General features: G+C 56.3%; 54 protein-coding genes, 2 tRNA genes and 2 other RNA genes (1 of these 58 only partly in view). 28 read left to right on the top strand and 30 right to left on the bottom strand.

What is annotated here, in order from left to right:
• From WFN61_RS12850 to pth, 4 genes are all read right to left on the bottom strand, one after another.
• On the bottom strand, positions 1–602 hold a 602-nt coding region (locus tag WFN61_RS12850), incomplete at its 3' end, for a PAAR domain-containing protein (protein WP_337038757.1).
• Between the two features lie 17 nt (positions 603–619).
• Entirely contained in the window at positions 620–1,057 is a 438-nt protein-coding gene (locus WFN61_RS12855) for a DcrB-related protein (protein WP_312282407.1), read from the bottom strand.
• Positions 1,058–1,307: 250 nt separating this feature from the next.
• The gene (ychF, locus tag WFN61_RS12860; protein WP_144814688.1) at positions 1,308–2,402 is read right to left on the bottom strand and encodes a redox-regulated ATPase YchF; all 1,095 of its coding nucleotides are present in this window, start codon (positions 2,400–2,402) and stop codon (positions 1,308–1,310) included.
• A 126-nt stretch (positions 2,403–2,528) separates the two neighbouring features.
• Complete coding sequence (gene pth, locus WFN61_RS12865) at positions 2,529–3,113, bottom strand: aminoacyl-tRNA hydrolase (RefSeq protein ID WP_144814691.1); 585 nt, start codon at positions 3,111–3,113, stop codon at positions 2,529–2,531.
• A 273-nt stretch (positions 3,114–3,386) separates the two neighbouring features.
• On the opposite strand from pth, the gene ychH reads away from it, so the two are divergent.
• Entirely contained in the window at positions 3,387–3,662 is a 276-nt protein-coding gene (gene ychH, locus WFN61_RS12870; protein ID WP_337038758.1) for a stress-induced protein YchH, read from the top strand.
• A 162-nt stretch (positions 3,663–3,824) separates the two neighbouring features.
• The gene (locus WFN61_RS12875; RefSeq protein ID WP_312275236.1) at positions 3,825–4,865 is read left to right on the top strand and encodes a MerR family transcriptional regulator; all 1,041 of its coding nucleotides are present in this window, start codon (positions 3,825–3,827) and stop codon (positions 4,863–4,865) included.
• 3 nt (positions 4,866–4,868) lie between these two features.
• On the opposite strand, the gene dauA is transcribed toward WFN61_RS12875, so the two are convergent.
• The 4 genes from dauA to lolB form a co-directional block, all read right to left on the bottom strand.
• Positions 4,869–6,548: a C4-dicarboxylic acid transporter DauA gene (gene dauA / locus WFN61_RS12880; protein ID WP_312178252.1), complete on the bottom strand. Its 1,680-nt coding sequence runs from the start codon at positions 6,546–6,548 to the stop codon at positions 4,869–4,871.
• A gap of 125 nt (positions 6,549–6,673) precedes the next feature.
• A complete protein-coding gene (gene prs, locus WFN61_RS12885; protein WP_144814705.1) occupies positions 6,674–7,621 on the bottom strand; it encodes a ribose-phosphate diphosphokinase in 948 nt (315 codons plus the stop codon).
• 125 nt (positions 7,622–7,746) lie between these two features.
• Complete coding sequence (gene ispE, locus WFN61_RS12890) at positions 7,747–8,622, bottom strand: 4-(cytidine 5'-diphospho)-2-C-methyl-D-erythritol kinase (RefSeq protein WP_337038759.1); 876 nt, start codon at positions 8,620–8,622, stop codon at positions 7,747–7,749.
• Positions 8,619–9,242 (bottom strand): lipoprotein insertase outer membrane protein LolB, encoded by a 624-nt coding sequence (gene lolB, locus WFN61_RS12895; protein WP_144814713.1) that lies wholly within the window; start codon positions 9,240–9,242, stop codon positions 8,619–8,621. Before lolB ends, ispE begins: the two co-directional genes overlap by 4 nt.
• Before the next feature lie 201 nt (positions 9,243–9,443).
• Between lolB and hemA the strand changes: the two genes are divergently transcribed.
• The 5 genes from hemA (at position 9,444) to kdsA (ending at position 14,429) form a co-directional block, all read left to right on the top strand.
• On the top strand, positions 9,444–10,700 hold the full coding sequence (gene hemA / locus WFN61_RS12900) for a glutamyl-tRNA reductase (protein WP_144814716.1): 1,257 nt from the start codon (positions 9,444–9,446) through the stop codon (positions 10,698–10,700).
• 36 nt (positions 10,701–10,736) lie between these two features.
• Entirely contained in the window at positions 10,737–11,819 is a 1,083-nt protein-coding gene (gene prfA / locus WFN61_RS12905) for a peptide chain release factor 1 (protein ID WP_144814719.1), read from the top strand.
• Positions 11,819–12,661 carry a peptide chain release factor N(5)-glutamine methyltransferase gene (gene prmC / locus WFN61_RS12910; RefSeq protein ID WP_337038760.1) on the top strand — a complete coding sequence of 281 codons (843 nt, stop codon included), beginning with the start codon at positions 11,819–11,821 and terminating at the stop codon, positions 12,659–12,661. Before prfA ends, prmC begins: the two co-directional genes overlap by 1 nt.
• 65 nt (positions 12,662–12,726) lie before the next feature.
• A complete protein-coding gene (gene sirB1, locus WFN61_RS12915) occupies positions 12,727–13,536 on the top strand; it encodes an invasion regulator SirB1 (RefSeq protein ID WP_144814726.1) in 810 nt (269 codons plus the stop codon).
• Between the two features lie 38 nt (positions 13,537–13,574).
• On the top strand, positions 13,575–14,429 hold the full coding sequence (gene kdsA / locus WFN61_RS12920; RefSeq protein WP_222888031.1) for a 3-deoxy-8-phosphooctulonate synthase: 855 nt from the start codon (positions 13,575–13,577) through the stop codon (positions 14,427–14,429).
• A gap of 41 nt (positions 14,430–14,470) precedes the next feature.
• On the opposite strand, the gene chaA is transcribed toward kdsA, so the two are convergent.
• Positions 14,471–15,571 carry a sodium-potassium/proton antiporter ChaA gene (gene chaA / locus WFN61_RS12925; protein WP_337038761.1) on the bottom strand — a complete coding sequence of 367 codons (1,101 nt, stop codon included), beginning with the start codon at positions 15,569–15,571 and terminating at the stop codon, positions 14,471–14,473.
• Positions 15,572–15,846: 275 nt separating this feature from the next.
• Here chaA and chaB point away from each other — a divergent pair, with 275 nt between their 5' ends.
• Together chaB and WFN61_RS12935 are read left to right on the top strand one after the other, a co-directional pair.
• Positions 15,847–16,077, top strand: a complete 231-nt coding sequence (gene chaB / locus WFN61_RS12930) for a putative cation transport regulator ChaB (protein ID WP_042396109.1) — start codon at positions 15,847–15,849, stop codon at positions 16,075–16,077.
• Between the two features lie 196 nt (positions 16,078–16,273).
• Positions 16,274–16,969, top strand: a complete 696-nt coding sequence (locus WFN61_RS12935; RefSeq protein WP_313449660.1) for a gamma-glutamylcyclotransferase — start codon at positions 16,274–16,276, stop codon at positions 16,967–16,969.
• A gap of 7 nt (positions 16,970–16,976) precedes the next feature.
• Here the strand turns inward: WFN61_RS12935 and WFN61_RS12940 are convergent, their stop codons facing one another.
• The 4 genes from WFN61_RS12940 to WFN61_RS12955 all read right to left on the bottom strand — a co-directional run bounded on the left by WFN61_RS12940 (position 16,977) and on the right by WFN61_RS12955 (position 20,210).
• Entirely contained in the window at positions 16,977–17,222 is a 246-nt protein-coding gene (locus WFN61_RS12940; protein ID WP_144815989.1) for a DUF1883 domain-containing protein, read from the bottom strand.
• Positions 17,223–17,434: 212 nt separating this feature from the next.
• Entirely contained in the window at positions 17,435–19,219 is a 1,785-nt protein-coding gene (locus WFN61_RS12945; protein WP_312778356.1) for a methyl-accepting chemotaxis protein, read from the bottom strand.
• 106 nt (positions 19,220–19,325) lie between these two features.
• The gene (locus WFN61_RS12950) at positions 19,326–19,679 is read right to left on the bottom strand and encodes a DsrE/DsrF/TusD sulfur relay family protein (protein ID WP_042396102.1); all 354 of its coding nucleotides are present in this window, start codon (positions 19,677–19,679) and stop codon (positions 19,326–19,328) included.
• Positions 19,680–19,697: 18 nt separating this feature from the next.
• Positions 19,698–20,210, bottom strand: coding sequence for a YbhB/YbcL family Raf kinase inhibitor-like protein (locus WFN61_RS12955; RefSeq protein ID WP_238084947.1), 513 nt, complete (start codon positions 20,208–20,210; stop codon positions 19,698–19,700).
• A 238-nt stretch (positions 20,211–20,448) separates the two neighbouring features.
• On the opposite strand from WFN61_RS12955, the gene WFN61_RS12960 reads away from it, so the two are divergent.
• The gene (locus tag WFN61_RS12960) at positions 20,449–21,834 is read left to right on the top strand and encodes a YchO/YchP family invasin (protein ID WP_337038762.1); all 1,386 of its coding nucleotides are present in this window, start codon (positions 20,449–20,451) and stop codon (positions 21,832–21,834) included.
• On the opposite strand, the gene narL is transcribed toward WFN61_RS12960, so the two are convergent.
• Together narL and narX are read right to left on the bottom strand one after the other, a co-directional pair.
• Positions 21,831–22,481 (bottom strand): two-component system response regulator NarL, encoded by a 651-nt coding sequence (narL, locus tag WFN61_RS12965; protein WP_144814750.1) that lies wholly within the window; start codon positions 22,479–22,481, stop codon positions 21,831–21,833. The genes WFN61_RS12960 and narL overlap by 4 nt on opposite strands.
• Positions 22,474–24,270 carry a nitrate/nitrite two-component system sensor histidine kinase NarX gene (narX, locus tag WFN61_RS12970; RefSeq protein WP_144814753.1) on the bottom strand — a complete coding sequence of 599 codons (1,797 nt, stop codon included), beginning with the start codon at positions 24,268–24,270 and terminating at the stop codon, positions 22,474–22,476. Before narX ends, narL begins: the two co-directional genes overlap by 8 nt.
• A gap of 310 nt (positions 24,271–24,580) precedes the next feature.
• On the opposite strand from narX, the gene WFN61_RS12975 reads away from it, so the two are divergent.
• From WFN61_RS12975 to narI, 5 genes are all read left to right on the top strand, one after another.
• Positions 24,581–25,975, top strand: a complete 1,395-nt coding sequence (locus WFN61_RS12975) for a NarK family nitrate/nitrite MFS transporter (protein ID WP_144814757.1) — start codon at positions 24,581–24,583, stop codon at positions 25,973–25,975.
• A gap of 385 nt (positions 25,976–26,360) precedes the next feature.
• The gene (locus WFN61_RS12980) at positions 26,361–30,104 is read left to right on the top strand and encodes a nitrate reductase subunit alpha (protein ID WP_312235312.1); all 3,744 of its coding nucleotides are present in this window, start codon (positions 26,361–26,363) and stop codon (positions 30,102–30,104) included.
• Entirely contained in the window at positions 30,101–31,636 is a 1,536-nt protein-coding gene (narH, locus tag WFN61_RS12985) for a nitrate reductase subunit beta (protein WP_337038763.1), read from the top strand. Before WFN61_RS12980 ends, narH begins: the two co-directional genes overlap by 4 nt.
• Positions 31,633–32,343, top strand: a complete 711-nt coding sequence (gene narJ, locus WFN61_RS12990; RefSeq protein WP_337038764.1) for a nitrate reductase molybdenum cofactor assembly chaperone — start codon at positions 31,633–31,635, stop codon at positions 32,341–32,343. Before narH ends, narJ begins: the two co-directional genes overlap by 4 nt.
• Entirely contained in the window at positions 32,343–33,020 is a 678-nt protein-coding gene (gene narI / locus WFN61_RS12995; RefSeq protein WP_144814770.1) for a respiratory nitrate reductase subunit gamma, read from the top strand. The genes narJ and narI overlap by 1 nt, the downstream gene beginning before the upstream one ends.
• On the opposite strand, the gene WFN61_RS13000 is transcribed toward narI, so the two are convergent.
• The gene (locus WFN61_RS13000) at positions 33,017–33,916 is read right to left on the bottom strand and encodes a DMT family transporter (RefSeq protein WP_312778349.1); all 900 of its coding nucleotides are present in this window, start codon (positions 33,914–33,916) and stop codon (positions 33,017–33,019) included. The two genes, narI and WFN61_RS13000, sit on opposite strands and share 4 nt — an antisense overlap.
• Positions 33,917–34,023: 107 nt before the next feature.
• Here WFN61_RS13000 and WFN61_RS13005 point away from each other — a divergent pair, with 107 nt between their 5' ends.
• On the top strand, positions 34,024–34,467 hold the full coding sequence (locus tag WFN61_RS13005; RefSeq protein WP_144814778.1) for an Lrp/AsnC family transcriptional regulator: 444 nt from the start codon (positions 34,024–34,026) through the stop codon (positions 34,465–34,467).
• Between the two features lie 180 nt (positions 34,468–34,647).
• On the opposite strand, the gene WFN61_RS13010 is transcribed toward WFN61_RS13005, so the two are convergent.
• The 6 genes from WFN61_RS13010 to WFN61_RS13035 form a co-directional block, all read right to left on the bottom strand.
• Positions 34,648–34,779: non-coding RNA, RtT sRNA (locus WFN61_RS13010), on the bottom strand.
• Positions 34,780–34,823: 44 nt separating this feature from the next.
• A tRNA-Tyr gene (locus WFN61_RS13015) sits at positions 34,824–34,908 on the bottom strand.
• 25 nt (positions 34,909–34,933) lie between these two features.
• Positions 34,934–35,066, bottom strand: a non-coding RNA gene (locus WFN61_RS13020) — RtT sRNA.
• A gap of 44 nt (positions 35,067–35,110) precedes the next feature.
• Positions 35,111–35,195, bottom strand: a tRNA-Tyr gene (locus WFN61_RS13025).
• Positions 35,196–35,352: 157 nt separating this feature from the next.
• Positions 35,353–36,195 carry a formyltetrahydrofolate deformylase gene (gene purU, locus WFN61_RS13030; protein ID WP_042394430.1) on the bottom strand — a complete coding sequence of 281 codons (843 nt, stop codon included), beginning with the start codon at positions 36,193–36,195 and terminating at the stop codon, positions 35,353–35,355.
• A 45-nt stretch (positions 36,196–36,240) separates the two neighbouring features.
• On the bottom strand, positions 36,241–36,699 hold the full coding sequence (locus WFN61_RS13035) for a YchJ family protein (protein WP_144814781.1): 459 nt from the start codon (positions 36,697–36,699) through the stop codon (positions 36,241–36,243).
• Positions 36,700–37,197: 498 nt separating this feature from the next.
• Between WFN61_RS13035 and rssB the strand changes: the two genes are divergently transcribed.
• Complete coding sequence (gene rssB / locus WFN61_RS13040) at positions 37,198–38,211, top strand: two-component system response regulator RssB (protein ID WP_144814783.1); 1,014 nt, start codon at positions 37,198–37,200, stop codon at positions 38,209–38,211.
• A 198-nt stretch (positions 38,212–38,409) separates the two neighbouring features.
• Positions 38,410–39,318: a UTP--glucose-1-phosphate uridylyltransferase GalU gene (gene galU, locus WFN61_RS13045; RefSeq protein WP_144814786.1), complete on the top strand. Its 909-nt coding sequence runs from the start codon at positions 38,410–38,412 to the stop codon at positions 39,316–39,318.
• 173 nt (positions 39,319–39,491) lie between these two features.
• Here galU and hns read toward each other — a convergent pair whose 3' ends face one another.
• A complete protein-coding gene (hns, locus tag WFN61_RS13050; RefSeq protein ID WP_103820001.1) occupies positions 39,492–39,905 on the bottom strand; it encodes a histone-like nucleoid-structuring protein H-NS in 414 nt (137 codons plus the stop codon).
• Between the two features lie 578 nt (positions 39,906–40,483).
• Between hns and tdk the strand changes: the two genes are divergently transcribed.
• Positions 40,484–41,098 (top strand): thymidine kinase, encoded by a 615-nt coding sequence (gene tdk / locus WFN61_RS13055; RefSeq protein ID WP_144814789.1) that lies wholly within the window; start codon positions 40,484–40,486, stop codon positions 41,096–41,098.
• Positions 41,099–41,184: 86 nt separating this feature from the next.
• Here tdk and adhE read toward each other — a convergent pair whose 3' ends face one another.
• Entirely contained in the window at positions 41,185–43,866 is a 2,682-nt protein-coding gene (gene adhE, locus WFN61_RS13060) for a bifunctional acetaldehyde-CoA/alcohol dehydrogenase (protein WP_257757833.1), read from the bottom strand.
• Between the two features lie 487 nt (positions 43,867–44,353).
• Between adhE and WFN61_RS13065 the strand changes: the two genes are divergently transcribed.
• The 7 genes from WFN61_RS13065 (at position 44,354) to WFN61_RS13095 (ending at position 52,258) form a co-directional block, all read left to right on the top strand.
• A complete protein-coding gene (locus tag WFN61_RS13065; RefSeq protein WP_337038766.1) occupies positions 44,354–45,001 on the top strand; it encodes a YchE family NAAT transporter in 648 nt (215 codons plus the stop codon).
• Between the two features lie 699 nt (positions 45,002–45,700).
• A complete protein-coding gene (oppA, locus tag WFN61_RS13070; RefSeq protein WP_337038767.1) occupies positions 45,701–47,335 on the top strand; it encodes an oligopeptide ABC transporter substrate-binding protein OppA in 1,635 nt (544 codons plus the stop codon).
• A gap of 135 nt (positions 47,336–47,470) precedes the next feature.
• Positions 47,471–48,391: an oligopeptide ABC transporter permease OppB gene (gene oppB / locus WFN61_RS13075; RefSeq protein WP_144814801.1), complete on the top strand. Its 921-nt coding sequence runs from the start codon at positions 47,471–47,473 to the stop codon at positions 48,389–48,391.
• Between the two features lie 14 nt (positions 48,392–48,405).
• The gene (gene oppC / locus WFN61_RS13080) at positions 48,406–49,314 is read left to right on the top strand and encodes an oligopeptide ABC transporter permease OppC (RefSeq protein ID WP_042394398.1); all 909 of its coding nucleotides are present in this window, start codon (positions 48,406–48,408) and stop codon (positions 49,312–49,314) included.
• Positions 49,315–49,326: 12 nt separating this feature from the next.
• Positions 49,327–50,340 carry an ABC transporter ATP-binding protein gene (locus tag WFN61_RS13085; protein WP_144814804.1) on the top strand — a complete coding sequence of 338 codons (1,014 nt, stop codon included), beginning with the start codon at positions 49,327–49,329 and terminating at the stop codon, positions 50,338–50,340.
• The gene (gene oppF, locus WFN61_RS13090) at positions 50,337–51,341 is read left to right on the top strand and encodes a murein tripeptide/oligopeptide ABC transporter ATP binding protein OppF (protein WP_257757830.1); all 1,005 of its coding nucleotides are present in this window, start codon (positions 50,337–50,339) and stop codon (positions 51,339–51,341) included. Before WFN61_RS13085 ends, oppF begins: the two co-directional genes overlap by 4 nt.
• A 50-nt stretch (positions 51,342–51,391) precedes the next feature.
• Positions 51,392–52,258 (top strand): ion transporter, encoded by an 867-nt coding sequence (locus tag WFN61_RS13095; RefSeq protein ID WP_312282399.1) that lies wholly within the window; start codon positions 51,392–51,394, stop codon positions 52,256–52,258.
• 34 nt (positions 52,259–52,292) lie between these two features.
• Here the strand turns inward: WFN61_RS13095 and WFN61_RS13100 are convergent, their stop codons facing one another.
• Positions 52,293–52,622 carry an HI1450 family dsDNA-mimic protein gene (locus WFN61_RS13100; protein ID WP_042394392.1) on the bottom strand — a complete coding sequence of 110 codons (330 nt, stop codon included), beginning with the start codon at positions 52,620–52,622 and terminating at the stop codon, positions 52,293–52,295.
• Between the two features lie 35 nt (positions 52,623–52,657).
• Complete coding sequence (gene cls, locus WFN61_RS13105; protein WP_144814814.1) at positions 52,658–54,118, bottom strand: cardiolipin synthase; 1,461 nt, start codon at positions 54,116–54,118, stop codon at positions 52,658–52,660.
• Positions 54,119–54,261: 143 nt separating this feature from the next.
• Between cls and WFN61_RS13110 the strand changes: the two genes are divergently transcribed.
• Positions 54,262–54,435 carry a YciY family protein gene (locus WFN61_RS13110; RefSeq protein WP_144814817.1) on the top strand — a complete coding sequence of 58 codons (174 nt, stop codon included), beginning with the start codon at positions 54,262–54,264 and terminating at the stop codon, positions 54,433–54,435.
• 41 nt (positions 54,436–54,476) lie between these two features.
• Here WFN61_RS13110 and WFN61_RS13115 read toward each other — a convergent pair whose 3' ends face one another.
• A complete protein-coding gene (locus tag WFN61_RS13115; RefSeq protein ID WP_144814820.1) occupies positions 54,477–54,773 on the bottom strand; it encodes a YciI family protein in 297 nt (98 codons plus the stop codon).
• 223 nt (positions 54,774–54,996) lie between these two features.
• On the opposite strand from WFN61_RS13115, the gene tonB reads away from it, so the two are divergent.
• Positions 54,997–55,734 (top strand): TonB system transport protein TonB, encoded by a 738-nt coding sequence (gene tonB, locus WFN61_RS13120; protein ID WP_337038886.1) that lies wholly within the window; start codon positions 54,997–54,999, stop codon positions 55,732–55,734.
• 47 nt (positions 55,735–55,781) lie between these two features.
• On the opposite strand, the gene yciA is transcribed toward tonB, so the two are convergent.
• The 3 genes in view from yciA to WFN61_RS13135 are tightly spaced (at most 51 nt apart) and all read right to left on the bottom strand, a layout consistent with a single transcriptional unit that may run on beyond the window.
• Positions 55,782–56,183, bottom strand: coding sequence for an acyl-CoA thioester hydrolase YciA (yciA, locus tag WFN61_RS13125; RefSeq protein WP_144814826.1), 402 nt, complete (start codon positions 56,181–56,183; stop codon positions 55,782–55,784).
• On the bottom strand, positions 56,183–56,722 hold the full coding sequence (locus WFN61_RS13130) for a septation protein A (protein WP_042394355.1): 540 nt from the start codon (positions 56,720–56,722) through the stop codon (positions 56,183–56,185). The genes yciA and WFN61_RS13130 overlap by 1 nt, the downstream gene beginning before the upstream one ends.
• A gap of 51 nt (positions 56,723–56,773) precedes the next feature.
• Positions 56,774–56,979, bottom strand: partial view of a YciC family protein gene (locus tag WFN61_RS13135; protein WP_337038768.1) — the 3' end only. Its footprint extends 538 nt past the window's final position; only the last 206 of its 744 coding nucleotides appear in the window; its start codon lies off the right edge, out of view; it ends in the stop codon at positions 56,774–56,776.

A 56,979-nucleotide genomic window follows, 5' to 3' on the forward strand; every position in this document is an offset into this window, starting at 1 on the left:
CCGCCAGCGCCACCGGCTCCCCCGAGCAGTCCGGCGAACAGCAGCGTCAGATCCGAGGCTTTGTATAATCCGTCCGGGACCTCAGCCTGCACGGGCAGGGTCTGCTCTGAGGCACCGCCAATCAGCACATTGGGCGAGCCGGAGATGATGGTCGCCCCGCAGGTAGTCCGGTCCCCCAGGCGTGCAGCAGGCAGGCCGTTGATGTAGACCCGTGACGATCCTTCGGCCAGGTGCTGAGCGCCATCCTCCTGACAGGAGACCAGACTGGCGGTGGCCACTGCGGCAGGCCTGCCGTTGATGAAGACATCAGGTGAGCCGGTAGTGATGACGCCCTGCTGCGTCATGCTCCCGGCTCCGCCCTCTGCCAGCGAGTCCCTTGCCGCCGTTGCCAGCTCACCGGTAAGCCAGCCCACAGCAACGCTGAGTCCGACAAGCAGCACGCCCACGCCCAGGCAGGACGCGCCCATTCCGGCAATAAACAGCGCCCCTGCGGCAAGGCCTCCCGCTGCGGCAATAAATCCACCCACAACGGTACCGGCCATCATCCCGGCCAGGGCGGCGGAGTGACCGATGTCATCCCCAACGCGTGCGGCTGCAAACATAACAACTCTCCCTGTTGTCAGGCGTGAAGACGAAAGCTTTTAAGCAAGGAGTGGAACAGGACACTGTCCGCCTCTGTCAGCACCACCGTTGCGGTCATGGTGAACACAAGGATGTGTGCTCCTTGCGGATTAAACACCGCCTGCTGCTGCCAGACCTGCCTCCCGCTGCGCTGGTAGCTGCCATGAACAATCTCACCGTGCGACAGGTTCTCGCCCAGGGTGGCAGGGCAGCGCGCGTTCTGCTGCCACTGTTTAAGGTGCTGCTGCATCTGAGCGAGCTGGCGGTCAATGTAGGCAGCAAGGGCTTCGTTTGGCCCCAGACTATCGCGGGAAACAGTGAATGAGGGGGCGTCCTTAGCAAAGGACGTGAAGATATTGACGGTGCGATCCTGATAGCCTTCAGGAAGCGTTACCTGACCTTCATTGAGCAGACCGAATGAATTGAGTTCCGACATGTAGCGCGTCCCTGACGTATGTTGCAGATAAATAGAAGGTCTCTAATGCTCTGGCATTAAATACTTCCAACAGGAAATTTCAATCGACAAGATGGAGTTACGTGCTGTTAATTTGATTTAGGGCAGGGTTGTTGCTGAAATTTGAAAATTCAGACAGCTTGAGACTATCTGGCTGATTATTAGAGGAGTTATTAATACGGATGAAAAAAATCCACGCCGAAGCGTGGATTTTTATTTGCAGCAGGAGAGGTTAGACGTTGAACAGGAAGTTCATTACATCGCCATCTTTCACGATGTAGTCTTTGCCTTCGGCACGCATCTTACCGGCCTCTTTTGCACCCTGTTCGCCTTTATAGGTAATAAAGTCTTCAAAAGCGATGGTCTGGGCACGGATGAAGCCCTTCTCGAAATCGGTGTGGATCTTGCCTGCGGCCTGCGGGGCGGTTGCGCCCACCGGGATAGTCCAGGCGCGAACCTCTTTCACACCAGCGGTGAAGTAGGTTTGCAGGTTCAGCAGTTCATAGCCAGCGCGAATAACGCGGTTCAGGCCCGGCTCTTCCAGACCCAGCTCGGCCATAAATTCATCACGGTCGGCATCGTCCAGCTCGGCAATGTCAGACTCCACGGCGGCGCAGACGGCAACTACAACTGAACCTTCTGCGGCAGCGATTTCACGCACTTTGTCGAGGTACGGATTGTTTTCAAAACCGTCTTCGTTGACGTTAGCGATGTACATGGTCGGTTTCAGCGTCAGGAAGCTCAGGTACTTAATGGCAGCCTTGTCTTCTTCCGTCAGGTTTTTCAGCGCGCGCAGCATGCCAGCGTTTTCCAGCTGCGGCAGGCATTTTTCCAGCGCGGCCTGTTCCGCTTTTGCGTCTTTATCGCCGCCTTTGGCTCGCTTCTGCACGCGATGCAGGGCGCGCTCGCAGGTGTCGAGGTCGGAAAGCGCCAGCTCGGTGTTGATCACCTCGATATCGTCAGCGGGATCCACTTTGTTATTTACGTGGATGATGTTGTCGTTCTCAAAGCAGCGCACCACGTGACCGATAGCTTCGGTTTCACGGATGTTGGTCAGGAACTGGTTACCCAGGCCTTCACCTTTGGACGCGCCTTTTACCAGGCCTGCGATGTCAACGAACTCCATCGTGGTCGGCAGAATGCGCTGGGGCTTAACGATCTCCGCCAGCTGATCGAGGCGCGGATCCGGCATCGGCACCACGCCGGTATTCGGTTCAATAGTACAGAACGGGAAGTTGGCAGCTTCGATGCCCGCCTTGGTCAGCGCATTGAACAGGGTAGATTTACCGACGTTCGGCAAGCCGACGATACCGCATTTGAATCCCATGGTTTACATCACCTTAATATCTTGATAATCAACCTGTTAGATGAAACAGATTGCTGAAAAGTTAATAACTTAGCCTATTATACACGTTACAGACGCGCTGCGCGGCAAAAATGGCGTCGCCCAGGGCTACTGCGCCTTAAACGCGTGCAGTCGATTGGTCGCTTTGACCAGATCCTCTTTCAGCCACAGCTCGGTGCAACGCACCGCTTCGTCAACGGCATCATCGATTAGCTTCTGCTCAGAGGCGGGCGGTTTGCCCAGTACAAAGCCCACAACTTTGTTTTTATCCCCCGGATGCCCAATTCCCACGCGTAAGCGGTGAAAGTTGGGGTTATTGCCAAACTTGCTGATGATATCTTTCAAGCCGTTATGACCGCCGTGGCCGCCACCCAGCTTAAACTTTGCCACGCCGGGAGGAAGATCCAGCTCGTCGTGGGCCACCAGCACCTCGTCCGGGTTGATACGGTAGAAGGTTGCCATCGCCGCCACGGCTTTACCGCTGAGGTTCATAAAGGTTGTCGGCACCAGCAGGCGAACATCTTCGCCCGCCAGGTTAATACGTGAAGTAAAGCCAAAGAATTTAGGCTCTTCCCGCAGCGGGGCGCGGTAGCGTTCGGCCAGCAGGTCGACATACCAGGCCCCGGCGTTATGACGGGTAGCCGCATACTCTGCGCCCGGGTTGGCAAGGCCGACAATCAGTTTAATCGTCACGTCTCTTTTCCTGAAAAGTTCACTCTTTGGCGCGTAGTTTACGTGGTAGCGCCGGCATTGACAAAATTCTGCCGCTAAAAGATAAAAACAGGAATAATTGCATTTAACAACTATTAGAAGTTGATTGAGTTCAGCGGTTTATATGTAAAGTTCTGTGAATAAGATATTTATAAATGTGATCCCGCCCGCACCCTGTCAAAGAGGCCCTGCCTATACTTTATCCATAAGGATTGGGGATGTTTCCCGTTCAGCCCACAACGCCGGAGGTGACATATGAAACGCAAAAACGCATCGAGACTCGGTAATGCGCTTATGGGTTTAGGGTTAATGGTGATGGTCGTTGGCGTCGGTTACTCCATCTTAAATCAGCTTCCGCAGCTTAACCTGCCGCAGTACTTCGCCCACGGGGCCATTCTTAGCATCTTCCTGGGGGCTATTCTCTGGCTGGCAGGGGCACGCATCGGCGGCCACGAGCAGGTGTGCGACAAGTACTGGTGGGTGCGCCACTACGACAAGCGCTGCCGTCGGGATCAACATAAGCATAGCTGATGATAACCAGCAATTTTGTCGGATGGCGCTGCGCTTACCCGACCTACCCAACACTAAACGACTCTCGGGAGTCGTTTTTTTTACGTTTTTTTTGCGAGTCCATTGACCCTCACGTAACGTAAGGCCCCAGAGTAGCGCTACTGGTTAGGACAAGGAGCAGCAATGTTAATTCAGGTAGGCGAGCTGGCAAAACGCGCTGGCATCACCGTTCGCACGTTACATCACTACGAACAAACCGGGCTGCTGCTGCCTTCCGCCAGAAGCGAGGCAGGCTACCGGCTCTATAACCTTGCGGATGTACAGCGCCTGCATATGATCCAGGCGCTGGCAAAAGCAGGGCTGGAGCTTGCCGAAATCAAGGACTTTCTGGAGCAGGATACGCTCTCACTTCCCGAACTGCTCGATGCACAAATCGCGCTGCTGGACAGGCAGCTGCGCAGCATCCATACGCTACGCGACCAGCTTTGCATGCTGCGTACCGGGCTGGAAAATGAGAGCGAACCGGATCTGGAGTCCTGGCTACAGACTCTGGAGTTAATGACTATGTACGATCGCTGGTTTACCAAAGAAGAGCTACAGCAGCTGCCGTTCGCTGCCGAAGGCGAACGACTGGCCTCCCTCTGGGCGGCGCTGGTCAAGGAAGCGCAGACCCTGATGGCGCAAAAGATTACCGAGACCGATGCCAACGCCATGGATCTGGCGATCCGCTGGATGGATCGACTGGAGCAGGATACGGCGGGCAAGCCGGAGTTTCTGACCCGGCTTAATGAGATGCACAGCGTGGAACCGCAGATGCGCGAGCGGACGGGCATTACGCCGCAGATTATCGACTACATCACCCGCGCCTTTGCAGAGAGCAAGCTGGCTATCTGGCAGCGTTATCTTACCCCGCAGGAGATGGCTTTTACCCGTGCGCACTATTTTGACCGGCTAATGGAATGGCCACCGCTGGTGGCGAAGCTGCACCAGGCCACGCGGGAGGAGTGCGATCCTGCGTCTGAGCAGGGCCAGCAGCTGGCGCAGAACTGGCTGGTGCTTTTCCAGTCCTACGCCGGGGATCATCCCGCTACCCAGCAGAAATTCCGCGTGGCTATGCAGCAGGAGCCGCTGCTGATGAAGGGGACCTGGATGACTCCTGAGGTGCTGGCCTGGCTGCAGCAGGCGATTGGGGTAATGATGCAGCGTCGATACGCTGCATTCTAATTATTACAGGTCCGCCAGCGCCGCTTGCCGGTCAGGGTAGAACGCCAGCCGCCCGGCAATCGGCTTCACGCCTGCGCGCGCCATCGTGCGCAGGGGCTGAAACTCCAGGTTGCTGACCCGCAGCTCACAGCCTTCCGGCAGCCGTTTAACAAAGCGCTGGAATGCATCCAGTCCGCCTGCGTCCAGCACCGGTACCGCGTCGCACTTCAGCACCACGATTCGCTTGCCAGCAATCCGTGACTCCAGATCGGTAAACAGCCCGTCGGCCGCGGCGAAGAAGAGCGGCCCAATAACCCGCAGCACGGTGACGTCATCGGGTACCTCGACGTTAACCGGCGCGAGGCGGGTCATACGGGCGATGCGGCGCATAAACAGCAGCGATGCCAGCACGATGCCGACGCTGATAGCGATTACCATATCAAACAGCACCGTCAGCGACATGCACATCAGCATCACCATGATGTCATCCGTCGGTGCGCGTCGCAGCAGGTTAACGACCTTATGCGCTTCGCTCATGTTCCAGGCCACCATCAGCAGCAGGGCAGCCATTGCCGACAGCGGCAGCCATGAGAGCAGGGGGGCGAGCGCCAGCAGGGCGAGGATCACCAGCAGGGCGTGGATAATCGCCGCCACTGGCGAAGTTGCGCCCGCGCGCACGTTGGCCGCCGAGCGGGCAATTGCCGCGGTCGCGGTAATGCCGCCGAAGAAGGGGGCGATCAGGTTGCCCAGCCCCTGACCGATCAGCTCGTTATTGGCTTTGTGCCGCGTGCCGGTCATGCCGTCGAGCACCACCGCGCAAAGCAGAGACTCAATTGCCCCAAGCATCGCCATGGAAAATGCGGCGGGCAGCAGCGCCTGCACCGAGGCCCAGCTCAGGGTAAACGAGGAGCCGGGCATCTGCCACGGCAGCACCAGCTGGGGCAGAAGCTGCGGAATACCGCTGCCCTGGGTGCCATCGGCCAGCAGATAGTGAAAGCGCGATCCGATGGTCGCCACGTCAACGCCAGCCAGCTTAACCAGCGCCATCACTGCGCAGCCAGCCAGCAGGGCGGGAAGATGGCCTGGAAGGCGGATCCCGAGGCGCGGCCAGAGAATGAGCACCCCAAGGGTAACCACGCCGATGGCGGCATCCCCCAGGTTAAGGGTAGGCATCGCCATCACCAGCGCGCCAACCTTCTGCAAATAGTGCTCTGGCACCTGAGCCATCTGCAGCCCAAGAAAATCTTTTATCTGCATGGTGCCGATGGTGATGCCAATCCCGGCGGTAAAGCCCAGCGTGACGGGGAGCGGAATGTACTCGATCAGGCGACCAAAGCGGGCGAGGCCGAAGAGGATCAGAAACAGTCCGGAGAGAAGCGTGGCCACCAGCAGCCCCGCGAGACCAAACTGCTGGGAGACCGGATAGAGGATCACCACAAATGCCGCCGTAGGGCCGGAGACGCTAAAGCGCGAGCCGCCGCAGAGGGCAATGACAATCCCGGCCACCGCCGAGGTGTAGAGGCCATACTGCGGCGCGACGCCGCTACCGATAGCCAACGCCATCGCCAGTGGAATGGCAATGATGCCGACGGTGATCCCCGCCACCAGGTCGCGGGTGAAACGTGGGAAGGTATATCTCTCTTTCCAGCATGCATCAATTAGCGCGCGGAAGGGTAAAATCTCTGAAAGGTTCATCATCTTCATAAAGGCTAGTCATTCATACACGTATTATCCGTCATATGAATGTTAGATAATGCGTGAATACATCATACAAATGGTTTTCAGATACAAAAAAACCCGCCGAAGCGGGTTTTTAGTATACAGCGCGATTAATGCTCAAACATCGCGGAGATGGATTCTTCGTTGCTGATACGACGAATCGCTTCGGCCAGCATGCCGGAGAGCGTCAGGGTACGCACGTTCGGCAGGGCTTTGATCTCAGCGGAGAGCGGGATAGTGTCGCAGACAACCACTTCATCGATCACCGAGTGACGCAGGTTGTTTACCGCGTTGCCGGAGAAGATCGGGTGGGTAGCGTAGGCGAAGACACGCTTCGCGCCGCGCTCTTTCAGCGCTTCTGCTGCTTTACACAGCGTACCGCCGGTATCGATCATGTCGTCAACCAGCACGCAGTCGCGACCAGCAACGTCACCGATGATATGCATAACCTGAGAAACGTTTGCACGCGGGCGGCGCTTGTCGATGATCGCCATATCGGTATCGTTCAGCAGCTTAGCAATAGCACGCGCACGCACCACGCCGCCGATGTCCGGAGAGACAACGATAGGGTTATCGAGATTCAGCTGCAGCATATCTTCCAGCAGGATTGGGCTGCCGAACACGTTATCAACTGGAACGTCGAAGAAGCCCTGGATCTGCTCGGCGTGCAGGTCAACGGTCAGGACACGGTCAACGCCCACGCTGGAGAGGAAATCGGCAACTACTTTTGCGGTGATAGGCACACGCGCGGAGCGCACGCGGCGGTCCTGACGGGCATAGCCGAAGTAGGGGATAACAGCAGTGATACGGCCTGCGGAAGCACGACGCAGCGCATCAACCATGACAACCAACTCCATCAGGTTGTCATTCGTTGGAGCACAAGTGGACTGGATGATGAAAATATCACCACCGCGTACATTTTCGTTGATTTGTACGCTGACTTCGCCGTCGCTAAAGCGACCTACGGCGGCGTCGCCGAGAGAAGTGTACAGGCGGTTGGCAATACGTTGTGCTAGTTCCGGGGTGGCGTTACCAGCAAAAAGCTTCATATCAGGCACGAGAAGAACCTCAGGCATGCGTCCAGTGGTGGATAGCGTCGCCGAAAACTGTGCGGGCCAGGCTACGCTATCCAGGCGATGTATTTAAAGAGCGCGATGCAACGTCTGGATCAGAGGTGACGTTGTCACCGAGTCTCAATTAGCTCCGAATTGACCAGTTTTTTATGCAGCGGTGACACGTTTACGCCGCGCGCGACAAAACCCTGCAGCCATTCCGGGGCTTGCTCAAGCACCTGACGAGCGGAGGACTCTGAGTCAAATTCAGCAAAGACGCAGGCTCCTGTGCCAGTCAGGCGCGACGGCGCGTATTCTAACAGCCAGGAAAGCGCCGCATCAACCTCGCGAAAACGTTTTCTTGCGATAACCTCGCAATCGTTGCCGAATTCACAGTTTAGTAACGTATTAATTGGCCGCTTTGGCGTATTGCGAGGCAAATCAGGATCGTTGAAGATGGCCGGGGTCGAAATGTGTACGCCAGGGTGTGCCACCAGATACCACTTCTCCGGCGGATCCACAGGCGTCAGCTCCTCGCCAACGCCCTCAGCAAAGGCCGCATGGCCGTGGACGAAAACCGGGACGTCCGCGCCAAGGGTTAACCCCAGCGCCGCCAGCGCCTCCACCGACAGTCCGCAGCCCCAGAGATGGTTCAGTGCGACCAGCACCGTCGCCGCGTTAGAGGAGCCTCCCCCCAGCCCGCCGCCCATCGGCAGACGTTTATCGATGCGGATGTCCGCGCCGCTGCCCGCAGGCAGGGAGTCGCGCTCTGTGGCCGCCTGCTGAAGTAGCCTGGCGGCGCGCACGATCAGGTTATCGCTCTCCGCCACGCCCTCTACCGGCGTCAGCAGACGGATCTTCTCGTCGCTGCGCGGTTCAATGCTCAGGGTATCGCCGTAGTCGAGAAACTGAAACAGCGTCTGCAGGTCGTGATAACCATCGCGCCGCTGGCCGGTGATATATAAAAAAAGATTAAGTTTTGCCGGCGAAGGCCACTGGGTCATCATTTTACAATCCAGTTATCCATCTTCAGTTTGATCCGCTGACCGTCCTGGTTGAGCTCCATGTTGGACGGCATTGCAGGAGTAGATTTCGCATCGTAGCCGCCATAGGTGACCTTCCAGGTCTTGCCGTTCTGGGTATAGTTGAGCTCGCTCAGACGGTACTGGCTATCCAGCTTATAGTCGGTGGCGTCGCCAGGCAGGCCGAGGATCCACTGGCGCAGGCTGTTCAGTGGGATCGGCATGCCGGTCAGCTTGCCAATCATCTCTTCGGCGTCGGTGGCGGTGTAGTGCTGGCCTTTGTTATCCACCAGCTCTACGCTGCCCGGCCTGGCGTTCAGCTCCAGCTCGGTGCTGCCAAGGGGATTGGTCAGCAGCAGGCGGTAGTTATCCTGGCCGGTCTGCTGCCAGAAGAAACGGGCGTACACCTTTTGGCTATCGGAGAGGTAAGCAAAGGCCCCGCGCGTCTGGTACTGGCTCAGGTTACGCACCTCCTGCTGATGCTGACGCCACTGCGGCGAGTCCGGACTTTTACCCGGGCCTTTCGGAGCATGAATAGAGCAGGCGGTAAGTACCAGGCTTGCAAGTGGTAACAGGCGAAGCAGTCGACGGTCCGGTAAAGTCATAATGAGGACAAATCCTTGTGGTGCGTTTCGGTTATAATCTTTAATGCTAGCGCTGAGCAGGAATACCGTCTACGTTCAAGTTGTCTTAAATCATGAAATTACCAATTACTCCAAAAGGGGGCTGTCTCTTTTATTGACCCGACGCATCCTGTATGATGCGCACAGACTAACCTTATCAACGCTGGTACTACTCCCGCTGACATGACTCTTTTAGCGCTCGGCATCAACCACAAAACGGCACCTGTCTCACTGCGGGAACGCGTTACGTTCACGCCGGACACGCTCGACCAAGCCTTAGAGAGCCTGCTGGCGCAGCCCATGGTGCAGGGTGGGGTAGTCCTGTCAACGTGTAACCGCACCGAGCTATACCTGAGTGTAGAAGAGCAGGACAACCTGCAGGAAGCGCTTATTCGTTGGCTGTGTGACTATCATCACCTGGATGAAGCCGAGCTGCGTAAAAGCCTCTACTGGCACCAGGACAACGATGCCGTTAGCCACCTGATGCGCGTTGCCAGCGGCCTCGATTCGCTGGTGCTGGGCGAGCCGCAGATCCTGGGCCAAGTGAAAAAAGCCTTCGCCGATTCCAGCCGCGGACACCTGAACGCCAGCGCGCTGGAGCGTATGTTCCAGAAATCCTTCTCCGTGGCCAAACGGGTACGTACCGAAACGGATATCGGGGCCAGTGCCGTATCGGTGGCCTTTGCCGCCTGTACGCTGGCGCGGCAGATCTTTGAGTCGCTCTCCAGCGTGACGGTGCTGCTGGTGGGCGCGGGTGAAACCATTGAGCTGGTGGCCCGTCATCTGCGCGAGCATAAGGTGCAGAAGATGATCATCGCCAACCGCACCCGCGAACGCGCCGAGCTGCTGGCCGGTGAGGTGGGCGCAGAGGTGATCTCCCTCAGCGATATTGACACCCGCCTGCAGGATGCGGATATCATCATTAGCTCTACCGCCAGCCCGCTGCCGATAATCGGTAAAGGCATGGTTGAGCGCGCGCTGAAATCCCGGCGTAACCAGCCCATGCTGCTGGTGGATATCGCCGTTCCCCGCGACGTCGAGCCGGAAGTCGGCAAGCTGGCAAACGCCTATCTCTACAGCGTTGATGACCTACAAAGCATTATTTCGCACAACCTGGCGCAGCGGAAAGCCGCCGCCGTGGAAGCAGAGACCATCGTTGCTCAGGAGAGCAGCGAGTTCATGGCCTGGCTGCGCGCCCAGAGCGCCAGCGAGACGATCCGTGAATATCGCGGCCAGGCAGAGCAGGTGCGCGACGAGCTCACCGCGAAAGCCCTTGCCGCCCTTGAACAGGGTGGCGATGCCCAGGCCATTGTGCAGGATCTGGCCCGTAAGCTGACTAACCGCCTGATCCACTCTCCAACCAAATCACTTCAGCAGGCTGCCCGTAACGGGGACGATGAACGCCTGCATATTCTGCGCAACAGCCTCGGGCTGGAGTAGCACAACAACCTCTTATTACAGGGTGCATTTACGCCTATGAAGCCTTCTATTGTTGCCAAACTGGAAGTCCTGCACGAACGCCATGAAGAAGTTCAGGCGCTACTCGGCGACGCGGGAACCATCGCAGATCAAGACCGCTTTCGTGCGCTGTCGCGTGAATATGCGCAATTAAGCGATGTCTCGCGCTGCTTTACTGACTGGCGACAGATTCAGGAAGATATCGAAACCGCACAGATGATGCTCGACGATCCCGAGATGCGCGAGATGGCGCAGGAAGAGCTGCGCGAGCTGAAAGAGAAGGGTGAGGAGCTTGAAGCCCACCTGCAGGTTCTGCTCCTGCCGAAGGATCCCGACGACGAACGCAACGCCTTCCTTGAGGTCCGCGCCGGAACCGGCGGTGATGAAGCCGCGCTCTTTGCCGGGGATCTGTTCCGCATGTACAGCCGCTACGCCGAATCCCGCCGCTGGCGCGTGGAGATCATGAGCGCCAACGAAGGCGAGCATGGTGGCTTTAAAGAGGTGATTGCCAAGGTGAGCGGCGAGGGCGTTTACGGACGCCTGAAGTTTGAATCCGGCGGCCACCGCGTACAGCGCGTCCCGGCTACTGAGTCGCAGGGGCGTATTCACACCTCCGCCTGTACCGTGGCGCTGATGCCGGAGCTGCCGGAGGCGGAACTGCCGGACATCAACCCGGCGGATCTGCGTATCGATACCTTCCGCTCCTCCGGTGCGGGCGGCCAGCACGTTAACACCACCGACTCGGCGATCCGTATTACCCACCTGCCCACCGGCATCGTGGTGGAGTGCCAGGACGAACGTTCCCAGCACAAGAACAAAGCCAAAGCGCTGGCGGTGCTCGGCTCGCGTATTCGTGCCGCCGAGATCGCCAAACGCCAGCAGGCAGAGGCCTCAACCCGCCGCAACCTGCTCGGCAGCGGCGATCGCAGCGACCGTAACCGGACCTATAACTTCCCGCAGGGGCGCGTTACCGATCACCGTATCAACCTGACGCTCTATCGTCTGGACGAGGTGATGGAAGGCAAGCTCGATATGCTGATTGAGCCTATCGTGCAGGAGTACCAGGCCGATCAGCTGGCGGCGCTGGCCGAGCAGGAATAATGGATTATCAGCACTGGTTACGCCAGGCGGTAAGCCAGCTTGCGGCGAGCGAAAGTCCCCGCCGCGATGCGGAGATCCTGCTGGGTTTCGTTACCGGCAGGGCGCGCACCTTTATCCTGGCCTTCGGCGAAACCGCGCTGCTGCCCGCCGAGCAGGTGCAGCTTGAAGCGCTGCTGGCCCGTCGCCAGCGCGGCGAGCCGGTGGCCCACCTGGTGGGCACGCGCGAGTTCTGGTCGCTGCCGCTGTTTGTCTCTCCGGCCACGCTGATCCCCCGCCCGGATACTGAGTGCCTGGTTGAACAGGCCCTCGCCCGTCTGCCGGCTACGCCGTGCGATATCCTCGATTTAGGTACCGGCACCGGCGCGATTGCGCTGGCACTGGCCAGCGAGCGTCCCGACTGCCATATCACCGCCGTGGATCTTATGCCCGACGCCGTGGCCCTTGCCCAGCGTAACGCGGAGCACTTAGGCATCGCTAACGTGACCCTGCGGCAGAGCCACTGGTTCAGCGCGCTTACCGGCCAGCGCTTTGCCACTATTGTCAGCAACCCGCCCTATATTGACGAGCAGGATCCGCATCTTGCCGAGGGCGACGTGCGCTTTGAGCCGCGCAGCGCGCTGGTGGCGGCAGAGTGCGGGCTGGCAGACCTGGCGTGGATTATCGAGCAGGCGCGCGCGTTTCTTCTGCCTGACGGCTGGCTGCTGCTGGAGCATGGCTGGCAGCAGGGCGACGCCGTGCGGGCACTTTTTGCTAAATATCACTACCAGGACGTTGAAACCACGCGGGATTACGGCGGCAACGAGCGGCTGACTGCGGGTAGGTTAGGACCATCGCATCCATAAGCAAGGCTGACTGAAGCGCCGTTTGGCGTTATCATCAACGTCGAATACCGTGACTGGGGTAAGTAATGAGGTCGTTAGCCGATTTCGAATTTAATAAAGCACCGTTATGCGACGGGATGATCCTCGTTTCACAACTTATCCGCGACGACTTTCCGTCGCAGTATGTCTGTGAGGAGCTGGAGAAGCTGGTTGCGCTGGCCCGCGAAGAGATTAGCGAGGTGCAGCCGCAGGAAGGGCAGCTAGAGAAGCTGCTTGCCCTCTTTTATGGCGACTGGGGTTTTCAGGATTCGCAGGGCGTCTATCGCCTGTCGGATGCGCTGTGGCTTGATAGCGTGCTGAAAAACCGCCAGGGCAGCGCCGTCTCCCTGGGTGCGATCCTGCTGTGGGTAGCCGAGCAGCTGGATATTCCGCTGTCGCCGGTGATCTTCCCAACGCAGCTGATCCTGCGCGCCGAGTGGATGGACGGTGAAATGTGGCTGATCAATCCGTTTAACGGCGACACGCTGGATGAGCACACGCTGGAAGTATGGCTGAAGGGCAATATCAGCCCGATGGCCGAGCTGTTTAACGAGGATCTCGACGAGGCGGATAACGCCGAAGTGATCCGCAAGCTGCTCGACACGCTGAAATCGGCGCTGATGGAAGAGCAGCAGATGGAGCTGGCGCTGCGGGCCAGCGAAGCGCTGCTACAGTTTAACCCGGAAGATCCCTATGAGATCCGCGATCGCGGGCTGATTTACGCCCAGCTCGATTGCGATCACGTCGCGCTGCATGATTTAAGCTATTTTGTGGAGCAGTGTCCGGAAGATCCGATCAGCGAAATGATCCGCGCACAGATAAATACTATTTCGCATCGGCAGATTACGCTGCATTAATCCGATGAGTTCCGATTCAAACCTGATAAGGCGATTCTATGAAACAAAAAGTGGTTAGCATTGGCGATATTAACGTGGCAAACGATCTTCCGTTCGTGCTTTTTGGCGGCATGAACGTGCTGGAGTCACGCGACCTTGCGATGCGTATTTGCGAGCACTACGTTACCGTGACCCAGAAGCTGGGCATCCCGTACGTGTTCAAGGCCTCTTTTGATAAAGCCAACCGCTCCTCTATTCACTCCTATCGTGGCCCAGGCCTCGAAGAGGGGATGAAAATTTTCCAGGAGCTGAAGCAGACCTTCGGCGTAAAAGTGATCACCGACGTGCACGAAGCTCACCAGGCGCAGCCGGTATCTGAGGTTGTTGATGTGATCCAGCTTCCCGCGTTCCTTGCTCGCCAGACCGATCTGGTAGAAGCGATGGCGAAAACTGGCGCGGTGATTAATGTGAAGAAGCCGCAGTTCGTGAGTCCTGGACAGATGGGCAACATCGTCGACAAGTTCCGCGAAGGCGGCAACGAGAAGGTGATCCTGTGCGACCGTGGCGCAAACTTTGGTTACGACAACCTGGTTGTGGACATGCTGGGCTTCAGCGTGATGAAAAAGGTCTCTGGTAACTCGCCGGTGATCTTCGACGTCACCCACGCCCTGCAGTGCCGCGACCCGTTTGGCGAAGCCTCCAGTGGCCGTCGTGGTCAGGTGACCGAGCTGGCGCGTGCCGGTATGGCGACCGGACTGGCGGGCCTCTTCATTGAGGCGCATCCGGATCCAGCCCATGCTAAATGCGACGGCCCGTCCGCGCTGCCGCTGGACAAGCTGGAGCCGTTCCTCAAGCAGATCAAAGCCATTGACGATCTGGTGAAGAGCTTCGACGAGCTCGACACCGAGAAGTAATAAAAAAACCCGCCTCGGCGGGTTTTTTTATAGCCATCACATCAGGCAAATATCGTCATCAGATAGGCAGCAAATAGCGCCAGGTGCGCCGCGCCGTTTAACACATTGGTGCGCCCGGTAGAGAACGAGATCTGGCACAGCAGCAGCGAGGCCAGCATCACAATCATCTCTGGCCCACCAAGGGCAAACACCAGGTCGTTGCCGGTGACCCAGGCAATCAGCGTTACCACCGGCACCGTCAGAGAGATGGTCGCCAGCACCGAGCCAAAGAAGAGGTTCATTGCGCGCTGAACCTGGTTATTCAGCACTGCCCGCAGCGCCCCCAAACCTTCTGGAGAGAGGATCAGCAGCGCGACCAGGAAGCCGGTAAAGGCCACCGGGGCGTTCATCTCCGTTAGCAGCGTCTCCAGCGGATTGGCGTTCATCTTCGTAACTGCAATCACCGCCACCAGATGGATAATCAGCCACACCGCGTGCCAGAGGCTGCTGTGCGCCGACGGCTTACCGTGGTGCGGATCGCTGTCGTCACCTTCATCCTCATGCTCATAGACAAACAGGCTCTGGTGGGTTTTGGTCTGGATCAGCAGGAAGACGCCGTACATGGCCGCTGAGATCAGCGCAACCAGCAGCGCCTGGCCGGTGGTGAAGTTAGCCCCCGGCAGCGCCATGGGGAAGACCAGCACAATCACCGCCAGCGGGAAGAGGGCGATTAAATACTGTTTGATACCGAACAGATTCATGTACTGGGTGGCAAACTTCTGCCCGCCCAGCAGCAGCGAGAAGCCTACCAGACCCCCGGTAACAATCATGATGATGGAGTAGAGCGTGTCGCGCATCAGCGTCGGCGCAGCGTCGCCGGTGGCCATCAGGGCTGAAATCAGGCTAACTTCAAGAATAACCACGGAAAGGCTTAAAATCAGCGAGCCGAAGGGCTCCCCGAGTCGGTGTGCTAATACGTCCGCATGGCGGACAACGCTAAAGGCGCTGCTAAGAATGCCCACTAACGCGAGCAGGTTGATACCGATGACGGCTGGCAGTGACTGGGTCGTCCCCCAGAAAAAAAGCACTGCCAGCGCCAGTACCGGGAAAATGAGCGTGGTCTCCTTATGGCGGGTTTTAACCGCCTCATGCGTCGCTATCATCGTGGCTCTCCGTAGTGTGCTGTTGCTGATGAGTATAGTTAAGATTTTTTCAGGACATTAAAATAGCAGAACAGGGGCGAATTTAAGTCAATTTTTACCTTTTTTTACGGCATTGGCATTTTTTTGGCACATGACGGACAGATTACGATGCTTTGTTGAAAATTGGTTTAATAAATAGAAACTTAAAACCAGGAATTAGCAGATTTAGTCCGTGGGTGGCAAGGCGCGGCGTTGTCAGCCACACTTAAGGTTTGATAACCAAAAGGAGAGGTCACATGCCCTACAAAGCAAAAGGCGATCTGCCAGACAACGTCAAAAACGTCCTGCCTGCTCACGCTCAGGATATCTATAAAGAGGCATTCAACAGCGCCTGGGATCAGTACAAAGATAAAGACGACCGGCGCGGAGATGACAGCCGGGAAGAGACCGCGCATAAGGTGGCCTGGGCGGCGGTGAAGCATGAGTATGAGAAGGGCGACGACGATAAATGGCACAAAAAGAAATAAGCCGCTGAAATAGCTGTCGTTAACGCTAAACCCCCTTTTATTGCGTTGCCGCTTTCGTGCGGCATGGCGCGCTGCACGCTTGCAAGCGGTCCGCGAATTGCATATCGTCTCCACAGGCTGCGCTTTTATTCAGCAGCTAAATGCACGGAAGACAAGATAACGGTCGCATGGAAGCACGCAGTGGTGGAGGTAGAAAGTGTTAACACGCGACTTTTTAATACAGGCGGATTGCAAAACCGCCTTTGGTGATATTGAGGCGGCGCTGCTCTGGTCCGCTGAACAGCGCGCGGCGTCGCTGGCGGCTACGCTTGCCTGCCGGCCCGACGATGGCCCGGTATGGATTTTTGGCTACGGATCGCTGATGTGGAACCCGGCGCTGGAGTTTAACGAATCCTGCACCGGCACGCTGGTGGGCTGGCATCGCGCCTTCTGTCTGCGTCTCACCGCCGGTCGCGGCACGACCTGCCAGCCTGGGCGAATGCTTGCCCTAAAAGAGGGCGGACGCACCACCGGCGTCGCCTACCGCCTGCCTGACGAAACTCTTGAACAAGAGCTGACCCTGCTGTGGAAACGGGAGATGATCACCGGCTGCTATCTGCCGACCTGGTGTAAGCTCGCTTTGGACGATGGCCGCACGGTAAACGCTCTGGTATTTATTATGGATCCGCGCCACGCGCTCTACGAGTCAGATACTCGCGCCCAGGTGATCGCCCCGCTGATCGCGGCGGCCAGCGGCCCGCTGGGCACTAACGCGCAGTATCTCTTCTCGCTGGAGCAGGAGCTGATCAAGCTCGGCATGCATGACGACTGCCTGAACGATCTGGTTGGGAAGGTGAGAGGACTGCTGGGCGGCGAAGAACCGGGCCCGTCATTGCAGCCCGGTTTTGCCTGAGAAGAGATTAGGCAGCCACGTAGCTGATAGAGTGCTCCAGCGACTGGCTCTGGCTGTCGATTAACACGTTCCAGGTCCCGCTGTAGGGCACGGTCAGGTACGCACTGTTACGATCCTGTACGCTCAGAATATCGGTCTGGGCGTTTGCCGTATGGCTCTTCGCACTCATCAAATGGATATGGCAGCTCTCCGAACAGCGGACCACTACCGTATCGCCACCAAACAACGTCAAACTTGCTTTCACCAGCGCCATTCTCTTTACCCCGTTAATCACTTTAAAGCACTCCCTGCTGGATAATCCCCGTGTGATTTTGTTCACACTTGCTCCCTGCATCACACCAAACGGACGGAGCCACGATGCTGATTTTGATCAAAAAAGAGCGCAACGATTAAACAAAAGTGACATTGTGCGTTGAAGGCGCTTCCCGGCGCGCTAAACCGTTCCAAAAGCGCGCCGGGAGGGGATTAAATGCGGAAATGGCCTGCGGTCTCCGCCAGCTCTCCCGCCTGCGACTGAAGCGCCCCGGCGGCAGCGGCAGACTGCACCACCAGTTCGGCGTTCTGCTGCACCATGCGATCGAGGTCGATTACCGCGTGGTTGATCTCCTGGATACCTTTCATCTGCTCGCTGGTGGCGACGGTGATCTCGCGCATAATAACCGACACGCTGTCGATGCTGGAGACAATATCGGTCATGCTCTCACCCGCCAGGCGGACATAGCGCGAGCCGGTGGCGACGCTCTCCGTCGTCGATTCGATCAGGGTTTTGATCTCTTTCGCCGCCTGAGCGCTGCGGCTGGCCAGGGTGCGAACCTCGCCCGCGACTACCGCAAAGCCACGACCCTGCTCACCGGCACGGGCGGCCTCTACGGCGGCGTTGAGCGCCAGAATGTTGGTCTGGAACGCAATCCCGTCAATCACGCTGGTGATATCGCCAATTTTAGCCGAGGCCTCTTCAATGGCCTGCATGGTCGAGATCGCCTGCGATACCACGCTGCCGCCGCGCGATGCCGCTTCAGAGGCGGTATGCGCCTGGCTGTTCGCCTGGGCAGCGGAGTCAGTTGACTGGGCCACCGAGGCGGTGATCTGCTCTACGGCGCTGGCGGTTTCCCGCAGGCTGGAGGCCGCCTGCTCGGTACGACCGGAGAGATCCTGGTTACCGGCGGCAATCTCCTGGGCCGCATGCTGTACCGAGGTGCTGGAGTCGCGCAGTTTCACCATCACCACCGCCAGCTTATCGCTGAAGATGTTAAAGGCGTGGGCAATCTGCGCCACCTCATCATTACCGCTCTCCGGCAGGCGCTGGGAGAGATCGTCCGTGCCGTCGCCGATGGCCAGCATCGCATCGCGGATCGCCACCAGGCGTTTCAGCATCGTTGTTACCAGCAGCAGCATCACCGCTACACCAATCAGCACCAGCACGATCAGCGACAGGGCCGACGCCTTCAGCAGGGCACGCATGCCGCTGGTGGCATCGTTAGTGTCAAGGGCAACGACCAGCAGCCAGCTGGTACCCTTAACCGGTTTCGCCATCAGCGCCTTCTCCGCCCCGTCAAACTCGCCGTCTACCGGGCTGCCCGCCTGCAGTTCATTGAAGTCAGCCTTGTGGATAGCCTCGCCGAACGGCTTCAGGGTCAAATCGGCATTGCTGGCGGCAATCACCGTTCCGTCGCTGTTGATCAGCAGGCCGCTGCTCTGCGGCGTCGGCTGAATGGTGCGCACGTTAGCGACCACGCTGTCCATGGCCACGTCGCCTGCCACCACCGCCGTTAGCGTGCCGTTCTCTTTCACCGGAACGGCGAAGGTCACCACCAGCTTGCCGGAGGCGGCATCAACATAGGGGGCGGTGACGATCGGCGCATCGGCTTTCGCCGCCTGCTGATACCAGGGTCGAATAGTGGGATCGTAGTCGGCCGGGATGCCGTTGGAATCTGAGAACTTCGCCGTTTTGCTGGCATAGCCAGCATAGACGTTGATAAATCCGCCCGCCTGGGCGATCTGGGCGAAGCTGGGAACCGGATCCGCCGTCAGCGCAGCGCTTTGCAGCGAGGCGATCATCGTCATCTTGCTGTTTACCCAGTCGGCAATCGCGCCGCTGTGGCTGATGCTGGTGCTGGAAAGGATATCCCGCTGGGACTGCTGGTTATCCTGGCGTGTTACCTGGTAGTTGATCACGGTGTTGATCAGTAAAGCGACAGCCAGACAGCCTGCGGTGGCTGCGGTAATGCGTGCGCGAATCGTCTTGAACATAGTTGTTATACCTGCTGTGTTGTTTAAAAGCCTATCGGCAACACAGCAGGTAAACTTGATGTCCAGCGAGGAACTATAAGAAAAATATATTTTAGGCGAGTTATTATTAAAAAGTTAATACTTTATCCGCCGCCAGCGTCCACTGAGCCAGCTCGACGAGCGTACCAATTTCAACGCCGTCAATAAGCGGCAGCTCGGTGATGCCGCGCCCGTCGGTGCAGGTTTTACACAGCTTCACCGCCACGTTCTGCACCGTCAGGATCTCCAGCATCTGCTGAATATTGTAGCCCTCGGCAGGCTTCTGACCGCGCAGCCCGGCGGTGACCGCATCGGACATCAGAAACAGGCGCAGATCCAGCTCCTCGGCCTGCTCGCGCAGGGCAATGGCCAGACGCAGGCTGTTAAACAGGGACTCACTGCCGTAGGCCGCGCCGTTGGCGACAATCACGATCTTTTGCATTTTTCTTCCTTATAAAAACTACTGCCCGAAGCGGCCAATCAGGCCGGTGGCGGCCAGGGCTTTACCTTTCAGCTTCTCGAACAGCGCTTCGCGGGTCAGACCGGCGGGAAGATCCGGTGCCTGGCTGGTGGCGATAAGCGTAAAGGTATAGTGATGCGCGCCGCTGCCGGGCGGCGGGCAGGGGCCAAACCAGCGATCGGTGCCGGGGCTATTTTTGCCGCCGGTAAACTCTTTGCCGTCGCGCAGGGCGTTAGCAGGAAAACCGGTGGCGGACGGAGAGATATTGTACGCTACCAGATGCGTGACGCCGAGACCTTTTGCCCCCTCTGGATCGTGAACAATCAGGGCAAAGCTTTTAGTCTCTGCCGGTGGATTATTCCAAATTAATACCGGAGACTGATTTTCACCGGTGCAGTTAGGGTTATCCTTGGCGTTACCGGCAAATTTTTTATCCAGCGGGCCATTATCGGCAAACGCCGGCGACTGCAGGGTAAACAGCTCGCTGGCCTGCGAGGCTGCGCCATAAAACATCAGTGAACTCCACAGAGCCCATTTTAGCGTTTTGCTGATAGTGACCATTCGACATACCTTGCAATAAATAGACGTATTAAGAGATAAATTAACTGTAGACCTGACGAGACGGGAGCCGTTAAGGTTTTTCCTGAAATTGTGCTTAAGGCTGAAAAACGCCGTAAAAATCGATAAAATAACGCTTTAACCGTTGGCCAGACCGGAGGCGCAACCGCTGAATTTACGCTCAAACGCGCTGATGAAAACTCGACTTCTTCTACTCTTGCTGCTGGCAGGAGGCGTGACCGATGCCCGCGCCATCTCACAGCAGACGCCGCATAATCCCTTTGACAACGATAGCCTGCCGGATCTGGGGCTGGCCTCGACCGGTGACGCCAACATAAAGAGCGTAGCCGAGATGGCGAAAGCCTTTGGTGAAGCCAGCCAGACCGATAACGGTCTTACCGCCGGGCAGCAGGCCCGTCAGTTCGCTTTTGGTCAGATCCGTGACGTCCTCAGCGAGAACGTTAATGAGCAGGTAGAGTCGTGGCTCTCACCCTGGGGCAACGCTAGCGTTAACGTGCTGGTTAACGATGATGGACGCTTCACCGGCAGCCAGGGCAGCTGGTTTATTCCGTGGCAGGATAACAACCGCTATCTGAGCTGGAGCCAGCTGGGGTTAACCCAGCAGGATCAGGGCCTGGTGAGCAACGCCGGTATCGGTCAGCGCTGGGTTGCCGGGCACTGGCTGCTGGGCTACAACACCTTCTACGATAATCTGCTGGATGAGAATTTGCAGCGGGCCGGACTGGGGGCGGAGGCCTGGGGCGAGTATCTGCGCTTCTCGGCCAACTATTACCAGCCGCTTTCAGGCTGGGACTACTCCGGTGCAGCGGTGCAGCAGCGGCTGGCGCGGGGCTATGATGTTACCGCCCAGGCACGTCTGCCGTTCTATGAACATATCAATACCAGCCTGAGTCTTGAGCAGTACTTTGGCGACAATGTCGATCTCTTTGACTCTGGCTCGGGCTACCACAATCCTGTCGCGGTTAACGTTGGCGTGAACTATACCCCGGTGCCGCTGGTTACCGTCACCGCCCAGCATAAGCAGGGGGAGAGCGGAGAGACCCAGAACAACCTTGGCCTCAATCTCAACTATCGCTTCGGCGTGCCGCTCAAAAAGCAGCTCAGCGCCAGCGAGGTTGCCGATAGCCGCTCCCTGCGGGGCAGCCGCTATGACAGCCCGACGCGCAATAATCTGCCGGTGGTAGAGTATCGCCAGCGGAAAACCCTGTCGGTATTTCTGGCCACGCCGCCGTGGGATCTTAAACCGGGCGAAACGGTACAGATGGTGGTTCAGGTCCGCAGTCGCTACGGCATCCGATCTATTACCTGGCAGGGGGATACCCAGGCCCTGAGCCTGACCCCGCCGGTGAATGCCAACAGCAGCGAAGGCTGGAGCATTATTATGCCCGCCTGGGACAGTCAGGAGGGTGCGAATAATACGTGGCATCTGTCGCTAACGGTGGAGGATGAGAAGGGGCAGCGCGTCTCTTCCAATGAGATCGCGCTCACGCTGGCTGAGCCGCTGGTGAGTGCGCAGAACACCGCTCCGCGCTGGCCGCAGCTGCCGGAGGCTAATTAGAAAATACGTTCCTGGTGCACCCAGACTGCCGCTTCCACGCGGGATTTGAGCTTCATCTTCTTCAGCATATGCTTAACGTGAACCTTCACCGTGCTTTCGGTGATATCCAGACGGCGGGCGATCATCTTGTTAGGCAGCCCCTGGGCAATGAGCTTCAGGATATCGCGCTCGCGCGGCGTCAGCTGGGTCACGTCCCGGTCAGAGGTGGCGCGGTTGGCGCGCAGGCTGGCGGCCAGCACCGGCGTCAGCGCTTCGCTCAATACCATTTCACCCGCCGCAGCCTGCTGCAACGCCTTCAGCAGATCCTCGGGCTCCATGTCCTTCAGCAGGTAGCCGTCCGCGCCGCGCTTCAGGGCGGTGACCACGTCCTCTTCATGGTTAGAGACGCTGAAGACTACCACGCGCCCGGAGAGGGCCTTCTCCCGCAGCTTGTCCAGCGTTTCCAGACCGTTCATGCCGGGCATGTTCAAATCGAGCAGGATTAGATCGGGATCCAGCGTCTCAGCCAGCTCAATTCCCTGTTCCCCGTTGCTGGCTTCGCCGATGACGCGGACGTCGCTCGCCATGCTAATAAGCTGCCGAACGCCGGTACGCAGCATCGGATGATCGTCAATCAGCAGAATGGTCGCAGGTTCCTGATTATTCATGTTTATCTCCTTGTACGGATGAGAGAAGCTTTTCGGGTATAAATGTTACCACCACCTCGGTTCCGCCGGACTCTCGCCGCCGAACCTGACAATCTCCGCGCAGGCTCTGGGCGCGATCGCGCATGATAATTAAGCCATAGTGGTTGGTACGTTCGGCGTTGTCCGGCACGCCGCAGCCGTTATCGGTAATGCTGACCTTCACCTGCCGCCCCTGCTGAACTGCCATGACGGTCACCTCGCTGGCCCCCGAATGCTTCAGGGCGTTACTCAGCGCCTCGCGGGCAATCTGTAGCAAATGAATAGCCTGGTGTGAGGGCACGAAGCGCGGGGGCAGCTGGTAGTCCAGCTTGATTGGGAAGCCAAAGTGGGCGCTGTACTCCTGGCAGCTCGCCTCCAGCGCCGGACGCAGACCCGGCTCGTTGAGCTGCAGGCGGAAGGTGGTCAGCAGCTCGCGAAGCTGGGCCCAGGAGGTATTCAACTCGTTACGGATCTGCCCCAGCAGCTGCTGACTGGAGTCGGGCAGGCTTTCGCCCTGCATCTGCAGGCAGCTGACCTGCATCTTCATACAGGAGAGCGACTGGGCAATCGAGTCGTGCAGCTCGCGGGCAATAGTGGCGCGCTCTTCCATCACCATCAGCTGCTGCTGGCGCTCCTGATGACGATCCAGCGCCAGGGTAGCGGTAAGCTGCTCTACCAGAGTATCAACCAGCTGCTGTTGATCGTGGCTCAGATGCCGTCCGGCAGGCAGGGTCGCCAGCAGCAGGCCGTATTGCATATGGTTATCCGCCAGCCGCCACTTCAGGGTTGTGCCGCCGCTGCCCGTAGGCAGGATACCGCGAGGGCAGAGGTGGCAGCCGATATCATCGCAGGTCATGTCCGGCTGGCAGGTAAACTCCTGGCGGTTATCCTCATCTTCCAGATCGTAGACCCGCAGCTCAATGTCATGCAGCAGGGTAAGATTTTGCAGGCCGTTAAGCACCGGCGAGAGGCGCTCGCACAGCGGAACCTGCATGTGCAGGCGGCGGTTGGCCTGCCAGAGAAAGGAGAGGATCTCGTTTTTTTGCTCCAGCCCGGCGGTCTTCTCTTTTACCCGCTGCTCCAGCACCGCATAGCTCTGGGCCAGCTCGCTGGACATGTTGTTCAGCGCCATGCCGAGCTTGGCCATCTCGTTACGCCCGCTGATATGCGCCCGCTGGGAAAAATCGCGCTGGCTAACGGCGTGGGCCATGCTCAGCAGCTGCCGCCAGGGCTGCAGCAGACGCGCCCGCAGCCAGATCACGGTAAAGACCAGCAGGAGGGCCATAAAGATTGCCATGCCGCGCTGCACCAGCAGAACGCGATCGATCCGCTGTTCGGTGCGACGATCGAAACTGCTCACCAGACGATCGATGCGGTTAACAAAGGTGGCAACCTCGCCAGAGACGGCCGCGGCGTCCTGCGCCTGCACCAGGGCTGGAATAAGATTGCGCTGCCAGTAGCGCTGAAGCGCCTGGAGCTGCGGAAGCTGGCCGTCGCGCAGCGCGGCCTGGGTCAGCTCCGGGCTAAAGGCCGTGCGGGTCATCTCGTCGATTAGCGGCTGGTCAGTTTCCGTGAGCGGCATAGCGGCCAGCAGGCGATAGCTCTGCATACGCAGCGAGCCCGCTTTGTTAATGGCGTGCGCGCTGCCCTGTACGCCCTGTACCAGCCAGCCAGAGATAGCCATCCCGGTTACGCCAATGGCGGTAGAGAGCAGAACGATCAGCGCCAGTTGGTTGACCAGCGTCAGCGGTGAAAAGAGGCGTTTTAGCATATACGGCAAGACTCCTGACCCGGCAAGTCACCGGGAGTAGGGCTATTTTCGGCTATACCCTGGAGTATACCCATACCCCAAAAGAGTTACTCCTTTATTGTCGCAGCAGGCACGGGCTGGAGTGAAAGAAACGGCAAAGACGTCACTGGCGTGAAAAACCACAGTTTTTCTGGCGGTTTCAGCTGCTCATTTAGGGGTAGTCCAGTTTATGGGCGGCTTAAATGACAACTTTTCCTTTGATTTATATCAACTTAAGCGCTGGCGTAAACCCTATGGTGGCAGGGGTTAAAATCCCTTATCAGAGGTGTCTATGAGTCACTCTTCAATACCTGAAAGGACCACCGGAGCCGTCATAACTGACTGGCGACCGGAGGATCCTGCGTTCTGGCAGCAGCGTGGCCAGGCCGTGGCGAGCCGCAATCTGTGGATCTCCGTGCCCTGCTTGCTGCTGGCGTTTTGCGTCTGGATGCTGTTTAGCGCCGTGGCGGTTAATCTTAATAAAGTTGGCTTTAATTTTACGACCGATCAGCTCTTTATGCTGACCGCGCTGCCCTCGGTTTCCGGGGCGCTGCTGCGGGTGCCGTACTCGTTTATGGTGCCTATCTTCGGCGGTCGCCGCTGGACCGCGTTCAGTACCGGGATCATGATCGTTCCCTGCGTCTGGCTGGGCATTGCCGTCCAGGACACCAGCACGCCGTTTAGCACCTTTATCATCATCTCTCTGCTCTGCGGCTTTGCCGGGGCAAACTTCGCCTCCAGCATGGCCAACATCAGCTTCTTCTTTCCGAAGCAGAAGCAGGGTAGTGCCTTGGGGATCAACGGCGGGCTGGGTAACCTCGGCGTAAGCGTGATGCAGCTGCTGGCCCCGCTGGCGATCACCTTCTCGCTGTTTGCCTTTTTTGGCGCGACCGGCGTGCAGCAGGAAGATGGCTCTATGCTCTACCTGGAGAACGCGGCGTGGATTTGGGTGCCTTTCCTGATTGTCTTTACCCTCGCAGCCTGGTTTGGCATGAACGAGCTGGCGACCTCGAAAGCCTCGCTGCGCTCGCAGCTGCCGGTACTGAAGCGGGCGCATCTGTGGATCCTGGGTTTCCTCTATCTGGCAACCTTTGGCTCGTTTATTGGTTTTTCGGCAGGCTTCGCCATGCTCTCCAAGACCCAGTTTCCTGACGTCAACGTTCTGCACTTCGCCTTTTTTGGCCCGCTGGTGGGCGCGCTGGCCCGTTCCGCGGGTGGGGCGCTCTCTGACCGTCTCGGCGGCGTTCGCGTCACGCTGGTGAACTTTGTGGCCATGGCGATCTTCAGCGCGCTGCTGTTCCTGACCCTGCCATCAGCGGGAAGCGAGGGGAGCTTTAGCGCCTTCTTCGCTGTCTTCCTGATGCTGTTTCTCACCGCCGGGCTGGGCAGCGGCTCCAGCTTCCAGATGATCTCGGTCATCTTCCGCAAAATGACGATGGAGCGGGTAAAGGCCAAGGGTGGCACCGAGGAGCAGGCGCTGCGTGAAGCGGCAACCGATACGGCGGCGGCGCTTGGGTTTATCTCGGCCATTGGCGCGATTGGCGGCTTCTTTATTCCTAAAGCCTTTGGTACCTCGCTGGCGCTTACCGGCTCGCCGGCCGGAGCAATGAAAGTCTTTCTCGTGTTCTATATTGCCTGCGTGTTTATCACCTGGGCGGTGTACGGACGTAAAGCTAAAACAAAATAAAGCACTGTTGATTATCCTTGTGCGGCGCAATGCCGCGCTTTTTTTACCTTGTATATAGTTACAACATACTTATTTTAGGGAGGGCATTCAGCACGTTGGCTTCCGCGTCGAGAGAGCCAGACAGAGGATCTACCCCCTAATACCTCCGGTACAGAAATACCACGGTAAAAAAAGTGGATTAAGCCATAAAGATAAATAAAATCAATAAGATAAAAAATAGAGTTTCCTGCCACTTTGGGGGTAGGTGAAAAATGCAGCGTTTTTGCTATGCCAGCCTGCCTTGATCGCCATCAATTCTCACGTCCTTTCAGCGCGTTAACGTCGCCGCATTCGCAGCAATGTCGCTTTTTCAGAGAGCCAGCAGGCTCCACACAGGAGAAACCCGATGAGTAAATTCCTGGACCGGTTTCGCTACTTCAAACAGAAGGGCGAAACCTTTGCCGATGGGCATGGCCAGATCCATGAAACAAACCGGGACTGGGAGGATGGATACCGCAGCCGCTGGTCGCACGATAAAATCGTGCGCTCTACCCATGGCGTAAACTGCACCGGCTCCTGCAGCTGGAAGATCTACGTCAAAAACGGGCTGGTTACCTGGGAGACCCAGCAGACCGACTACCCACGTACCCGTCCAGATATGCCTAACCATGAACCGCGCGGCTGCCCGCGTGGGGCCAGCTACTCCTGGTATCTCTACAGCGCAAACCGCCTGAAATACCCTCTGATGCGCAAACGCCTGATGAAAATGTGGCGTGAAGCGAAAGTTCAACACAGCGATCCGGTTGCGGCATGGGCTTCTATTATTGAAGACGCCGACAAGGCGAAAAGCTTCAAGCAGGCACGCGGTCGCGGTGGCTTTGTCCGCTCCTCGTGGCAAGAGGTCAACGAGCTGATCGCTGCCTCTAACGTTTACACCGTGAAAACCTACGGCCCAGACCGCGTGGCGGGCTTCTCGCCGATCCCGGCAATGTCGATGGTCTCCTATGCCTCCGGCGCGCGCTACCTGTCACTGATCGGCGGCACCTGCCTGAGCTTCTACGATTGGTACTGTGACCTGCCGCCAGCCTCCCCGCAAACCTGGGGTGAGCAGACCGACGTGCCGGAATCCGCCGACTGGTACAACTCCAGCTACATTATCGCCTGGGGCTCTAACGTTCCGCAGACCCGTACTCCGGACGCCCACTTCTTTACTGAAGTCCGCTATAAAGGCACTAAAACCGTTGCCGTTACCCCGGACTATGCCGAGATCGCCAAGCTATGCGACCTGTGGCTGGCGCCGAAGCAGGGCACCGACGCCGCAATGGCCATGGCAATGGGTCACGTCATGCTGCGTGAGTTCCATCTCGACAAGCCGAGCCAGTACTTTACCGACTACGTGCGTCGCTATACCGATATGCCGATGCTGGTGATGCTCGAAGAGCGCGACGGCTACTATGCGGCAGGCCGCATGCTGCGTGCCGCCGATCTGGTGGACGCCCTCGGTCAGGAGAACAATCCCGAGTGGAAAACCGTGGCCTGCAATGACAGCGGCGAGCTGATTGCACCTAACGGCTCTATCGGTTTCCGCTGGGGCGAAAAAGGGAAGTGGAACCTTGAGCAGCGCGACGGCACCAGCGGGGCAGACGCCGAGCTGCGCCTGAGCCTGCTCGGCGGTCACGATGATATCGCCGAGGTGGGTTTCCCGTACTTTGGCAACGAAGGATCCGAACACTTCAACCGCGTAGAGCTGCAAAATATCCTTCTGCACAAGCTGCCGGTAAAACGCCTGCAGCTGGCGGATGGCAGCACCGCGCTGGTCACCACCGTTTACGATCTGACCATGGCTAACTACGGTCTCGACCGGGGTCTGGGCGATGTCAACGCCGCCGCCAGCTATGACGAAGTGAAAGCGTATACCCCGGCGTGGGCAGAAAAAATCACCGGCGTACCGCGGGCGCACATTATCCGTACTGCCCGTGAATTTGCTGATAACGCCGATAAGACCCATGGCCGTTCGATGATCATCGTGGGTGCGGGTCTGAACCACTGGTTCCACATGGACATGAACTACCGGGGCCTGATCAACATGCTGGTGTTCTGCGGCTGCGTCGGTCAGAGCGGCGGCGGCTGGGCGCACTACGTGGGCCAGGAGAAACTGCGTCCGCAGACCGGCTGGCAGCCGCTGGCGTTTGCCCTCGACTGGCAGCGTCCGCCTCGCCATATGAACGGCACCTCCTTCTTCTATAACCACTCCGGCCAGTGGCGCTATGAAACCCTGACCGCGCAGGAGCTGCTTTCACCGCTGGCGGATAAGTCTCGCTACAGCGGCCATCTGCTCGACTTTAACGTCCGCGCTGAGCGTATGGGCTGGCTGCCTTCCGCGCCGCAGCTGGGCACCAACCCGCTGCGCATCGCTGCGGAAGCAGAAAAAGCGGGCATGTCGGCGGTGGATTACACCGTTAAGGCGCTGAAAGAGGGCACAATCCGCTTTGCGGCCGAGCAGCCGGAGAACGGCAAGAACCATCCGCGCAACCTCTTCATTTGGCGCTCTAACCTGCTTGGCTCCTCCGGGAAAGGCCATGAGTATATGCTGAAGTACCTGCTGGGTACCGAGAACGGCATTCAGGGTAAAGATCTGGGCGAGCAGGGCGGCGTGAAGCCGGAAGAGGTCGAGTGGCATGATAACGGCCTCGACGGCAAGCTGGATCTGGTGGTCACCCTCGACTTCCGCCTGTCGAGCACCTGCCTCTACTCCGATATCGTCCTGCCGACGGCGACCTGGTATGAGAAAGACGACATGAATACCTCGGATATGCATCCGTTTATTCATCCACTCTCTGCCGCCGTCGATCCCGCCTGGGAGTCGAAAAGCGACTGGGAGATCTATAAAGGCATTGCCAAGAAATTCTCCGAGGTGTGCATCGGCCATCTGGGCGTCGAAACTGACGTGGTGACTCTGCCTATCCAGCACGACTCCGCCGCCGAGCTGGCGCAGCCGCTGGACGTTAAGGATTGGAAAAAGGGCGAGTGCGACCTGATCCCCGGCAAAACTGCACCGCATATCATTCCGGTTGAGCGCGACTACCCGGCGACCTTTGAGCGCTTTACCTCCATCGGTCCGCTGCTGGATAAAGTGGGCAACGGCGGCAAGGGCATCGCGTGGAACACCGAAAGCGAGATGGATCTGCTGCGCAAGCTGAACTACACCAAGGCGGAAGGCCCGGCGAAAGGCCAGCCGATGCTCAATACCGCCATCGATGCGGCGGAAATGATCCTGACCCTCGCCCCGGAGACCAACGGTCACGTGGCGGTTAAAGCCTGGGCGGCGCTGAGCGAGTTTACCGGCCGCGACCATACCCATCTGGCGACCAATAAAGAAGAGGAGAAGATCCGCTTCCGGGATATTCAGGCCCAGCCGCGCAAAATCATCTCCAGCCCGACCTGGTCCGGCCTTGAAGATGAGCATGTCTCCTACAACGCCGGCTATACCAACGTGCACGAGCTGATCCCGTGGCGTACGCTCTCCGGCCGCCAGCAGCTGTATCAGGATCACCCGTGGATGCGCGACTTTGGCGAGAGCCTGCTGGTCTATCGTCCGCCGATTGACACCCGTTCGGTGAAAGCGGTGATGGGCGAGAAGTCCAACGGCAATCCAGAGAAGGCGCTGAACTTCATTACCCCGCACCAGAAGTGGGGGATCCACTCGACCTACAGCGACAACCTGCTGATGCTAACCCTGTCACGCGGCGGCCCGATCGTCTGGATGAGCGAGGTAGATGCCAAAGAGCTGGGCATAGAGGATAACGACTGGATCGAAGCCTTCAACAGCAACGGCGCGCTCACCGCCAGGGCGGTAGTGAGCCAGCGCGTGCCGGCTGGGATGACCATGATGTACCACGCCCAGGAGCGTATCGTGAACATTCCTGGCTCGGAGATCACCGGCCAGCGCGGCGGGATCCACAACTCGGTCACCCGCATCAGCCCAAAACCGACCCATATGATTGGCGGCTACGCCCAGCTGGCGTACGGCTTTAACTACTACGGCACGGTCGGTTCCAACCGCGATGAGTTTGTGGTGGTCCGTAAGATGAAGAACATTAACTGGTTAGATGGCGAAAACAACGACCAGGTACAGGAGAGCGCAAAATGAAAATTCGTTCACAGGTAGGCATGGTGCTGAACCTTGACAAGTGCATCGGCTGTCATACCTGCTCGGTCACCTGTAAAAACGTCTGGACCAGCCGGGAAGGGATGGAGTATGCCTGGTTCAACAACGTTGAGAGCAAGCCTGGCGTAGGTTTCCCGGATGACTGGGAGAATCAGGAGAAGTGGAATGGCGGCTGGATCCGCAAAGTGAACGGCAAGCTGCAGCCGCGCATGGGGAACCGTGCCACGCTGCTGGGTAAAATCTTCGCCAACCCACATCTGCCGGGCATCGATGACTACTATGAGCCGTTCGACTACGACTATCAGCATCTGCACACCGCGCCGGAGGGCAAGCATCAGCCCATCGCCCGTCCGCGGTCGAAAATCAGCGGTCAGCGGATGGATAAGATCGTCAGCGGTCCGAACTGGGAAGAGATCCTCGGCGGCGAATTTGAGAAGCGCAGTCAGGACCAGAACTTCGAAAACATGCAGAAGGCGATGTACGGGCAGTTTGAAAACACCTTCATGATGTACCTGCCGCGCCTGTGTGAGCACTGCCTGAACCCGGCCTGCGTCGCGACCTGTCCGAGCGGCGCGATCTACAAGCGTGAAGAGGATGGCATTGTGCTGATCGATCAGGACAAGTGCCGCGGCTGGCGGATGTGCGTTACCGGCTGCCCCTACAAAAAGATCTACTTCAACTGGAAGAGCGGCAAGTCCGAGAAGTGCATCTTCTGTTATCCGCGTATTGAGGCCGGGATGCCGACCGTCTGCTCCGAGACCTGCGTGGGGCGCATCCGCTACCTGGGCGTGCTGCTGTATGACGCGGACGCCATTGAAAACGCGGCGGCAACGGAGAGCGAGAAAGATCTCTACCAGCGTCAGCTGGACGTCTTCCTCGACCCGAACGATCCGGCGGTTATCGAGCAGGCGCTGAAGGACGGCGTGCCGCAGAGCGTGATTGACGCCGCGCAGAAGTCACCGGTCTGGAAACTGGCGATGGACTGGAAGCTGGCCCTGCCGCTGCACCCGGAGTATCGCACTCTGCCGATGGTCTGGTACGTGCCGCCTCTGTCACCGATCCAGTCGGCGGCCGACGCGGGCGAGCTAGGGAGCAACGGCATCCTGCCGGACGTCGAAAGCCTGCGCATCCCGGTACAGTATCTCGCTAACCTGCTGACGGCGGGAGATACCCAGCCGGTGCTGCTGGCGCTGAAACGCATGCTGGCGATGCGTCACTACAAGCGTGCCGAGACCGTGGATAACGTTAACGATATTCGCGCTCTGGAAGAGGTGGGCTTAAGCGAAGCCCAGGCGCAAGAGATGTATCGTTATCTGGCGATTGCCAACTACGAAGACCGTTTCGTTATTCCTTCCAGCCACCGCGAGCTGGCGCGGGATGCATTCCCGGAACGTAACGGCTGCGGCTTTAGCTTCGGTGACGGCTGCCACGGCAGCGACACCAAGTTCAACCTGTTTAACAGCCGCCGTATTGATGCCGTTGATGTGACCAAAAAAACGGAGCCGCGCCCATGATTGAACTTGTCGTGATTTCACGCCTGCTGGAGTATCCGGATGCTGCCCTGTGGCAGCATCAGCAGGAGCTGTTTGATGCCCTGGCGGAGAGCGAGCACCTGTCGCTTAAGGATGCTCATCAGCTGGTCATCTTCATTCGTGACCTGATGAGTCAGGATCTGCTTGATGCCCAGGCGGCCTATAGCGAGCTTTTCGATCGCGGTCGCGCGACCTCGCTGCTGCTGTTTGAGCATGTGCATGGTGAATCCCGCGATCGCGGTCAGGCGATGGTGGATCTGCTGGCGCAGTATGAGCGCCACGGTCTGGTTATCGACCGCCGTGAGCTGCCGGATCATCTCCCACTCTATCTGGAATATCTGGCTCAGCTGCCGGTGAACGACGCGCTGGAGGGCCTGGAGGATATCGCGCCGATTCTGGCCCTGCTTAACGCCCGTCTGCAACAGCGCGAGAGCCGCTATGCCTGCCTGTTTGAGCTGCTGCTGCGGCTAGTCAAAACCGACGTCGATCGGCAGAAGGTCGGCGAGAAAATTGCCGGTGAAGCCCGGGATGATACTCCCCAGGCGCTGGACGCCGTCTGGGAAGAGGAGCAGGTGAAGTTCTTTGCCGACCAGGGCTGCGGTGAGTCCGAGATCGCTTCCCATCAGCGCCGGTTTGCCGGGGCGGTGGCGCCGCAATATTTGAATATCTCAACCGGAGGACAGCAATAATGCAGTTCCTTAATATGTTCTTCTACGACATCTATCCCTATATTGCCGGCACGGTATTTCTCGTCGGCAGCTGGCTGCGCTATGACTACGGGCAGTACACCTGGCGAGCTGGCTCCAGCCAGATGCTGGATCGCAAAGGGATGAACCTGGCCTCAAACCTGTTCCACGTCGGGATTATCGGGATCTTTGCCGGTCACCTGGTGGGGATGCTCACGCCGCACTGGATGTATGAATCCTTTCTGCCGATTGACGTCAAACAGAAGCTGGCCATGATCGCCGGGGGGGTATTCGGCATCATGACGCTGGTGGGCGGCCTGCTGCTGCTTAAGCGCCGCCTGTTCAGCCCGCGCGTGCGCGCCACTACCACCACAGCAGATATTCTGATCCTGACTCTGTTGATGGTGCAGTGCACGCTGGGCCTGCTGACGATCCCGTTCTCAGCTCAGCATATGGACGGGAGCGAAATGATGAAGCTGGTAGGCTGGGCGCAGTCAATTGTCACCTTCCATGGCGGTGCATCGCAGCATCTCGACGGTGTGGCGTTCATTTTCCGCGTGCACCTGGTGCTGGGGATGACGCTGTTCCTGCTCTTCCCGTTCTCGCGGCTGGTACATATCTGGAGCGCGCCGGTAGAGTACATGACGCGCAAATACCAGGTGGTACGCGCCCGTCGCTAATGAGTTTCCTGTTTAATTCCAACCTCGCTACGGCGAGGTTTTTTTTCGCCCCAGCCAAGATTGTTTCCCGCTGCCGCAAGAAGGATCAGCGCCCCGCCTGCCAGCTGCGTGACGCTAAGCGTGTGGCCAAAGGCCAGATTATCCACCACAATCGCCACCACCGGATAGATAAACGACAGCGATCCAATAATTGGGGTAGGCAGTTTCTGAATCGCGCTGTAAAGCAGCTGATACATGATGCCGGTGTGAACGATGCCAAGGGTCAACAGTATTCCCCAGGGGAACTCGCGGGAGAAAACCGGCATATGCGCTAGCGGCAGCAGTATTACCACGCCCGTAAGCACCTGAATAAAAGCAATATGCTGTGGCGGAATAGGGCGCAGCTTGCGTGTAACCATCGCGGTGAGTGCATAGAAGAACGCTGCGCCCAGCGCCAGCGCAATCCCCGCTAGCCAGCCGGCGGCATGGCCCTGCATGAGCTCGCTGGAGAGCAAGACTACCACGCCGACAAAAGCGAGAACCAGCCAGCCCCATTTTACCAGACTAACCCGCTCACCAAACAGCATGCCCATCAGCACCAGCATAAAGGGCTGTGTGTTGTAGACCACGGTTGCCAGCCCAATAGAGACGCGCTCGTAGGCAGCGAACAGCAGCAGCCAGTTAATAACCAGCGCCACGCCGCCGAGGATGGCGAGGGTCAGGGTAACGCGGGTTAAACGGCTGAAAGGCTGCTTGCTGAGGCGGATAAAGATATAGAGCGCAATAGCACCGATGACACAGCGCCAGAAGACAACTTCCGTTACCGGTAGGCCGGAAAGTAAAACAAAGGCACCGATAGAGCCAGAAATTAGCATCGCCAGGCTCATCTGCCAGACGCCTTTTTGAATATCGCGCATATCGACCTCCTCGTTTTGATACCCTATTATCAGAAAAGTAAGAGGGATTTGATATAACCTTTATAAGGTGGTTGACGCAGTTAACTTTTATAAATTAGGTGAAGTTTATGGATTACCTGATCGATGATATTGACCGCCAGATCGTAGGCTGTCTGGCAGAAGATGCGCGCATGTCGCTAAAAATGCTAAGCGCTCGGGTTGGGTTGACCTCTCCCAGCACGGCGGAAAGAGTAAAGCGCCTTGAAGAGCGTGGCGTGATTCAGGGATATGGGGCACACGTTAACCTTGCCGCGATGGGCTATACGCTACAGGCGCTGGTCCGTGTCCGACCTATGCCAGGCATGCTGCATAAGGTTGATAAAATGATCCAGGCCATTCCCGAATGTATTGAGTGCGATAAGGTGACGGGGGAGGATTGTTTCGTAATGCGTCTGGTCGTGCGCTCAATAGAGCAACTGGATGAGCTGCTGGACGGGCTGGCAGAGTATGCCCAAAGCAACACCGCTATTGTTAAAAGCTCGCCGGTAAAGCGCCGTCTGCCGCCGATATGATGTTGGTGAAGTGATGTGGCTCGGTCGTGTAGCCCCGGTAAGCGCAGCGCCACCAGGGAGATCTCTCATGCAGCGGAGTACAACGCCGGGTGGCGGCTTCGCCTGACCCGGCCTACGTTGCTACATCCACAGGGTGCTCCGATCGTGTAGCCCTGGTAAGCGCAGCGCCACCAGGGAGACCGGTGGTGGGGGAAGGATTACTCGGTGCTTCGCACCTCGCCCTTCGGGTCGTTGCCTGCGGCAACGCTTTCTCGCTATCGCTCGAATCGAACCTTGGTCGAAGCTTCTCATCCTTCCCGGTACGGAATGGTATGCGGCTATGAGGTTTGATTTAACTGGGGTGCTTTATAAGAAGATGGTGGTGGGGGAAGGATTCGAACCTTCGAAGTCGATGACGGCAGATTTACAGTCTGCTCCCTTTGGCCGCTCGGGAACCCCACCAGGGGTAATATCTTGTTTGTAGAGATGGTGGTGGGGGAAGGATTATTCGTCGCTTCCCTCCTCACCCTTCGGGCCGTTGCCTGAAGGCAACGTTGTCTCGCTGTCGCTCGAGTCGAACCTTAGTCGAAGGTTCTTACCCTTCCCCGATAAGTGCATACGTCAGCTTAACTCATCAGGTTTACCACACTGCTGTGGTGAATAATGGTGGTGGGGGAAGGATTCGAACCTTCGAAGTCGATGACGGCAGATTTACAGTCTGCTCCCTTTGGCCGCTCGGGAACCCCACCACGGGGTAATGCTGGTAATGGCCTGCTTCCCTTGGGAAGCGGGGCGCATCATATCAAATGACGCGCCGCTGTAAAGCATTCCTTTTAAAGAAATGAACCGTTTGCATGCTTTTTATGCGTAACGCATTATTGCTAAGCAATTCATTTCATCAGCCGCTTACAGGATAATCGTTCGGTTGCCGTAGACAAATACCCGCTGCCCCAGAACTTCGTACAGCGCCCGGCTGAGCACGTTCTTCTCAACGTCGCGACCCGCGCGCATCATATCTTCGGCGGTGTAGGTGTGATCGACGTGAATAACGTCCTGCATAATAATCGGACCCTCGTCCAGATTATCATTCACATAATGCGCAGTCGCACCGATGATCTTCACGCCGCGCTCGTAAGCCTGGTGATACGGACGGGCACCAATAAACGCCGGTAAGAATGAGTGGTGAATATTAATGATCTTATTCGGGAAGCGAGCAACAAAGGTGGGCGTCAGCACACGCATATATTTCGCCAGCACCACATAGTCTGGATCGTAGGCTTCAATCGCCTGAGCCATCTTCTCGTCGTGATCTTCTCGGGTCAGCCCTTCATGACTTACCAGCTCGAAAGGAATATCAAAACGCTCTACCAGCGTGCGCAGCGTGTCATGGTTGCCAATAACCGCCGCAATCTCTACGTCGAGACCGCCATAGTTGGCCTTCATCAGCAGATCGCCCAGGCAGTGGGCCTCTTTGGTCACCAGAATCACGATGCGGCGACGTCCGGCAGGAGTTAGCTCCCGCACGGAACCATCAGGCAGGGCGCTGTCGAGATCGGCCAGCAGGGTCGCATCGTTAAAGATGCCTTCCAGCTCAGTACGCATAAAGAAGCGCCCGGTACGGTGATCGACAAACTCATTGTTCTGCACAATGTTCAGTTCGTGCTTGTAGCAAATATTGGTGATGCGTGCGATCAGCCCTTTTTGATCGGGACAGATAGTACGCAGAACTTTTCGTTGTAGTGAATGCATTGCCGGGTAAATCCTTGACGTGTTTGCTATGAGGTACCGCTGGGTTTATTGCCCGCAGCACTTTTTAAATTTTTTGCCCGAGCCACAAGGGCAGGGATCGTTACGGCCAAACTGGGGCCGCGTGCCATCAATATAATACCATTGGCCGTTTTCTTTTAAGAACCTGGAGCGCTCGATAATTGCGCCCGTTTTGCCGCTCTCACGAAAGCGAGCTACAAAACTGACGAACCCTTCACCACTATGGCTGCCTTCACTCTCTTCAAAGAGCGTCAGGCCCAACCACTCGGTTCCGGCAAAGCCGGCTTCGATCTCCTGGCGGAACGTCGCAGCCTCACAGGAGGGATGCCAGGTTTGGATCAGATAGTCAGCACACTTTTCCACAAACGCCGTATAACGCGAGCGCATCAGAAGGCCAGGATTGGACGCAATCACTTTTCCAGACAGATAAGGCTGGCAACATAGGCTATACTCCAGTGCGCTACCGCAGGGACAACGGTTTGACAAAATAGGTATCCTGAATAAATGAGAGCGCAGATGCGCCTTTACAGCACTATGTTAACTGAGCGATGACGATGACGCTATGCCAGCAGGGTTTAGGAGAGGATATATTCTCCAGTGCTGGTCATAAGGTCAAAAATTTAGTACGTTTCGGCATAGGCGAGTGGCGGGCAGCGCTGAGAGAGGCGTTTAACCGCCGCAATGTTTTGGCATCACGACGTTTCTGGTTCAGTCACTTACGCATGGTATATCACTGCCATAACGCGCCAGATGGGCCTTTGATCCTGATGAAACCTATTTGTCCTGTTTTTCTGCCGGCCTGGTGTGCGGCAGCGCGTACTGCTGTCTTTCAGCAGGACGAGAGAGGGTACTGGGCGAATTGTAACCACTTGGTGCACATAAAATGTTTGAGTACTTGGTTTTTCGCTTTTTGAAGCAAAATCTGACAGGCGGTAGTTGCAATAGCGTGCCACTATTGAACTATCGTAAGGCAGGGGAGAGAACATGACGCAGCCATTGGCCGGAAAACATATGTTAATCGTTGAAGACGAACCCGTTTTCCGCTCACTGCTGGACTCCTGGCTTTTGTCTCTTGGGGCATCCACCACCCTCGCGGGTGACGGAGTGGAAGCACTGGAGATGTTTGCCAGGGTCAAACCAGATCTGATGATCTGTGATATCGCAATGCCGCGGATGAACGGCCTTAAGTTGGTGGAGCATCTGCGCAACGAAGGCGATCAAACGCCGATCCTCGTGATTTCGGCAACCGAGAATATGGCTGACATTGCCAAGGCGCTTCGTCTCGGCGTGCAGGATGTGTTGCTCAAGCCGGTAAAAGATTTTGCTCGCCTGCGGGAAACCGTATTGGCCTGCCTCTATCCCAACATGTTTAATTCCCGGGTAGAGGAAGAGGAGCGGCTCTTTCAGGATTGGGATGCGTTAGTAAGCGATCCGCGTGCAGCTGCAAAGCTGCTGCAGGAATTACAGCCTCCCGTTCAGCAGGTCATGTCCCAGTGCCGGGTTAATTATCGTCAGCTTGTTGCCGCCGATCAGCCCGGCCTGGTATTAGATATTGCGCCACTCTCCGATCACGACCTCGCCTTTTATTGTCTGGATGTGACACGCGCTGGCGATAACGGTGTCTTAGCCGCACTGTTATTACGTGCACTCTTCAATGGCTTGCTGCAAGAGCAGCTCTCTCAGCAACGTCAACGCCTACCTGAACTGGGTGCACTCTTAAAGCAGGTTAATCAATTACTGCGCCAGGCCAATTTACCCGGCCAGTTTCCTCTGCTGGTGGGTTATTACCACAGCGAACACAAAAATTTGATATTAGTCTCCGCCGGCCTTAACGCAACGCTGAATACCAGCGAGCAGCAGGTGCAGATAAACAGCGGGGTGCCGTTAGGCACGCTGGGGAATGCTTACTTAAATCAAATAAGCCAGCGCTGTGAAGACTGGCAGTGTCAGGTGTGGGGAATGGGCGGACGTTTGCGCTTAATGTTGTCTGCGGAATGAGCGATCGCACCGGGCTAACCATTTTGCTTTACCGCAAAAACGAGCCGGGTGCTACCATCAGGATAGTCTTATAGGTAATTGTCTTAATTACAGGTCAATGAGTTCAATTCAGACCAGGCTCACAGTTTGATACTGATATACTCAATGCACTATTCATTGACGAACGTGTTCTAGTTTGAACAGTCCAGGAGATTTTAAATGGCTGCCGTTAATTCAAAAGTAACAAAAGCAGTTATCCCGGTCGCAGGATTAGGTACCCGGATGCTGCCCGCCACGAAGGCTATCCCAAAAGAGATGCTGCCGCTGGTTGATAAACCCTTAATTCAATACGTCGTAAATGAATGTATTGCGGCGGGTATTACGGAAATCGTTTTAGTTACTCACTCATCTAAAAACTCCATCGAAAACCACTTCGACACCAGCTTTGAGCTGGAAGCCATGCTGGAAAAACGCGTTAAGCGCCAGCTGCTGGAAGAGGTACAGTCTATTTGCCCGCCGCACGTAACTATTATGCAGGTGCGTCAGGGTCTGGCTAAAGGTTTAGGCCACGCGGTACTGTGCGCGCATCCGGTTGTAGGTGATGAGCCCGTTGCCGTTATTCTGCCCGACGTTATTCTTGATGAATATGAATCCGATCTCTCCCAGGATAACCTGGCTGAAATGATCAAACGCTTCGATGAAACCGGCTGCAGCCAGATTATGGTTGAGCCTGTAGAAGACGTTACCGCTTACGGCGTTGTAGACTGTAAAGGCGCGGATTTGAAGCCGGGTGAAAGCGTGCCAATGGTTGGCGTGGTTGAGAAGCCTAAGGCTGACGTTGCACCTTCTAACCTCGCCGTCGTGGGCCGTTACGTCCTGAGCGCTGAAATCTGGCCTCTGCTGGCGAAAACACCTCCGGGAGCAGGGGATGAGATCCAGCTGACCGACGGTATCGATATGCTTATCGAGAAAGAGACCGTTGAGGCTTACCATATGAAAGGTAAAAGCCATGACTGCGGCAATAAGCTGGGCTATATGCAAGCGTTTGTCGAATACGGTATTCGTCATAACACGCTGGGTGAAGAATTTAAAAGCTGGCTGGAAAATGAGATGGGTCTTACGAAGTAAGGCCTTTCTGAACGCCGTCTGACTCAGGCCGGAGATATCACCGTTACGTACGGACTATCTCCGGCTTTTTTATTGCTGGTTGTTTCTAAGTGGCAACAAGCGTCAATGCAGACGTTGCGTTAGCAGCAATAAAAAATCCCGCCGTGGCGGGATTTTTTGCATCAGACGAGGGATTATTCCTTGATCAGGAAGTCTTCCAGCTGTTTGCCTTGCTCGTCCATGGCTTTCTTAATAACTGCTGGTGTACGGCCCTGGCCGGTCCAGGTTTTAGTTTCGCCATTTTCGTCAACGTAGCTATATTTAGCCGGGCGTGCTGCACGCTTAGCTTTAGTACCGACTTTTGCGGCTGCCATGCTGTTCAGCAGTTCGTTCGGGTCAATACCGTCAGCAATCAGCATTTCACGATACTGCTGCAGTTTACGCGTACGTTCTTCAATTTCAGCTGCGGCAGCGTTATCTTCTTCACGACGCTCGTTAACAACAACTTCTAATTTTTCCAGCATTTCTTCGAGCGTTTCGAGAGTGCATTCTCTTGCCTGTGCACGAAGAGTACGGATGTTGTTCAGAATTTTAAGTGCTTCGCTCATTGTAGTAATCTCAAACTTATAATGGGTGGTTTGTTGAGCTAATAATAGAGCGATAATTTGAGTTGTGCAATACCCGCCAATGTAAGGAATTCAAAATTACCCATTATTTTTTGGTTTTATTAATTCCGCTATCTTAAATTTTTCTGCCGTGGACCGGCCCTGCAATGGTTATCCAATGCATTACCCCTGGTCTGTTCGGGGTTAGATTAACGAAGAATTGTAATCGCGCATTTTCGATTAATCCTCGCGGTACTATAGCTGAGATGGATAAATATCAACCTTTCTTATTAGTCTGACATAAGCCTGCTGAGCTTAAATTACTAATACTTTCTGTAACCTAAGTTAGAAATCCACAAAGCCAAAAGCCTACGCACCATGCAGCATAGAGATAAAGCGCCAATCTTTCAGTCAGGCATCCAGAGTTATGGCGTTCATAAATGTTATAAAATGTGTATATCACGGCAAGATGTAAGGATTACCATTAACAGAGTCACTGCCGTCCTGACGCATGTTAACTGCGCAAATTATGTTACAATCCGCACCGTTAAAATTACATCTTGATTGGGGTCTCCAGACCAATGGCACAGCTATATTTCTACTATTCGGCAATGAACGCCGGCAAATCAACGGCGCTTTTGCAGTCTTCCTACAATTACCAGGAAAGGGGGATGCGCTCGCTGGTCTACACAGCTGAAATTGATAACCGTTTCGGTAGTGGAAAAGTCAGCTCACGTATCGGCCTCTCTTCACCGGCAAAATTATTCAACCAAAACACTTCGCTGTTTGATGAGATCCGCGATGAGCATGCGCAGGAGCCAGTCCACTGCGTGCTGGTGGATGAGAGCCAGTTTTTAACGCGTGAGCAGGTGTATGCGCTCTCTGAAATTGTCGATAAGCTTGATATTCCTGTGCTGTGCTATGGGCTACGAACCGATTTCCGCGGCGAGCTATTTACCGGCAGCCTCTATTTGCTGGCGTGGTCAGATAAGCTGGTCGAGTTAAAAACCATCTGTTTCTGTGGCCGTAAGGCCAGTATGGTGTTACGTCTCGATCAGGATGGGCGTCCCTATAATGAGGGAGAGCAGGTGGTTATTGGCGGCAACGAGCGCTATGTCTCAGTGTGTCGCAAACATTATAAAGAGGCGCTTGTAGAAGGCTCTCTGACAGCGATTCAGCGCCGTGTGCGTGGGTAGGTACCGATAAGCCGCAAAAAGGCCCAGCGCGCCGCTGAGGCCATAAAAAAACCCGCCGAGAGGCGGGTTTTTGTTAGCACGAAAAATTAAGCGGGTTTTTTCACTTTTTTATCGGCTTTTACCGGTACAGCAACCTCAACCTGTGCAGGTGCAGCGTCGCCTTCTTTGTATTCACGACCGTAGTAGGTATCCAGCAGGATCTGTTTCAGCTCGGCGATCAGCGGGTAGCGCGGGTTAGCGCCGGTGCACTGGTCATCGAAAGCGTCTTCAGACAGCTTATCAACGTGTGCAAGGAAGTCAGCTTCCTGCACGCCTGCTTCGCGGATAGATTTCGGAATACCCAGTTCGGCTTTCAGGCTGTCCAGCCATCCCAGCAGTTTCTCAATCTTCGCTGCGGTGCGATCGCCCGGTGCGCTCAGGCCCAGGTGGTCGGCAATCTCTGCGTAGCGACGGCGAGCCTGCGGACGGTCGTACTGGCTGAAGGCGGTCTGTTTGGTTGGGTTATCGTTGGCGTTATAGCGGATAACGTTACCAATCAGCAGGGCGTTGGCCAGGCCGTGTGGAATATGGAACTGTGAGCCAAGCTTGTGCGCCATGGAGTGACAGACCCCGAGGAAGGCGTTAGCAAACGCAATCCCGGCGATGGTTGCCGCACCGTGCACGCGTTCGCGGGCAACCGGGTTTTTCGACCCTTCGTGGTAAGAGGCAGGCAGGTACTCTTTCAGCAGCTTAAGCGCCTGCAGAGCCTGACCATCAGAGAATTCAGAGGCCAGTACCGATACATAGGCTTCCAGCGCGTGGGTCACCGCATCCAGGCCGCCAAAGGCGCACAGGGATTTCGGCATATCCATTACCAGGTTGGCATCGACAATCGCCATATCCGGGGTCAGGGCGTAGTCAGCCAGCGGGTATTTCTGGCCGGTGGCATCGTCGGTTACGACCGCAAACGGCGTCACTTCAGAGCCAGTACCGGAGGTGGTGGTGATAGCAATCATTTTTGCTTTCACGCCCATTTTCGGGAACTTGTAGATACGTTTACGGATATCCATAAAGCGCAGCGCCAGCTCTTCGAAGTGGGTTTCCGGGTGTTCGTACATAACCCACATGATTTTTGCTGCGTCCATCGGGGAACCGCCGCCCAGGGCGATGATCACGTCAGGCTTGAAGGAGTTGGCCAGCTCAGCGCCCTTACGGACGATGGTCAGGGTCGGATCCGCTTCAACTTCAAAGAACACTTCTGTTTCAACGCCAGATGCTTTCAGCACGGAGGTGATCTGGTCCGCATAGCCGTTGTTAAACAGGAAACGGTCGGTGACGATCAGCGCGCGTTTGTGACCATCGGTAATCACTTCATCCAGCGCGATGGGCAGGGAGCCACGGCGGAAGTAGATTGATTTCGGAAGTTTATGCCACAGCATGTTTTCAGCTCGCTTAGCAACGGTTTTCTTGTTGATCAGGTGCTTCGGACCGACGTTTTCAGAGATGGAGTTACCACCCCATGAGCCGCAGCCCAGGGTCAGGGACGGGGCAAGTTTGAAGTTGTACAGGTCGCCGATACCACCCTGAGAGGCCGGGGTGTTGATCAGAATACGGGCGGTTTTCATCTTCTCGCCGAAGAAAGCCACGCGCTCCGGCTGGTTGTCCTGGTCAGTATAGAGACAGGAGGTGTGGCCGATCCCGCCCATGGCAACCAGTTTTTCCGCCTTAACGACGGCGTCTTCGAAATCTTTCGCGCGGTACATTGCCAGCGTCGGAGAGAGTTTTTCGTGCGCAAACGGCTCGCTCTCATCGACGTTGGTGACTTCGCCAATCAGGATTTTGGTGCTGGACGGAACGGTGAAGCCCGCCAGTTCAGCAATTTTAACCGCTGGCTGACCTACAATGGCCGCGTTCAGCGCGCCGTTTTTCAGGATGATATCCTGAACGGCTTTCAGCTCCTGGCCCTGCAGCATGTAGCCGCCATGGCTGGCGAAACGTTCACGCACGCTGTCATAGACGGAATCAACGACTACGACAGACTGCTCGGAAGCACAGATAACGCCGTTATCAAAGGTTTTTGACATCAGTACAGAGGCGACTGCACGTTTGATATCGGCGGTTTCGTCGATCACCACCGGGGTGTTACCTGCACCTACGCCGATAGCCGGTTTACCGGAGCTGTACGCCGCTTTTACCATGCCAGGACCACCGGTCGCGAGGATCAGGTTGATATCCGGGTGGTGCATCAGGGCATTAGACAGCTCTACGGAAGGTTGGTCGATCCAGCCAATCAGATCTTTCGGTGCGCCCGCTGCGATAGCGGCCTGCAGAACGATATCGGCGGCTTTGTTGGTTGCATCTTTTGCACGCGGGTGTGGAGAGAAGATAATCGCGTTGCGGGTCTTGAGGCTAATCAGCGACTTAAAGATAGCGGTAGAGGTTGGGTTAGTGGTCGGAACAATACCGCAGATAATACCGATAGGTTCAGCGATAGTGATGGTACCAAAGGTGTCGTCAGTAGAAAGCACACCGCAGGTCTTCTCATCTTTGTATGCGTTATAGATATATTCAGAAGCGAAGTGGTTTTTAATCACTTTATCTTCCACAATACCCATACCGGATTCTGCAACGGCCAGCTTAGCGAGAGGGATTCGCGCATCGGCGGCAGCCAGAGCGGCGGCACGGAAGATTTTATCAACTTGTTCTTGAGAAAAGTTGGCATATTCACGCTGGGCTTTTTTCACGCGTTCAACGAGTGCGTTAAGTTCAGCGACGTTAGTAACGGCCATAATGATCTCCTGATAATGTTAAACTCTTTTAGTAAATCAGTTGCTCAACGGATCAACACAACAGTATAGTAAGACCCGTGGCAGCCTGCATTACCGTTTCAAAAACAAGAACTTATCAACGACACCTGCACCCATGATTTACTAAAAGAGCCTCGCCTCAGCATCATACCGTTTGATACTTTTTTTCTCCCTGGCGGCGTAAACAAGGTTACTCACTTCTGAGTAGTGATTACGTGATCCAGATCAAAAATAGGCGAAGCTGACACCTTTCAGCAGACTCTTTTTATTCATTTGTATCAAATGTTAATAATTTCAGGGATGGAGTAGAAATAAGCTATCATACTTTCTACAATTAAATAACATACGTTATCTCACCCGTTTTTGTGAATATTTCTGGTGAAGTATGCTGATATTAGGCGTATCTTTAGCATGGTTTTTTTTATGGCTAAAATTTTGCCTTCGGCGTTGATTCTTTGCGGAGTTTACCGTGATCCAGTCGTTGTTTGATTTTCCGACCTACCTGAAGTTTTTCATTGGTCTCTTTGCGTTGGTTAACCCGGTCGGGATTATCCCTGTATTCATCAGCATGACCAGTTACCAGACAGCGGCAGCAAGAAACAAAACCAACCTGACGGCCAGCGTCTCGGTGGCCATTATTCTGCTCACCTCGCTCTTTCTGGGCAGCACCATCCTGCAACTGTTTGGCTTCTCTATTGACTCCTTCCGTATTGCCGGGGGCATCCTGGTGGTGACAATTGCGATGTCGATGATTAGCGGCAAGCTGGGGGAAGATAAGCAGAACAAACAGGAGAAGTCAGAGACGGCGATTCGTGAAAGCATTGGGGTAGTACCACTCGCGCTGCCGCTCATGGCGGGGCCGGGGGCCATCAGCTCCACCATTGTCTGGGGAACACGTTTTCACAGTTGGCCCCATCTGCTCTGTTTTTCCATCGCCATTGCCCTGTTTGCGCTCTGCTGCTGGGGGCTGTTTCGTATTGCGCCGTGGCTGGTTCGTTTATTGGGCCAGACCGGCATTAACGTCATTACCCGTATCATGGGCCTGTTGCTGATGGCGCTGGGTATTGAATTTATCGTTACCGGAATCAAAGCCATTTTCCCCGGCTTAATGCACTGATTGCTTTCACTCGAAAAATGCCATCCTGAACGGAGCATCCTGCTCCGTTTCTTTTCATCATTATTAGTAAAACATATAACTAATGTTGAAAAGCAGCGCAATCATAATAAATCACGCTGGCAGAATTAAATCGTTAGCGATCAGCAGGTTAAATTCCTTTCCTTGTCACGTTTGCTTACATTTACCGCTTTCCACCTGTTATTTTACTCACATGATACGCTGGGGCTTGCTGTGGGATTATCGAAATGATATTAGTAAATTAATCATCCACGCAGATGAATGTGCTAGAAAATGCTCGCTTGTTACGTTTTTGTGTAAAAAACAATCAGACTGAGATTCAACCAGACTCTGCCGAATCGTGTAAAAGAGAATTGCTTAACAAATTTGCAAATTGTATTGGCGGACGATAAATGCATTTGATACTTTCCGGGCCACTATTTGCAGCAGAATAGATGCAGATGAGAATCATTTTCAAATATGATCCTCGTCGGATATAAGAGACGCCTCTAACAGGGGAGGCGGTAAAAAATCGACGCCAGGCTGCCGCCATGAGCAGCCAGTAATAATAAAAGTCGGTGATAGCAAGCAGTAAAACCTTGCGGATGCAAAAGCTCCTGCGCCGTAAAGGAACCCCTACGGGGGGGTATAAAACAGGCTGGCACAAAAGCCAGTAATTATAATGAGTGGAGTACCAACACAATGTCCATCATCACAAAAAAAAGCTTGGTAGCGGCAGGGATTTTGACTGCGCTAATCGCGGGTAACGTTGCCATGGCGGCAGATGTACCTGCAGGTGTTCAACTGGCAGAGAAGCAAACCCTGATCCGAAATAACGGTGCCGAGCCGCAGTCGCTCGATCCAAATAAGATCGAAGGGGTACCAGAATCCAACGTCAGCCGCGATCTCTTTGAAGGCCTGCTGATTACCTCTCCGGTTGACGGCCACCCTGTTCCGGGCGTTGCTGAATCCTGGGACAATAAAGATTTCAAAGTCTGGACCTTCCATCTGCGTAAAGACGCTAAGTGGTCCAACGGTGAACCTGTGACCGCCCAGGATTTCGTCTATAGCTGGCAGCGCCTGGTGGATCCAAATACCGCCTCGCCTTATGCAAGCTATCCGCAATATGGCCATATCGTAAACGTTGATGCGATCATCGACGGTAAAATGAAGCCGAGCGAGCTGGGCGTTAAGGCAATTGATGACCATACGCTGGAAGTGACCCTGAGCGAACCGGTACCTTACTTCTATAAGCTGCTGGTTAACCCGGCAATGTCCCCGGTAAATAAAACCGCCATCGAAAAATTTGGCGAAAAGTGGACTCAGCCAGCAAATATCGTCTCCAACGGTGCGTTTAAACTGCAGGACTGGGTGGTGAACGAACGTATTGTGATGGTGCGTAACACCAACTACTGGAATAACGGCAAAACCGTTCTCGATCAAATTACCTATCTGCCAATCTCCTCCGAAGTGACGGATGTAAACCGCTACCGCAGCGGCGAGATTGACATGACCTATAACAACCTGCCGATCGAGCTTTTCCAGAAGCTGAAAAAAGAGATCCCGCAGGAAGTTCACGTTGACCCGTATCTGTGTACTTACTACTACGAAATCAACAACCAGAAAGCACCGTTTACCGACGCTCGCATCCGTACCGCGCTGAAGCTGGGCCTGGATCGCGACATCATTGCTAACAAAGTGAAAGCGCAGGGCGATCTGCCTGCCTATGGCTATACCCCGCCGTACGCCGACGGTGCGAAGCTGACCAAGCCAGAGTGGTTTGGCTGGACGCAGGAAAAACGCAACGAAGAGGCGAAAAAACTGCTGGCAGAAGCGGGCTATACTAAAGACAAGCCGCTGACCTTTAACCTGCTGTACAACACCTCCGATCTGCACAAGAAGCTGGCTATCGCTGCCGCTTCAATCTGGCAGAAAAACCTCGGCGTGAACGTCAAGCTGGTGAACCAGGAGTGGAAAACCTTCCTTGATACCCGTCATCAGGGTAACTTCGACGTGGCCCGTGCCGGCTGGTGTGCAGACTATAACGAGCCGACCTCGTTCCTGAACACCATGCTCTCCGGCAGCTCAATGAACACCGCGCACTATAAGAGCGAGGCGTTTGACCGCATCATGGCCGATGCCGTGAAAGCCAGCGACGATGCGAAACGCAGCGAGCTGTACGATCAGGCTGAACAGCAGCTGGGCAAAGACTCGGCGATCGTTCCAGTTTACTACTACGTGAACGCGCGTCTGGTGAAGCCGTGGGTTGGCGGTTATACCGGTAAAGACCCAATGGATAACGTCTACGGTAAAGATCTCTACGTTATCAAACATTAATGGCAATATGTGGGGCAGGGCGTAACCGTGCTAAGACGCGGCGTCGCACTGCCCCATCGTGTCTTATTTTATCGCACTGCATACACAGGCGTGCTTACGTCACGTGTATAAGGCACAGGCCAGAAGGTACGGGCAATGTTGAAATTTATTTTACGTCGCTGTCTGGAAGCAATTCCGACGCTCCTGATTCTTATTACGATCTCCTTCTTTATGATGCGTCTTGCGCCGGGTAGTCCTTTTACCAGCGAGCGCGCGCTGCCGCCGGAAGTGATGGCGAACATTGAAGCGAAATATCACTTAAACGATCCGATCATGACCCAGTATTTCAGCTATCTGAAACAGCTGGCGCACGGTGATTTCGGGCCGTCATTTAAATATAAAGACTATTCGGTCAACGATCTGGTGGCGTCCAGCTTCCCGGTGTCGGCGAAATTAGGCGCGGCTGCCTTTTTCCTCGCCGTGGTGCTTGGCGTTGCGGCAGGCGTTATCGCAGCGCTTAACCAGAATACAAAGTGGGACTATACGGTCATGGGGTTTGCGATGACCGGGGTAGTGATCCCAAGCTTCGTGGTTGCGCCGCTATTGGTGCTTATTTTCGCTATCACCCTGAAGTGGCTGCCAGGCGGCGGCTGGAACGGTGGGGCACCGAAATTTATGATCCTGCCGATGGTGGCGCTCTCTCTGGCCTATATCGCCAGCATTGCGCGTATTACCCGTGGGTCAATGATTGAAGTGCTGCACTCTAACTTCATCCGTACCGCCCGCGCCAAAGGCCTGCCCCTGCGCCGGATCATCATGCGCCACGCCCTGAAGCCCGCGCTGCTGCCGGTTCTCTCCTATATGGGCCCTGCGTTTGTCGGCATCATCACTGGCTCGATGGTTATCGAAACCATCTACGGTCTGCCGGGTATCGGCCAGCTGTTTGTTAACGGCGCGCTGAACCGCGACTACTCCCTGGTGCTGAGCCTGACCATTCTGGTCGGCACGCTGACTATTTTGTTTAACGCGATCGTGGACGTGCTCTATGCCGTTATCGATCCGAAAATCCGTTACTAACGCTGGGGTACGCCATGATGTTAAGTAAGAAAAACAGCGAGGCGCTGGAAAACTTCAGTGAGAAACTGGAGGTCGAAGGGCGTAGCCTGTGGCAGGACGCGCGTCGCCGCTTTATGCACAACCGCGCTGCGGTAACCAGCCTTGCCGTACTGGTGCTGATCGCCCTGTTCGTCGCCTTTGCCCCGCTGCTGTCGCAGTTTACCTATTTCGATACCGACTGGGGCATGATGTCCAACGCGCCGGATATGGCGTCTGGCCACTACTTTGGCACCGACTCCTCAGGGCGTGACCTGCTGGTGCGCGTGGCTATCGGCGGCCGTATCTCTCTGATGGTCGGCATCGCCGCGGCGCTGGTGGCGGTCATCGTCGGCACGCTCTACGGATCGCTCTCCGGTTACCTTGGCGGCAAAGTCGACTCGGTCATGATGCGCCTGCTGGAGATCCTCAACTCCTTCCCGTTCATGTTCTTTGTGATCCTGCTGGTGACCTTCTTTGGTCAAAACATCCTGCTGATCTTTGTGGCAATCGGGATGGTCTCCTGGCTCGACATGGCGCGTATCGTGCGCGGCCAGACGCTGAGCCTGAAGCGCAAAGAGTTTATCGAAGCGGCGCAGGTCGGCGGCGTATCGACGGCCAGCATTGTAGTGCGCCATATCGTACCGAACGTGCTGGGCGTGGTGGTGGTGTATGCCTCGCTGCTGGTGCCGAGCATGATCCTGTTTGAGTCCTTCCTGAGCTTCCTTGGCCTTGGTACCCAGGAGCCGCTCAGCAGCTGGGGCGCGCTGCTCAGCGATGGCGCAAACTCGATGGAAGTATCCCCGTGGCTGCTGCTCTTCCCGGCGGTGTTCCTGGTCGTGACCCTGTTTTGTTTTAACTTTATCGGCGATGGCCTGCGTGATGCCCTCGACCCGAAAGATCGTTAAGGAGTGCTGTTAATGAGCATTATTGAAACCTCATCGCCGTCGGTGGCACAGCAGCAATCTAACGTTCTGCTGGATGTCAAAGACCTGCGGGTAACCTTTAAAACGCCGGATGGGGACGTGACGGCGGTTAACGACCTCAACTTTAGCCTAAGCGCCGGGGAGACTCTCGGGATCGTGGGTGAATCCGGCTCGGGTAAATCGCAGACGGCGTTTGCGCTGATGGGCCTGCTGGCCACCAACGGCGTGATCGGCGGGTCGGCAAAATTCAACGGCAGAGAGATCCTCAACCTGCCGGAGCGCGAGCTGAACCGGCTGCGTGCCGAGCAGATCTCGATGATATTCCAGGATCCGATGACCTCGCTGAACCCGTACATGCGCGTCGGCGAGCAGCTGATGGAAGTGCTGATGCTGCACAAAGGCATGGGCAAAGCCGAAGCGTTTGAAGAGTCGGTGAAGATGCTTGATGCGGTGAAAATGCCGGAAGCGCGTAAGCGCATGCGCATGTATCCCCACGAGTTCTCCGGCGGGATGCGCCAGCGCGTGATGATCGCGATGGCGCTGATGTGCCGTCCGAAGCTGCTGATCGCCGATGAGCCAACCACCGCGCTGGACGTGACCGTGCAGGCACAGATCATGACCCTGCTCAACGAGCTGAAGCGTGAGTTTAATACCGCCATCATTATGATCACCCATGACCTCGGCGTCGTGGCGGGTATCTGCGATAAGGTGCTGGTGATGTATGCAGGCCGTACTATGGAGTACGGTGCCGCGCGCAACGTCTTCTATCAGCCTGCGCACCCGTACTCGATTGGCCTGCTGAACGCCGTACCGCGTCTGGATGCGGAAGGGGAGTCTCTGCTGACCATCCCGGGGAACCCGCCGAACCTGCTGCGGCTGCCGAAAGGCTGCCCGTTCCAGCCGCGCTGCCCGTACGCGATGGAAATTTGTAACACTGCGCCGCCGCTGGAGGAGTTTGCCCCAGGCCGCCTGCGCGCCTGCTTTAAGCCGGTGGAGGAGCTGGTATGACTACCCAGACCGAAGAGAGAAAAGTTCTGCTCGAAATTGCCGACCTGAAAGTGCATTTCGATATCAAAGATGGCAAGCAGTGGTTCTGGCAGCCAGCCAAGACCCTGAAGGCGGTTGACGGCGTCACCCTGCGCCTCTACGAAGGGGAGACACTGGGCGTGGTAGGCGAGTCTGGCTGCGGCAAATCAACCTTTGCCCGCGCCATTATCGGCCTCGTGAAAGCCACCGACGGTAAGGTCGCCTGGCTGGGCAGAGATCTGCTGGGGATGAAGCCGGACGAATGGCGCGACGTGCGCAGCGATATCCAGATGATTTTTCAGGATCCGCTGGCTTCGCTGAACCCGCGAATGAATATCGGCGATATCATTGCCGAGCCGCTGCGCACCTACCATCCGAACATGCCGCGCCAGGAAGTACGTGACCGGGTAAAAGCGATGATGATGAAAGTTGGCCTGCTGCCTAACCTGATCAACCGCTACCCGCACGAGTTCTCTGGCGGCCAGTGCCAGCGTATCGGCATCGCCCGGGCGCTGATCCTTGAGCCGAAGCTGATCATCTGTGACGAGCCGGTCTCCGCGCTGGACGTGTCGATTCAGGCGCAGGTGGTAAACCTGCTGCAGAAGTTACAGCGCGAGATGGGCCTGTCGCTGATCTTTATCGCTCATGACCTGGCGGTGGTGAAGCACATCTCCGATCGCGTGCTGGTGATGTATCTGGGCCATGCGGTAGAGCTGGGAACCTATGACGAGGTTTACAACAATCCGCTGCACCCCTATACCAAAGCGCTGATGTCGGCCGTGCCGGTTCCCGATCCGGATCTGGAGAAGAACAAACAGATCCAGCTGCTGGAAGGGGAGCTGCCGTCGCCTATCAACCCGCCGTCAGGCTGCGTGTTCCGCACCCGCTGCCCGATTGCCGGGCCGGAGTGCGCCCAGACGCGTCCGGTACTGGAGGGCAGCTTCCGCCACGCCGTTTCCTGTCTTAAGGTTGACCCGCTATAATCCCGCAGGGCTGGCATGACGCCAGCCCTTTTTCGTTGCGAGGATAACCCGTGTCCAACCGATCTTTTTCGCTACGCCAGACGCTCTTCCACCGCCTGTTCGATCAGCAAACCCGCTCCGGTCGCCGCTTTGAAGCTTTGTGCGGCCTGCTGGCGCTACTAAGCGTGATCACGATCTTTATTGAATCCAGCATGGGCAGCCAGCTGACCTTTACGCCGCAGGAGTGGCACCTCTTTATCTGGATAGAGATCGGCTTTACCCTCATCTTTACTCTTGAGTACATTTTAAGGGTTATCGCCTGGCCCAGGCCCGTACGCTACGTCTTTAGCTTCTGGGGCGTTATCGATCTGGCCACCATGCTGCCGCTTTACGTCCTGTGGCTCTGGCCCGAGCTGGCTATTCACTACTTCTTCGCCTGGCGGGCGATGCGGGCGATACGCGTTTTGCGCATCCTTAAGCTGCTGCGCTATATGCCTGCGCTGCACAGCCTGTGGCGAGCGGTCATTAATGCCCGTCATCAGCTCATTCTGTTCTATGCATTTGTGGGTATTGTGATGGTGTCGGCCGGGGCGCTGATGTACGCCATTGAAGGAGAGGCGAGCGGTTTTACCAGTTTGGGCGTGGCGGTTTACTGGGCGGTGGTGACGGTCACCACGGTAGGCTATGGCGATATTACGCCTCACTCGGTTTCCGGACGGTTTGTGGCCTCGGTGTTGATTTTAATTGGCTACTCGGTGATTGCGATTCCGACGGGGATCCTGACGGCGCAAATGAGCAACGAGCTCCAGCAGAGCAAGCGTGCCCGCCGCTGTCCGCGCTGTCATCTGGAGGATCATAACCCGGAGGCGCACTACTGCATGCGCTGCGGGGAACAGCTGCCGCAACTAAAAGAAACCTACCCAGAAGAGAAACAGTAAAGAGATATAGCGCGGCATTCACCGCGCCAAAAGCTTACTCACGCCACAGAATGTGGCAAATCTTGTGGTCTTTCTCGCGGCACAGCAGCACGCGGGCGAAGATGTCGTTGATTTCACCCCCGTCGGTATCCGCCAGGCCGATAACCACCTCCGAGAAGAAGTCGGGGTTCAGATCGTAATCGACATGCTCCTGCCAGTCTTCAGCCGGATCGAACAGCTCCGCGCCGCCGCGCTCTTCAAACTGCAGGTTAAAAAGAATCACGTCTGCCGGATCGAGATTATCCATCGCCAGCTCAAGAAAAATATCGTAGGCCTGCTCAAGCGTTTCATCTTCAGTCAGGCGATTGTTCAGATCCATTTCCATAGTAACACCCTGGTTTAATCGCTAATGGGCACGTTTTACAGCAACGGACTAAAGAAGTAAAACAGTCGCTCGACAATCCGCTGCCATAGCGGACGTTTCAACCAGCGCGTGGCATCCAGCAGCCGGGAGCGGGAGATATAGTCATCCTGAACCGCCGCCAGATCGCCGCCAAAACCGACGTCATCAATGACCAACGTGATTTCAAAGTTGAGCCACAGGCTGCGCATGTCGAGGTTTACCGTGCCTACCAGGCTCAGCTCACCGTCCACCAGTACGCTTTTGGTATGTAGCAGACCGCCTTCAAACTGATAAATTTTCACCCCGGCCGCCAGCAGCTCGCTGAAAAAGGCCCGGCTGGCCCAACCCACTAACAGGGAGTCGTTCTTACGCGGCAGAATAATACTCACGTCCACGCCGCGCTGGGCAGCGGTACAAATGGCGTGCAGCAGATCGTCACTCGGCACAAAGTAGGGCGTTGTCATGATCAGATATTCCCGCGAGGCGTAGACGGCGGTCAGCAGCGCCTGGTGGATCAGATCTTCTGGAAAGCCAGGGCCGGAGGCGATGGTGTGAATAGTATGGCCGCTGGCCTGTTCAAACGGCATGACGTTGTTATCCGGCGGCGGCGGAAGAATACGCTTGCCGGTCTCAATCTCCCAGTCGCAAGAGTAGACCACGCCCATCGAGGTGGCGATCGGACCCTCCATACGTGCCATCAGATCAACCCACTGGCCAACGCCCGCGTCCTGCTTAAAAAAGCGCGGGTCCACCAGGTTCATGCTGCCGGTGTAGGCGATGTAGTTATCAATCATCACCATCTTGCGGTGCTGACGCAGATCCATGCGGCGCAGGAAGACACGCATCAGGTTCACCTTCAGCGCTTCCACTACCTCTACGCCCGCATTGCGCATCATGGCGACCCACGGACTGCGGAAGTAGGTCACGCTGCCCGCTGAGTCGAGCATCAGCCGGCAGTGAACGCCGCGCCGGGCCGCCGCCATCAGCGACTCGGCGACCTGGTCGGCCATTCCCCCGGGGTGCCAGATATAGAACACCATCTCGATATTATGGCGGGCAAGTTGGATGTCGCGGATCAGCGCCTGCATCACATCATCAGAGGAGGTCAGGAGCTGAAGCTGGTTACCTTTTACGCCGCCGATACCCTGGCGGCGCTCACAGAGCTGAAACAGCGAGGTGGCCACCGGGCTGTTCTCTTCGGCAAAGATATGTTTGCAGGCTTTAAGATCGTGGAGCCATTTGGCGGTGGAGGGCCACATGGCGCGGGCACGCTCGGCCCGCCGCTTACCAAGATGCAGCTCACCGAACGAGAGGTAGGCGATGATCCCCACCAGCGGCAGAATATAAATAATTAATAGCCAGGCCATAGCTGAGGGAACGGCGCGGCGCTTCATCAGGATGCGTAACGTTACGCCGGCAATCAGCAGCCAGTATCCTAAAATGACCAGCCAACTCACAACGGTGTAGAAGGTTGTCATAGTTAAAAAAATCCTTTTCAGTACGCCATACACTGAGTGTACGCATAAGCATCCATCTGGCAAATAAAAACGGCCGAGAAAGCGCTGGTACGGCGTCGGCAAGGGTCTATAATGGAGCCTTCGTTATTAGCAGAGTTGCTGTCATGAAGCGTAGTAGAACGGAAGTGGGGCGCTGGCGGATGCTTCGTCAGGCGAGTCGCCGCAAAGCCCGCTGGCTGGAAGGCCAGTCGCGTCGTAATATGCGCATTCACTCCATCAGAAAGTGCGTGCTGAACCACCAACGCAACGCGTTGCTGTTCGCGATTACCCCGTACTGAGATCGTTTGAGGGCACGTTTTGGTGCCCTCACTCTTAGAGCCTAGAATACTTTTTTGTACGGCTTAATCGATACGGTCTGGTAAACGCCCGCCGCTACGTAAGGATCGGCCTCTGCCCAGGCTTTTGCCTCTTCCAGCGATTCAAACTCCGCAATGACCGTTGAGCCGCTAAATCCAGCCGCGCCCGGATCGTTACTGTCTACCGCAGGCATGGGGCCCGCCGTCAACAGGCGCCCCTCGTCGCTAAGCAGCTGCAGGCGCGCCAGGTGCGCCGGACGCACGGAGAGACGTTTTTCAAGTGAGTTGGCAATATCTTCAGCGTAAATCACATAAAGCACGAGTAGAGTTCCTTAAATGATAAAATGACTCCAGGACGCTAACACACCTTGCAGGCCGCACGCTACCCTCATGATTTTATGCACCCTAAAAAGCTAAAACTGGACCGGAAAAGTTGTCCGCAACGGCTAAAATGCGCGATAGATGTGATGGCTTATTGAATATGATTGCTATTTGCATTTAAAATCAGGACCTGGCTTTTCAACTGAAACGATTATGACTGCAATGACCCTTGATCTACCTCGCCGCTTTCCCTGGCCGACGCTGCTGTCTGTTGGTATTCATGGTGCTGTTGTGGCGACTCTGCTTTACACCTCAGTACATCAGGTTATTGAAATGCCCGCGCCCGCACAGCCTATTGCCGTCACTATGGTGACGCCTGCCGAGCTGGAGCCGCCGCAGGTGGTACAGCCCCCGCCGGAGCCGGTGGTAGAGCCTGAACCAGAGCCGGAACCGGAACCGATCCCCGAGCCGCCTAAAGAAGCGCCGGTGGTGATTGAAAAGCCAAAACCGAAGCCCAAGCCGAAACCTAAACCAAAGCCGGAGAAAAAGGTTGAGAAGAAGGTCGAGCAGCCGAAGCGTGACGTTCGCCCGGTAGAGACGCGTCCCTCTGCGCCGTTGACCAATACCGCACCGTCGCGCCCGCTGACCAACAGCGCACCGGCGGCCAGCAAACCGGTGGAGTCCGTGCCGAGCGGCCCGCGAGCGGTGGCCCGCAGCCAGCCGCAGTATCCTACCCGCGCCCAGGCGCTGCGCATTGAAGGCCGTGTACGCGTGAAGTTTGACGTCACTGCCGACGGACGCGTAGAGAACGTGCAGATCCTCTCTGCCCAGCCGTCGAATATGTTTGAGCGTGAAGTAAAAACGGCAATGCGTAAATGGCGCTATGAAGCAGGTAAACCGGGCAACGGATTGATTGTGAATATCGTATTCCGTCTTGATGGCAAGACATCGGTGAATTAAGCCCGACGTTGAATTGCATAAAAAAAGCCTCCTTACGGAGGCTTTTTTTATGCTTGTGGGGGAAGGGCGCGGGGCTTGCCTTCGCTGTCTACCGCCACATAGATAAACAGCGCCTCGGTGGCTTTATAGCGCTGGCCGATAGGCTCAGAGGAGACCTTCTTCACCCACACCTCAACGTTGATGGTCACCGAGGTCGTGCCGCGTTTAACGCAGCGCGCATAGCAGCACACCACGTCACCCACCGCAACCGGACGCAGGAAGGTCATGCCGTCAACCCGGACGGTGACCACGCGGCCATGGGCGATCTCTTTCGCCATGATCGCGCCGCCCATGTCCATCTGCGACATCAGCCAGCCACCAAAAATATCGCCGTTGGCGTTGGTATCTGCCGGCATCGCCAGCGTGCGTAATACCAGCTCGCCCTGTGCTGCTTCGTTTACATTACTCATCAGGACTTATCTTCCTGCGGCAGGTGACGATAGATATAGAGGCCGCTCAGCAGCGTAAAGATCAGCGTCAGGGCAGTTAAACCAAACACCTTGAAGTTCACCCAAATATTTTGCGGCAGCCAGAACGCAATATAGATATTGGCCAGTCCACAGATAATGAAAAACAGCGCCCAGGCGAGGTTGAGCTTTGACCATACCGTTGCGGGCAGGGCGATCTCTTTACCCAGCATGCTCTGGATCAGCGGCTTTTTCATCACCCACTGGCTAAACAGCAGCGCACCGGCAAACAGGGCGTAGATCACCGTCACTTTCCACTTGATAAACTCATCGTTATGGAAAAAGAGCGTCAGACCGCCAAACACCGCTACCAGCACGAAGGTCACCAGCGCCATTTTTTCAACTTTGCGATAGCGCACCCAGCTGTAGATCAGCACCACCGCCGTCGCCACGATCAGCGCCGCCGTTCCGGCATAGATGTCATAGAGCTTATAAAAGGCAAAAAATACAATCAGCGGCAAAAAATCAAGAAACTGCTTCATTCTTCGATTCCGTAATAGATGCAGCCTGCCTGTTAAGCACGCTGCGGGATGTTAAGGGCGGATCAGCATATAGAGACGATAAAGATAAACAAGCAGCGCCGCCGAGATCAAATTGCTGAGCGTATTGGACAGGATTGCACCCACCGTTGGCGTCAGGACAGCGAAATTAGGGGCGAACATCAGCAGCAGCGTTTTTGCCAGCAGCCAGCCCATCACCGCCGGAGCCACCAGGCGCATATTGCTCCAGCCCAGACGCA

The organism is Pseudescherichia sp. AS216, assembly GCF_037152055.1.
Taxonomy (GTDB): Bacteria; Pseudomonadota; Gammaproteobacteria; order Enterobacterales; family Enterobacteriaceae; genus Pseudescherichia.

Bases quoted from the DNA above. Each gene is read 5' to 3' on its own strand.
- WFN61_RS12855 (WP_312282407.1), bottom strand. From the start codon at position 1,057: ATGTCGGAACTCAATTCATTCGGTCTGCTCAATGAAGGTCAGGTAACG.
- ychF (WP_144814688.1), bottom strand. From the start codon at position 2,402: ATGGGATTCAAATGCGGTATCGTCGGCTTGCCGAACGTCGGTAAATCT.
- ychH (WP_337038758.1), top strand. From the start codon at position 3,387: ATGAAACGCAAAAACGCATCGAGACTCGGTAATGCGCTTATGGGTTTA.
- WFN61_RS12875 (WP_312275236.1), top strand. From the start codon at position 3,825: ATGTTAATTCAGGTAGGCGAGCTGGCAAAACGCGCTGGCATCACCGTT.
- dauA (WP_312178252.1), bottom strand. From the start codon at position 6,548: ATGAAGATGATGAACCTTTCAGAGATTTTACCCTTCCGCGCGCTAATT.
- ispE (WP_337038759.1), bottom strand. From the start codon at position 8,622: ATGATGACCCAGTGGCCTTCGCCGGCAAAACTTAATCTTTTTTTATAT.
- lolB (WP_144814713.1), bottom strand. From the start codon at position 9,242: ATGACTTTACCGGACCGTCGACTGCTTCGCCTGTTACCACTTGCAAGC.
- hemA (WP_144814716.1), top strand. From the start codon at position 9,444: ATGACTCTTTTAGCGCTCGGCATCAACCACAAAACGGCACCTGTCTCA.
- prfA (WP_144814719.1), top strand. From the start codon at position 10,737: ATGAAGCCTTCTATTGTTGCCAAACTGGAAGTCCTGCACGAACGCCAT.
- prmC (WP_337038760.1), top strand. From the start codon at position 11,819: ATGGATTATCAGCACTGGTTACGCCAGGCGGTAAGCCAGCTTGCGGCG.
- sirB1 (WP_144814726.1), top strand. From the start codon at position 12,727: ATGAGGTCGTTAGCCGATTTCGAATTTAATAAAGCACCGTTATGCGAC.
- kdsA (WP_222888031.1), top strand. From the start codon at position 13,575: ATGAAACAAAAAGTGGTTAGCATTGGCGATATTAACGTGGCAAACGAT.
- chaA (WP_337038761.1), bottom strand. From the start codon at position 15,571: ATGATAGCGACGCATGAGGCGGTTAAAACCCGCCATAAGGAGACCACG.
- chaB (WP_042396109.1), top strand. From the start codon at position 15,847: ATGCCCTACAAAGCAAAAGGCGATCTGCCAGACAACGTCAAAAACGTC.
- WFN61_RS12940 (WP_144815989.1), bottom strand. From the start codon at position 17,222: ATGGCGCTGGTGAAAGCAAGTTTGACGTTGTTTGGTGGCGATACGGTA.
- WFN61_RS12945 (WP_312778356.1), bottom strand. From the start codon at position 19,219: ATGTTCAAGACGATTCGCGCACGCATTACCGCAGCCACCGCAGGCTGT.
- WFN61_RS12950 (WP_042396102.1), bottom strand. From the start codon at position 19,679: ATGCAAAAGATCGTGATTGTCGCCAACGGCGCGGCCTACGGCAGTGAG.
- WFN61_RS12955 (WP_238084947.1), bottom strand. From the start codon at position 20,210: ATGTTTTATGGCGCAGCCTCGCAGGCCAGCGAGCTGTTTACCCTGCAG.
- WFN61_RS12960 (WP_337038762.1), top strand. From the start codon at position 20,449: ATGAAAACTCGACTTCTTCTACTCTTGCTGCTGGCAGGAGGCGTGACC.
- narL (WP_144814750.1), bottom strand. From the start codon at position 22,481: ATGAATAATCAGGAACCTGCGACCATTCTGCTGATTGACGATCATCCG.
- narX (WP_144814753.1), bottom strand. From the start codon at position 24,270: ATGCTAAAACGCCTCTTTTCACCGCTGACGCTGGTCAACCAACTGGCG.
- WFN61_RS12975 (WP_144814757.1), top strand. From the start codon at position 24,581: ATGAGTCACTCTTCAATACCTGAAAGGACCACCGGAGCCGTCATAACT.
- WFN61_RS12980 (WP_312235312.1), top strand. From the start codon at position 26,361: ATGAGTAAATTCCTGGACCGGTTTCGCTACTTCAAACAGAAGGGCGAA.
- narH (WP_337038763.1), top strand. From the start codon at position 30,101: ATGAAAATTCGTTCACAGGTAGGCATGGTGCTGAACCTTGACAAGTGC.
- narJ (WP_337038764.1), top strand. From the start codon at position 31,633: ATGATTGAACTTGTCGTGATTTCACGCCTGCTGGAGTATCCGGATGCT.
- narI (WP_144814770.1), top strand. From the start codon at position 32,343: ATGCAGTTCCTTAATATGTTCTTCTACGACATCTATCCCTATATTGCC.
- WFN61_RS13000 (WP_312778349.1), bottom strand. From the start codon at position 33,916: ATGCGCGATATTCAAAAAGGCGTCTGGCAGATGAGCCTGGCGATGCTA.
- WFN61_RS13005 (WP_144814778.1), top strand. From the start codon at position 34,024: ATGGATTACCTGATCGATGATATTGACCGCCAGATCGTAGGCTGTCTG.
- purU (WP_042394430.1), bottom strand. From the start codon at position 36,195: ATGCATTCACTACAACGAAAAGTTCTGCGTACTATCTGTCCCGATCAA.
- rssB (WP_144814783.1), top strand. From the start codon at position 37,198: ATGACGCAGCCATTGGCCGGAAAACATATGTTAATCGTTGAAGACGAA.
- galU (WP_144814786.1), top strand. From the start codon at position 38,410: ATGGCTGCCGTTAATTCAAAAGTAACAAAAGCAGTTATCCCGGTCGCA.
- hns (WP_103820001.1), bottom strand. From the start codon at position 39,905: ATGAGCGAAGCACTTAAAATTCTGAACAACATCCGTACTCTTCGTGCA.
- tdk (WP_144814789.1), top strand. From the start codon at position 40,484: ATGGCACAGCTATATTTCTACTATTCGGCAATGAACGCCGGCAAATCA.
- adhE (WP_257757833.1), bottom strand. From the start codon at position 43,866: ATGGCCGTTACTAACGTCGCTGAACTTAACGCACTCGTTGAACGCGTG.
- oppA (WP_337038767.1), top strand. From the start codon at position 45,701: ATGTCCATCATCACAAAAAAAAGCTTGGTAGCGGCAGGGATTTTGACT.
- oppB (WP_144814801.1), top strand. From the start codon at position 47,471: ATGTTGAAATTTATTTTACGTCGCTGTCTGGAAGCAATTCCGACGCTC.
- oppC (WP_042394398.1), top strand. From the start codon at position 48,406: ATGATGTTAAGTAAGAAAAACAGCGAGGCGCTGGAAAACTTCAGTGAG.
- WFN61_RS13085 (WP_144814804.1), top strand. From the start codon at position 49,327: ATGAGCATTATTGAAACCTCATCGCCGTCGGTGGCACAGCAGCAATCT.
- oppF (WP_257757830.1), top strand. From the start codon at position 50,337: ATGACTACCCAGACCGAAGAGAGAAAAGTTCTGCTCGAAATTGCCGAC.
- WFN61_RS13100 (WP_042394392.1), bottom strand. From the start codon at position 52,622: ATGGAAATGGATCTGAACAATCGCCTGACTGAAGATGAAACGCTTGAG.
- cls (WP_144814814.1), bottom strand. From the start codon at position 54,118: ATGACAACCTTCTACACCGTTGTGAGTTGGCTGGTCATTTTAGGATAC.
- WFN61_RS13110 (WP_144814817.1), top strand. From the start codon at position 54,262: ATGAAGCGTAGTAGAACGGAAGTGGGGCGCTGGCGGATGCTTCGTCAG.
- tonB (WP_337038886.1), top strand. From the start codon at position 54,997: ATGACCCTTGATCTACCTCGCCGCTTTCCCTGGCCGACGCTGCTGTCT.
- yciA (WP_144814826.1), bottom strand. From the start codon at position 56,183: ATGAGTAATGTAAACGAAGCAGCACAGGGCGAGCTGGTATTACGCACG.
- WFN61_RS13130 (WP_042394355.1), bottom strand. From the start codon at position 56,722: ATGAAGCAGTTTCTTGATTTTTTGCCGCTGATTGTATTTTTTGCCTTT.